This window comes from Sphingomonas sp. Leaf62, from assembly GCF_001421915.1.
GTDB lineage: Bacteria > Pseudomonadota > Alphaproteobacteria > Sphingomonadales > Sphingomonadaceae > Sphingomonas.
Genome location: NZ_LMLN01000030.1, coordinates 278,681 through 335,532, shown reverse-complemented (window position 1 = coordinate 335,532; position 56,852 = coordinate 278,681). Strand labels below are relative to the sequence as shown.

Sequence of the window (56,852 nt, the reverse complement as noted above, 5' to 3'; positions counted from 1 at the left end):
CCGCGACCGCCACATCCTGCGTCACCAGCACCTGCTCGACGTTCAGCGTGATGCCGATCTTGGCCGCGTCGGTCGAGGAGGTTGCACGAATGTTCGATGCCAGCTCGCCGATCACCGACTTCAGTTCCAGCCCGCGGTTTTCCTCCATCTCGGCATAATGATGCCGGTGGACGACAGCGAGCGCATCGACCCGTCGCTGAATGGTGGCATAGGCATCGGATGCCGCCGCGCCGTGCGCGCTGCGGGCATGAAAGTTGATCAGGCTGGCGATGACTTGCAGGTTGTTCTTGACGCGGTGATGCACCTCGCGGGTCAATTTGGTCTGGCGTACCAGGCCGTCGGCCATCGATTGCTCATGGCGCTCGACGGTGTGGGTGAGTTCCTGAAACGTCTCGCCAAGCTCCGCGATCTCCTGCGCCGGAATCGCGCCCAGGTTGACGTCGGCCATCGGATGGCCCGGACGATACCGTTCGATATCGTCGCGCAGCTGCCGTAGCGGCCGGATCAGCAGCCGATCGACCACGAACCAGCCAATGCCGGTCGCCGCGAACCACATCACCAACGGCAGTAGCATCGCGACAATGATGGACGATGTAATCGGTGCGCGACGCACGGCCATCGTGAAGGCAAGGTCGTCGATGCTGAGCGGAATACGGACCTGCTCCAGCCGGTCTATCCCCGTCTCGGGCGGCAGTGCCGACAGACTGAGTTCGGCTTCGCTGCCGTGCGCGACGCCGCTTTCGAACGGCAAGGCGAAGCCGCTCGGCTGTGATTTGTCGCGCAGGAGTGCAACCGGGAAGAACGCGACGGCGCGCGACTCATTGGTGCCACGGATGTCTAGGACGACCCCCGTGTCGGGCACGACCTGGGCGCGCACACCACCGGCGTCTGGCGCACCGACCATCCGGATCGGAATAGCGATCCCGCAAACCAGCCGACCGTCTCTGGAATAGATGCCGAAGCGCGCACCAGCGGAAGCCTGTTCTGCGAACACCCCCTCGACCCGGGCGCAACTGGGCGAATTGGCGGGATCGGATGACAGTGCCGTCATTGCAACGCGCAATGCGGTCATGTCACCGCCAAGTTCGATGGCTATGCCACGCGACGCCTCGGTCGCCGCTACCCGAAGCCTTGCGCGCAAGTCTACATCTGCGATCCGCGACGTCTGCAAGGTAGCGAAAAGCGCTATCAGCGCGAGCGGGAGCAGCGCTGCGCTGAGGACAAGCATCAGCTTCGCTCCCGTCGGAACTCGACGAAGCGCGGCCGCCGCTCTGGGCGACTTCCGCTTGACTGGTACGGGGGTGTTCACACTGCGGAGGCTATTTTAGCTTGTTCAGCAGATCGAGCATCTCGTCGGGAACCGATTCACCGGCCGCATCCTGGTATACGGCACGCAACGCGTTCCCCAGGCTGGACGTGTCCTTCTTGTCCGGTTGCGTCGTCACCGCGGATTTTGCGGTCGACCGCTGAACCGACTTTTCGCCATCCTTCACGAACCTGTGCCTTCCCCCGACGCCCGGACACACGCCGGCACGAATATCTGATCGCCGACCGGCATCAAGACTGGCTTGATTCAACATGTCGGGCGGACAGGAAACAAAAGACGTGCTCGTTGGTTCCATGCCACGACGCGAACTCGGGGGAGCCGTCTTTCCCGCGCCGTATCGTTCTAGAACGCAGTGCGCGAACCGGCTTTCCTGCCGGATCGTGACGAAGGAGACCTATCTGACCATGTCGCTCGGACAGCAGCTTGCGCCGCATCTTCCTTTCCTCCGGCGCTATGGCCGAGCACTCACGGGTAGCCAGAGCGAGGGCGATCAATATGTTCGCGCCACGCTGGAAGCGATCGTAGCGGCACCGGAAGAATTTCCGCGGGACGTCGATCCTCGTCTCGGCCTCTATCGCACTTTCCAAGCGATCTGGGCGTCGTCGCAGCCCGAAGCATTCGGTGCCGCCAGCGCATCGGGTACCGAGATAGAGGCGATTGCGCAGGCGCGGCTTTCCCGTATCGCCCCGCTGTCGCGGCAGGCGTTGTTGTTGACGGCGATGGAAGGCTTTACGACGGAAGATGCCGCCTATCTGATCGAAGCGACGCCGGACGAAGTCGAGGAACTGGTCGCCGAGGCATTGCGCGAGATCGAGCAACAGACCCGGTCGCGCGTGATGATCATCGAGGATGAGCCGTTGATCGCCATGGACCTCGAACAGATCGTTCGCGATCTGGGGCATGAAGTCACCGGCGTCGCGGTTACACGTGACGAAGCGGTTGCGCTCGCGATGCAGGACCGGCCGGGCCTCGTCCTTGCCGACATTCAGCTGGCCGACGACAGCTCGGGCATCGATGCGGTCAAGGATATCCTGTCCGAATTCAACGTGCCCGTGATCTTCATCACTGCATTCCCCGAGCGTCTGCTGACCGGCGAACGCCCCGAGCCAACCTTCCTGATCACAAAGCCGTTCCAGCGGTCGACGGTGAAGGCGGCGATCAGCCAAGCGCTGTTCTTCGATGAAGCGACCGTGCCGGAAGCAGCGGAATAACGGTACGGACCCNCCGACGCGCGAGCCGGTTCGACGCCCGGTGTCACCCGCTACGTTTTGGGCGTATCGCTGGTCGCCGTGATTGCGGTCATGGCGTATATTCTGCTGGCCTGACGCCGCTCGCGCGGTTCGGGGCGAAACGGTTCGTCCCGGTTCCGCTGGCAATAGTCTCACGCGCTTCCTATGTTCGGCTTCGCCCGACGTCGGGCCGACTGCGTATCGAACGGATAAGAATGACTGAATCCGACATGACCGAGGACGCGGCAGGCGAGGTGCAGGAGCACGTCGCCCTTTCCGATCCCGAGTTCAAGAAGCAACTGGCACAGGTAATTCCGCATCTGCGGGCGTTCGGCCGTTCGCTATCGGGCAGCCGCGATCTGGCCGATGATCTGGTGCAGGAAACGCTGTTGAAAGCGTGGGCGGCACGGCAGCGGTTCCAGGCTGGCACCAACATGCGCGCCTGGACCTTCATCATCCTGCGCAACCTGTATTTGTCGCAAATGCGTCGCGCACGCTTCAAGGGCGAGTGGGACGATCTGGTTGCCGACCGCATTCTTGCCGCGCCGGCTAGTCAGGATCGCCATGTCGAGCTGGCGGATATGCAGCGGGCGTTGCTCCATCTGCCGCAGCCGCAGCGGGAGGCGTTGATCCTCGTTGGCGCAGGTGGGTTCGCCTATGAAGAGGCAGCCGAAATCTGCAATGTCGCTGTCGGCACGATCAAGAGCCGGGTGGCGCGTGGTCGCGTTGCGCTTGAAGCCCTGATGACCGAGGGCAAGCTGCCGTCACGCGCTGAACAGCCGGACAATGGTGGGCAGACGGTGCTGGATACGATCATGGGTGAGGTCGACGATTTGAGTCGCGATCGCTGAAGATGCTTGCCTACGCTTGCATTTGATTGCAGCAGCCTGCGTCGCTTTATTAAAGGGACGCCCGCTAATTCCTGCATCGCCTTGCTCAAATATCGATCGGTGTGGACACCACCTGTACAATCTAGTCAATGTTTCGACGGTGATCACGAGATCATCGATATGTTCGAATGCAAGGCGACTCGTTATGGCATCCGAATACCAAATCGCCTAGCAATCGGAATGCATTCAACTTCGTGATGCCGGTCAGTCCGGTTTATTTAACGGTCTGCCTCGTCCAGACGCCGGAGACACTGGGTCCACGGGGCAGGCAGTTGGCTATCGCGGTCGAACACCTGCCGCAAGGCGCGTCCGATGCCATCTGTCGGAAACGGACCGCGCACAACCTGCCCCACATCGGATGCTGGAGCGCTAGGGGTCGGTCGTGTTGCCATAATGTTTCCAACGTGCGCATACGTGTTTCGTTTCAAAGCGTGCGGCGATAGCTTGGGTTTAGTTTTCCCGTCCGTGGAGCACGATCCAGCGATGCACTTGCCATCCGACCTGACCGATCGCATCCGTTACGGTTCGCCGTTTCTGTCGGTTCTGCTCGATCGCGAAGCGTCGTTTCTCGATCGGTTGCCAGGGTTCGAGGTCGATGCGCTGACGGTGGTCACCGCCGATCACAATCTCCCGCTGGCGCAACGCTTGCGGATCGAACGGCGGCGGATCGCGCTGCTGGTGGCGCTGGGCGACCTGTCCGGTGCCTATGATCTGCGGCGCGTAACGCGGACGCTGAGTAACTTTGCCGACAGCGCGTTGCACCGGGCGATCGTGGCGGCGATCGAGGAGCGAACCCCGGGGGCCGAGCCGGTCGGGTTCGCCGCGATCGGGCTGGGCAAACAGGGCAGCCATGAACTGAACTATTCGTCCGATATCGATCCGATCCTGCTTTACGACCCGGCGATCTTGCCGCGGCGCGAGCGCGACGATCCGGTCGAAGCGGCGGTGCGGATCGGCAAGCGTGTCGTCGAACTGCTGCAGGCGCGCGACGGCGACGGATATGTCCTGCGCGTCGATCTGCGGTTGCGGCCCTCGCCCGAAGCGACGCCGATCGCACTGCCGATCGATGCGGCGGTCTCCTATTACGAATCGTCGGCACTGCCATGGGAACGCGCAGCGTTCATCCGTGCACGGGCGGTGGCGGGCGATATCGTTCTCGGCAATCGCTTTCTCGACGCGATCCGGCCGTTCGTCTGGCGGCGTGCGCTCGACTACGGCGCGATCGGGGAGATTCGCGACATCACGCGACGTATCCGCGATCATTATGCGCAGGGTCAGGCGTTCGGACCCGGCTATGACCTGAAGCGCGGGCGCGGCGGCATTCGGGAGGCGGAATTTTTCGCGCAGGTCCATCAGCTCGTGCATGGCGGGCGCGATCCGGCGCTGCGGGCGCCGGCGACGCTCGACGCCTTGTCCGCGCTGGTGGTCGGAGGGCGGATTTCAGGGGATGAGGCGCAGGTAATGGCCGGTGGCTACACGCTGTTCCGCACGATCGAGCACCGATTGCAGATGGTCGACGATCGACAGACCCACAGCCTGCCCGACCAGATCGACGCACTCGACCGGGTCGCGCGGCTGCATGGGGTGGACGACGGGCAGGTATTGCTGGACCTGATGGCGCCGCACGTCACCGCGGTAGGGGCTGTCTACGATCGGCTGGATGGCGCATCGACACCTGGCTTGCCTGTCGATCCACACACGCTTGCGGACCGGCTCGAAACGCTTGGCTTCGCATCGGGCGAGCAGGTGGCGCGGCGGATCGCCGACTGGCGCAGCGGGGCCTATCCGGCGCTGCGCAGCCCGGCGGCGCGCGCGGCGCTGGAAGACAGCCTGCCCGGCCTGATTGCCGGGCTGGCGACCGCATCGGATTCGCATGCGGCGTTGCTACGGCTCGACGCGATGCTGGCGCGGCTGCCGAGTGCGATCAATCTGTTCCGCCTTTTGGAGGCGCAGCCCGCCCTTGCGCGGTTGTTCAGTACGATCCTGTGCCATGCGCCGACCCTGGCGGAGGCACTGGCGCGCCGGGCGACGCTGCTCGACGGGCTGATCGACGCTCGCGCACTCGAGCCGGTCGGATCGGTCGCCGAACTGGTCGCCGAGATGTCGGCCCGGCAGGAAGGCTATGAACGGCTGCTCGACCACGTTCGTGACGTCGTCAATGAAAAGCGGTTCATGCTGGGGGTGCAGGTGGTGGCCGGGACCGGCGATCCGCTGGCGGTGGCCGATGGCTATGCGCGGGTGGCGGAGGCGGCGGTACAGGTGCTGGCGGCGGCGACGGTCGACGAATTCGCGCAACGGCATGGCCGGGTGCCTGGCAGCGAATTGATCGTGCTGGCACTGGGACGGCTGGGCGGCGGGGCGCTGACCCACGCCTCCGACCTCGATCTGGTCTATTGCTTCACCGGCGATTTCTCGGCCGAATCGGATGGCACGAAGCCATTGGGGGCGGTGCTCTACTACAACCGGCTGGCGCAGCGTCTGACCGCAGCCCTGTCGGTACAGACCGCGTCGGGACCACTGTACGAAGTCGATACGCGGTTGCGGCCATCGGGGGCACAGGGGCCGCTGGTCGTCTCGCTCGCCGGCTTCGAACGCTATCAGCGTGAGGATGCGTGGACATGGGAGCATATGGCGCTCGCCCGCGCGCGACCGATCATGGGATCACCCGATGGACGCGCGGCGGCGGCGGCGATCATCGCCCGCGTGCTCGCGGGCGACCGGCCCGATCGCGACATCGTGGCGGAAGCGGTCGCGATGCGTGCCGACATGGCCCGACATAAGCCGCCGGCGGGGCCGCTCGATGCCAAGCTGTCGCCCGGCGGTCTGGTCGATCTCGAATTTGCGGTGCATGTCACCCAGTTGCTGAGCGGGCAGGGGCTGTCGCCGCGTCTCGGCGAGGCGATCGATGCACTGGTCGCGATCGGGCGGTTGCCCGCCGGGCTGCACGACGCCCATGATTTTCTCACCCGCCTGATCGTCACGATGCGGCTGGTCGCGCCCGACGCGCAGGTCCCGCCCGAAACGACGCAGCCTATTCTGGCAGCAGCACTGGGCTGCAGCGACTGGCCCGCGCTGCTTGTCAGACTCGATGCCGCACGGCAGGTGGTTCATGAAACTTGGCAGGAGATTGTGAATGGCACTGGCGATCGGTGAAACGCTGCCCGACGGAAAGCTGACGCTGGCGGATGGCACGTCGCTGTCGTTGCGGGAACGGCTCGGACGTCCCTTAATCGTGTACTTCTACCCGAAAGCGGACACGACCGGCTGTACGCGCGAAGCACAGGATTTCACGGCACTTGCCGACGAATTCGAACAAGCCGGAGCGGGTGTCGTGGCCATCTCCCGAGATACGCCCGCCAAGCTGACACGTTTTGCCGAGAAGCATGGTCTGGCGTTGACCCTTGCCAGCGACGAGGACGGCAGCGTTTGCGAAGCGTTCGGGGTATGGGGCGAAAAGCAGATGTACGGCCGAACCTATATGGGCATCGAGCGGGCGACATTCCTGTTCGACGCGGAGGGCCGGCTAATCCGCGAATGGCGCAAGGTCAAGGTCGCCGGCCACGCCGCGGACGTTCTTTCCGCCGTTCGATCGTAATCCCGGCGAATCGATTGCATGGGTACCAAACGCACCGTCCACCCTGAACGCGGCTGGTCCGATCAGATGGTTAAACGGCTGACCGCGCCAGTACGACGCTTTACCGCGTGCTCGGGGCCGGACGCTTGCACAACGGTACTGCTATCCGGCACTTCCTCATTCCGTCGACGCGCGGTGGGGCAAAACCGTCGGGACATGGGAGTTCACCGTTCGTGTCGGCGCTTCCGGCATGCGCATATTGCTCGGGTAGCGGGACATAATGTCGATTACTTCGGTATTCAAAAATAACGACGCTCCGTTCGCAGGGTTCCGTTCCATTTTCCGCACGCGGCAATTTCTGGTCCATGACGGTGGCCAGCTTCGTCGCCACACCATCACCGGCCGTAACCAGGTTGCGGCCGCTGGCCTTGCCGCCGTCACGATCGCCTTCTCGGCATTCGGCATGAGCCAGGCGGCGACCGGCGCGGTGGCGACGTCGGACGAAAAGGTTATGGCGATGCAGCAGCAGGTTGACGCGATGCGCGCCGACGTTGCCCGCCTTCACGCCGATGCCCGTGCTCACGCCGCGCGGCTCGACAAGCGGCAGGCGGCATTGGCCGCGGTGCTGACCGGTGACGAGGATGCCGACGAGCTGGCGTTGGCCGCGCTCGATCAGGAACCCGCCACCGGTGCGAACTTCGTCACCCGCCCGTTCGAACGCGTCGCCCGTCAGCAGGCAACGATGGCGTCGCAGGCCAAGGCGATCGCTGACGCACGCTATACCGATGCCACCCGGACCATCCGCAAGCTGGGTCTGAACCCGCGCCGCGTACTGCCGGCGATGGGTGGGCCCTATGAGCCGGTTGATGCCGCGACCGCCGCCGCGGCGACTGCCGCTTCCGCCACCGCTGATGCACAGGCCGACGCCCAGTTCCGCGCCTTGTTCCTCAGCTGGAAGAAGCTGGATACGCTGGAGCAGGCGGCGATCTCGATCCCGTCCTATCAGCCGGTCGAGCGGCTGTCCTTCACCAGCAATTTCGGCGTCCGTTCCGACCCGTTCCGTGGCACCGCCGCGATGCATGCCGGGGTCGATATCCCCGGCCCGATCGGGACCCCGGTCTATGCCACCGCCGACGGCATCATCGCCCGCGCCGAACGCGCCGGCGGCTATGGCAATCTGATTGAAGTGAACCATGGCAAGGGCATCGCGACCCGCTATGGCCATTTGTCGAAGATCATCGTCCATGACAGCCAGCGCGTACGGCGCGGCCAGTTGATCGGACTAATGGGGTCGACCGGCCGCTCGACCGGCAGCCACCTGCACTACGAAGTCCGTATCGACGGTTCCGCGGTTAATCCGGCCCCCTATCTGCAGGCGGGCGAACTGGCGATGGCGGCGGACCGTGCGCAGCGTCAGCGGGTGGCGATGGGTGGCCCGGTCGCCGACTGACCCGTTGCCGATCGATCGCGCCGGGCTTATCTCAACGCGATGACGATCAGCACCGATATTTCCCTGTCCGCCTCCGCCGCCCACCGCGTCGCGGCGATCGCAGCCAAGCAGGCCAAGCCCGCCATCCTCCGCCTCTCGGTCGAAGGGGGCGGCTGTTCGGGCTTCCAGTATCGCTTCGGACTGGCCGATACGGTGGAAGCCGATGACAGCGTCGCCGAAACCGATGGCGTGACGCTCGTGGTCGACTCGGTCAGCCTCGATCTGGTGCGCGGCAGCGAGGTCGATTTCGTCGAATCGCTGGGTGGCGCGGCGTTCCGGGTGACCAATCCGCAGGCAGCGTCGGGCTGCGGTTGCGGCACCAGCTTTGCGGTCTGACGTGCGGATCGTCAGCTACAACGTCAACGGTATCAAGGCGCGTCTGCCCCGGTTGCTCGAATATCTGGACGAGGAACAGCCGGACATCGTCTGTCTTCAGGAACTGAAGTCGAGCGACGAGACCTTTCCCGAAGCCGATATTCGCGCCGCTGGCTATGGCGCGCTGTGGCACGGGCAGAAGGGGTTCAACGGCGTCGCCGTTCTGGCGCGCGGTGCCGATCCCGTCGAGCGGCAGCGCGGCCTGTCCGGCGAGCCGGAGGACGACCATAGCCGGTATCTCGAAGCCGAAGTCGACGGCCTGATCGTCGCCTCGATCTATCTGCCCAACGGCAATCCGCAACCGGGTCCGAAGTTCGACTATAAGCTGCGCTGGATCGATCGCCTGCGCGATCGGGCGGCGGCATTGCTGGCCGAGGAGCGCGCCGTGGTGCTGGCAGGTGACTACAACGTCATTCCTAATGACGACGATACCTTCTCGGTCCGTGCGATGCAGAGCGACGCGCTGATGCAGCCGGAGTCACGGGCCGGTTACCGGGCGTTGCTGGCACAGGGATGGACCGACTCGCTGCGCACGCGGTTTCCCAAGGGTGGGGTCTGGACCTTCTGGGACTATCAGGCCGGATCATGGCAACGCGACGCGGGGTTCCGCATCGATCATCTGTTGCTCAGCCCCATCGTCGCCGACCGCATGGTCGATGCCGGCGTCGACAAGGCGTATCGTGGCCGCGAAAAGGCCAGCGACCATGCGCCGACCTGGGTGCGGCTGCGTTGATGATCCGTACGGGCGCGCTGGTCGCGGCGGCGTATCTTGCGATCGGCAGTGCTTCGGCCCGTGATTATTGCTCGACACGCCCCAGCCTTGGCCAGTCGGCTTGCGTGCTTGATCCCGGCCGGGTCGCGGTCGAAGCCGCGCTGGCGGATTGGGAGCGTGGTAACGACACCGACACCGTGCTGTTCGGCGATACCCTGTTCCGGCTCGGGCTGACCGACCGGATCGAGGCGCAACTGAACTGGACGCCGCTCGGCATCGAGCGCGATCGAACCAGCGGCGGGCGAACGACACGGAGCGGCGACGTGGAAATCGGTGCGCGGATCGCGTTGCGCAATCCGGATGGCAAGGGCCTGTCCTACGGGTTGCAACCCTCGATCACCGTGCCTGTCGGCCGCGCGCCGATCGGGCAGGATGGCTGGGGCGCGGCCATGGTGGCCCCGATCTCCTATGACCTCAGCAAGACGCTCAACCTGCAATTCTCACCCGAACTGGCGTGGACGCCGCGGGAGGAGGCACCGGGCCATAGGATCGCAGCGACAGCGACGATCGGTCTCGGCATCACGCTGTCCGATCGCTGCCAGCTCACCGCCGAAGGTCAATTGTCGCACGATGACGAAACGACGGAGCACCGCCTTGCGCTATCGATTGCGTGGCAGGTGTCGCCCGACTTCGCTATCGATGCGGGCGGGGTCGCCGGACTGGACGCCGATACGCCCGGACTGCGCCTCTACAGCGGGATATCGCGCCGGTTTTGAAGCGCGCCGATCGATCCGGAGGATACGACCCCAACCGATGGTAAAAATTCCTGCCTTTTGGTGGCAAATACCACATCTACAACTGTAGTCATTTGCTAAATATCTGAAAAACAGTGATTATTAAAACTGGCACGGTCGCTGCAGAGTAACTGGCATGTCCGGCAACGCGCCGGAACGCACAGGGAGACAGCATCATGACCGCCATTCGCTTCGCCACTTCGATCATTCTCGGCTTGGTTGCCAGCGCCTCGGCCTTTGCCGCCGAGCCGGAAGCTGCGCCCGCCGCCGTGCCGAGCCCCGTCGTCAGCAGCGCCGCCATGTCGGCCCTGCCGCTAACCGTCACGCTGGCCGCCGGTCCCGCTGCGGTCGGGTACAAGGCCGCCCCGAACGCCCGCTATTGCTTCCGGACCGAACGCACCGGTTCGCGCATCACGCCGCGTGTCTGCAAGACCCGCAAGGACTGGACGGCGATGGGTGTCGATCTCGACGCCGCGCTGGCTGGCCGCTGATCGTACCGAACGGGAGGGACGAGCATGATGATCGCAACACTGATCGCGGCGCTGTTCACCGCAACTGCACCGCTCGCCGAACCGGCAACGCAGGCGACGACCCCGGTCGTCACCACGCCACGCGTCAAGCGCTACTGCATTGTCGACCGTCGGGAGGGATCGCGGCAACGGGGCAAGATTTGCCGGACGCGCGACGAATGGCGCGCCCGCGGCTTCGATCCGGTACTGGTACTGGCACGCGGATGATCGATGACGATCGCCGCCGGGGCGGGGTGCCCGGCGGCTGTCATCATCAAAGGGTACGTTCGTACATCTGGTAGACGCGGTTGATCTTGCTATCGATGGTCGTGGCAATCGCGTTCATGCCCTGATTGTCGTCGAGCACCCAACCGATCTCACCGCGAGTCGCGCCGAACTTGGCCACTGCATCGCGGCGGATATATTCGATCATCATGAAGGCCAGCTGGCTCGCCATGCGCGATGCCTGCAACCGCTTGACCACCCCCATCAACGGCACGCGCATCGTCCGTGCCTTTGGCGCGCGCAGCCATAGCAGCAGTTTCAGCCAGTTGAACGGCAACAGCGATCCGCCCATGGGTTTGAGCGGCTCGTTCATGTCGGGCAGGGTGATCATGAACGCGACCGGTTCACCATCCAGTTCGGCGATCCGGATCAGGTCCTCGAACACCAGCGGCTTCAGCTTCTTGCCGACATCGTCGACCTCCGGCTGGGTCAGCGGGACGAAGCCCCAATTGTCCGACCACGCATCGTTCAGGATCCGCAGAATGATCGCTGCCTCGTCGGCGAACTTCGCCTTGTTGACGCGCCGGATGCGGATACGGTCGTTCTTTTCCCCGGCCGCGACGATGCGCTGGACGATCGGCGGAAAATCCCCGGTGATGTCCAGCTCATACGTCACCAGCTGCTTCACCGGCGCATAGCCGGCATTCTCGATCCAGCCCCGATATTGCGGCAGGTGATGGCCCATCAACACAGTGGGGCTGTGGTCGTGCCCCTTGATCAGCAAGCCCGGCTCTTCCCAGATCGACAGCGCGCACGGACCGACCGCCCGGGTCATTCCCTTGTCCCGCAGCCACTGCTCGGCCTGCGCGATCAGCACCTTGGCCGTCGCCTCGTCCTCGGCCTCGAACATTCCCCAAAAGCCGACACCGGGGCCAAATCCCTTGTCCGCCGGCATGGTCAGCGCCAACGTGTCGATATGTGCCGACACGCGCCCGACGACCCTGGCGTCGCGTTCGGCAACGAACAACTGTCCCTCGGCATGGCTGAACCAGCCGTTCTTCTTGGGATCGATCGTCGCCGCGACCTCACTCTTCAGCGGCGCCACCCAATGCGGGTCGTTGGCATAGAGCCGATAGGGCAGCGCGATGAACGCCTTGCGATCGGCAGCGGTAACGACCGGACGGATGGTGATCGACATGGTTTCCCCCAAAACGCAGCGGGGCGGCAATGCGCCGCCCCGTGTCAAACTTCAAATGACAAATCGGTCATCCGCGATAGCGAGGATGCCCCTTGGCGACACCACCCGATAATTCGGCGACCTTGGGATATTTCTTCGCGACATCCTCGGTATAGCCGAGGTTGAAGACCGTCGCGCTCTTTTCCGGGCGCTCCGACCGTTCGTAATGCGTCCCGAAAACCTTGTCCCAAAAGAAGTTCGTGATGCCGAAATTGCCATGCTCGTCATGAAAGTGGTGCGCCATGTGCTTACGCTTCCACGCGATCAGCAGCTTGTTCTTCGGCTTGTAGGCCAGATGCTGGATGCAATGGCAGAATTCGTAGAAGCAGGTCGTCAACAGACCGGTTGCCAGTGCTGCCATCGAGCCGCCGAACCCGCCGATCAGATAGCCGATCGGCGCGGTCGCAACGGCGATCGCAGGCAAGGTCGTGTGCAGCGCACCGAACAGCACCTCGAGGTGATTGGGATCCTGATGGTGATCGTAATGAATCCGCTTCCACGTCGCGGCCAGCGGTGAAATCTTGAACATCCAGTTGGAATGCAGCACCCACCGGTGCAACACGTACCAGACGAGCGGATAGGCAACGATCGCGACGCCGACCGACACCAGCGTCGGCACCAGCGGCGCAGGCGACCAGGCGAACAGGCCGATCGCGACGAACGAAAGCGCGATATACGCGATGATCGCCGGATACTGAAAATACGCGCCGACAAGTTCCCTGAAGGTCATCTTGTCGAGATGGTGCGACTTCTTCCAGAAGCCCTGCTTCTCGGTGATCGCGTTCATCGGGCCAACTTCCTCAACTCATTCACCTATCGTGCGCAACCGCGCATCGTCCGCATCTGGGGATGATTTGCGGCCAAAGTACGACGATCCTGCGTCATTCCTCGGTTCGTATCAGCACCGCCTCACCGATCAGGAAGAACAGCAGAAACGGTGCCCATGCGGCAAGGAACGGCGGATAGGCGCCAAGGTTGCCCATCGCCAACGCAAAATTGTCGGCCACGAAATAGGTAAAGCCGAGCGCCATGCCAATGACTGCGCGCACGAACAATTTTCCCGAACGCGCGACGCCGAACGCGGCAACCGCGGCCAGCAACGGCATCAGCACCGCCGATAACGGCCCGGACAGCTTGTGCCACAGCGCGCCTTCGAGCGCCTTGGTCGGGCGGCCGGCCTCGACCAGATCGTCGATCGCGCGCGATAACTGGGTGAAGGACAAGCCGTCGGGGTCGACATTCTGGAGCGTGAACTGGTCCGGGCGCACGCCACCGGCGATGCGCAACGTGCCCAGCCGTTCGCGTATTCCGGTCACGACCGTGAAGCGTTCCGCATTCTCGATCCGCCACGCGCCGTTTTCGCGCCAGCCGCTGCTGGCGGTGACCAGTTCGCGCAGCGACGAGCCTTCGCGGTTATAGACGGTGATCCCGCGCAGGCGGGTCTGTTCGCCGCGCCCGGTCACGCGCGCCACCTGGATCAAATTATTGCCGTCCCGAACCCAGACGTTGGTGCGGTCGCCGCGATCGACCGGCATCGGTCCGTAATCGACATCGTCCCACACGGTCAGCGTTGCCGTCGCCCGGGCCACCACCCGTTCGTTGAACACGAACGACAGCGCGGCGACGCCGAAGCTGGCGACGATCAGCGGGGCAAGGACCTGATGGGCCGACAGGCCCGCCGCTTTCAGGCTGATGATCTCGCTATTCTGGTTTAGCTGGGTCAGCGTGAGGATCGTACCGAGCAGGACCGAAAAGGGCAGGAACCGCGCAACGATCTGCGGTGCGCGTAGCGAAACGTAGCGAAGGATCTCGGCCTGTCCGTTACCCGGCTGGGCAAGGATCTTGCCACTCTCCGAAAGCAGGTCGAGCGCCTGCAGCACCAGCACCAGCGCAAACAGGATCGCAAAGGTGCGGATCAGGAACAGCCGCGCCATATAGATCGCGACGGTGGTCGAGGGAAAGATGGCGCGCATCAGGCGGCGGCCTTGCGCCGGCCGGGCAGGTAGCGGCCGATGAACTTGCCGATCTTGGCGGCACCCCGTTCCAGACCGCCGATCGGTTCACCGCCCGGTACGCGCGCGATCACCCAGTACAGGCGGAACACCAGTGCCGCGAACAGCAGGAACGGCACCCACAGCGCGATGATCGGATCGATTCTGCCGAGCCCGCCGACCGCTTCGCCATATTCGTTGACCTTGTGATAGGTCACGATCATCACGATCGACAGGAAAACGCCAAGCGCCGACGACGACCTTTTGGGCGGGACGCCCAGCGCCAGCGCCAGCATCGGCAGCAGGAACATCGTCGCGACCTCCGCCAACCGGAAGTGGAAGTTGGCGCGCGCGGCGTCGCGATCCTCCTCGCTGACCTTCGGATCATGGCCGGTGATGGCAAGCTGCGGCAGCGTCTGTTCGAGGTCGCGACCGCCACGTGGACGGAAGTTACCGAACTTGGGCAAATCGATCGGCAGGTCGTGCGCGGTGAAGGTCAGCGTGCGGGGGACGCGGAAATCCGGGGCGTTGTGGATCAGCGTGCCGTTGGTCAGGCGAAAGATGATCGTGTTGGGATCGTCGGTGCGCAGGAACTGGCCCCGTTCGGCGGTCACGCCAAGCCATTGGCCGTCGGGGCGGCTGGCCTGCACGAAGATGCCGCGCAGATCGGCACCGGAGTCGCGGCTTTCCTCGATACGCAGTGTCATCCGCTCGCCAAGTTTGGTGAATTCGCCGACCTTGATCGACGCACCGAGCGCGCCCGTGCGCAGTTCGAAGCGCAGCGCTTCGTAATTATAGCGCGCCAGCGGCTGGACATAGCCGACAATGGCGAGGTTCGCCGCCGCCAATATCGTGGCGTAGATAAAGGGGACGCGGAGCAGCCGCCAATAGCTCATGCCCACGCCGAGCATCACATCCAGTTCGGACGACGTGGCCAGTTTGCGAAAGGCGAGCAGGATGCCCAGCATCAACCCGATCGGGATGCCGAGCCCCAGATATTCGGGCAGCAGGTTCGCCAGCATCCGCCACACGACGCTGACCGGGCCGCCCTCCGCCGCAACGAAATCGAACAGCCGCAACATCCGGTCGAGGACGAGCAGCATCGCCGAAATCAGCAGCGTGGAGAATAGCGGCACCGCGATCAGCCGGGCCATATAGCGATCGATCGATGGCATGGGGTCAGGCTATAGCGAAGGTGCGGAGGGAAGCTAGCCCCCACAAATCCTCCCCGTACCTTGGAGGATTTAGAGCGCCCCGACCGCCTTACCGGCTGCCTCGAACATCCCCAGAATCGTCTCGACCTGCTCGGCGCTATGTTCGGCACACAGCGAGCAACGTAGCAGGAACGTACCCGCCGGCGTCGCGGGCGGGCGGGCCATGTTGACGTACAGCCCGCCGTCGAGCAGCGCCTGCCACATCGCCACCGCTTGGCGTTGATCCTCAAGGATCACCGCGATGATCGCCGATTGCGGCGTATCGGTGCCGAGCTTGAAGCCGAGATCCTTGAGCCCACCATGCAGCCGCTTCGAATTGCGCCACAGATGCGCGCGCTTGTCGCCGGCATGCATCAGCTTGCGGATCGACGTGGCGGCGGTCGCGACGACCGAGGGCGGCAGCGACGCGGTGAACACATAGGGGCGGCACACCAGCCGCATCACGTCGAACTTGGGATGGTTCGACACGCAGAAACCGCCGACCGTACCGACCGATTTCGAAAAAGTGCCGACGACGAAATCAACATCCTTCTCTACGCCCTGTTCCTCGTACACGCCGCGCCCGTTGGGACCAAAAAAGCCCATGCCATGCGCTTCGTCGACCAGCACCATGCATCCGTGCTTCTTCGCGACCGCAACCATTTCGGGCAGCGGCGCGATATCGCCGAGCATGGAATACACCCCTTCCAGCACGACCAGCTTGCCCGGTTCCTTGGGCAGTCGACCCAGCCGCCGGTCGAGATCCTCGACCGAATTGTGGCGGAACCGCACGATCTCCGCATTGCCGAGCGAGCAGCCGTCATAGATCGACGCATGGCTGTCGGCGTCGAGGATGATATATTCGCCCTTGCCGGCCAGCGTCGAGATGATGCCGAGATTGGCCTGATAGCCGGTCGAAAAGACCATGGCGTGGTCGGTGCCATAGAATTCGCGCAGCGCCGCTTCGCAATCCTTGTGCGGGTCGTAGGTGCCGTTCAGCACCCGGCTGCCGGTCGTGCCCGATCCGAAATCGTCGAACGCCTTCTTGCCCGCCGCGATCACATCGGGGTCGAAGGTCATGCCCATGTAATTATAGGTGCCGAGCAGGATCGTGTCCTTGCCGCGGATCACCGCCTGGGTCGGCGACGTCACCTTGTCCATCACGATCGCGAACGGATCGCGCACCCCGGTGGCAAGCAGCGCCTCGCGTTCGGCGATCAGCGGATCGAACTTGCTCATCAGGTCGCGTTCGGGTGCCACCGTTTCGGGCGACTCGGACGGGGCGTGGGCGGTGGCGGCGGCTTCGGTCATCGGTTCGGTCTTTCGGGGCCGGGCGGGGCGATCAGGCGGTCTTGAGCTTTTCGACGGCATCGGCCAGCTGGCCGACGGTTTCGATATCGGCCTGCATGTTCATCGTGATGACGATGTCGAATTCGTCCTCCACCGCCGCAACGAAGTCCATCACGGTCAGGCTGTCCCATTCGAGATCGCCGGCAAAGGTCGTCGCCTCGGTCAGCGCGACGCCCTTCTTGTTGAACGGGTCGATCAGGCCGGTGATGGCGGCAAGGGTGGCAGCACGGTCGCTCATGCGGGTCTTTCCAAAATACGGGTCTGGCCGGGGCTATAGCAGACCGTGCGCGCGATACCATGCCGCGGTGTCGGCAAGCCCGCGAGCCGTCGCGATGCGCGGTTCCCACAGGGAGGCGGGGGGACGCCGTGCGGGGTCGGCGGTCCAGTCGGGATGCACCAGATAGCGCGCCCGATCCTCGGTCAGCTTGGCTGCCGATCCGCGCAAGGTCTGGTCGAGCTTGGCGCCCAGTCGCAACAGCCCGGCCGGCAGATGCATCGGCAGCACCCGTTGACCGACGGCGTCGCCGATCATCCGGGCAAGCTTGGCATGGCTCATCGGATTGCCGTCATCGACCTCCAGAATCGCACGCGGACCATCGGTGTCGGCCAGCGCCAGCAGCAACCGAGCGAGGTCGTCGACCGCGACCAGCGCGACTCGACCCGGCGGCGGCAGCAGCGCCAGCCCCTTCTGCGCCATGCGGAACATGTCCCGCATCTCCATATCGCCCGGCCCGTACACCCCGGTCGGCCGCACGATCGTCCAGTCCCGATCGCTGGCCGCGATCAGGTCCTCGCCAGCCCGTTTCGATGCGCCATAGGTCGAAAGCTGTGGCTCGCGTGCCGACAGCGAGGAGACGTGGACGAACCGCCGGACATCGCCCGCCTGTGCGGCATCGAGCATCGCCCGCGTGCCCGCGACATTGCCGGCGGTGAAGCCGGCCACATCGGGCGCGCTCACCACGCCGGCGACATGGACGACGACATCGGCCTGCGCGACCAGTTCGGTCAGGCTGGCGGGCTTGTCGAGCGCGCCGCGTACCCAGCTGACGTTCGGCTCGGCCGGCTGGGCCCGGCGGGTCAGCGCGCGGACGTGCCAGCCCTGACCGATGGCCTGCGCGATCACGCGACGCCCGACGAAACCGGTCCCGCCGGTCAGCGCCATCGTCTTCACAGCAGTGCCATATGGTTGCGATGGACCAGCGCCGATCGCGGGGCATAGCCGAGCAGATCGGTCAGTTCGTCGCTGCGTCGGCCGACGATGCGGACGACTTCGCCCGCATCATATTCGACCAGCCCGCGCGCGATCGTGCGGTCGTCAGCGTCGACGATACGGATCAGGTCGCCTCGGACGAAATCACCCTCGACACCGACCGCGCCGGCCGCCAGCAGGCTGCGCCCGGTCGCGAGCGCTCTGGCCGCGCCGGCATCGATGCGAATTGCCCCGCGATCGGTCAGCCCACCCGACAACCACGCCTTGCGCGCCGGCGCGTTGCCGGCAGTGGCGAAGACCGTACCGTGGCCCGTCTCTCCGAACGTCGCCAGTGGATGGTCGATCCGGCCGCTGGCGATGGCGAGGTTCGCCCCGGCGGCGGTCGCGATGCGCGCCGCCTCCACCTTCGACACCATCCCGCCCGATCCCATGCCCGATGACGATTTGCCGTCGGCCATGCCCATGATCGCCGCATCGATCTGCGCGACGTGCGGGACCAACCTGGCGTCCGGGTTGCTGTGCGGGTTCGAATCATACAGGCCGTCGATGTCGGACAGCAGCACGACGCCGTTCGCGCGCGCCGCCGCGCCGACCCGGGCAGCCAGCCGGTCATTGTCGCCGAACCGGATTTCCTCTGTCGCGACGCTGTCATTTTCATTGACGACCGGCACCACGCCCAGCGTCAGCAACCGCCCGAGCGTCGCCGAGACGTTCAGATAGCGGCGGCGATCCTCCAGATCGTCGAGCGTCACCAGCAATTGCGCCGCCGTCAGCCCATGGCTGGCGAGCAGCTCGGCCCAGATGCTCGACAGTGCGATCTGCCCGGTCGCGGCGGCCGCCTGCGCGTCCTCCAGACTGGCGCGACCGCCCTTGGGCAGCCCCAGCCGCCGCGCGCCAAGGGCGATCGCGCCCGACGACACGATCACGACCTGCTGTCCGGCCGCGACCCGCGCGGCGATATCCGCCACCAACGATGCCAGCCAGTCCCGCCGCGGCTGTCCGTCCGACGCAACCAGCAACGCCGACCCGACCTTCACGATCAGGCGGGGGCAATTCTGCGGAGAGAATACATCCTCCCCGGCACGCCGACGGGGACCAGCCGCAGGCTGGTGGAGGGGAATGTCCTGTTCCGCACCGGCTGCGGTACGCGGCACCCCCGCCGCCCCATCGACCGGGGAGGGACCTAGATCGGCGACCATTCGGCCGGTTCCTCATCGTCGCCCGTATCCTGCGCGTGCATCTCGCTCGGCCCGATCGCCTCGATCAGCCGGTCGAGCACGGCCTCCAGCCCCTGTCCGGTCGCGCCCGACAGCGGTAGCACCTTGGCACCGCTTTCGGCTTCCAGTTCGGCGATCAGCGCCGCCGTCAGTTCCTCGTCGAGCAGATCGGCCTTGTTCAGCGCGATCACCTCGGGCTTGTCGGCAAGGTCCGCGCCGTAATTTTCCAGTTCGCCGCGCACGATCCGGTACGCCGCGACCGGATCGTCGACATGGCTGTCGATCAGGTGCAGCAGCACCCGGCACCGCTCGATATGCCCCAGGAACCGGTCGCCGATCCCGGCACCTTCCGCAGCCCCTTCGATCAGGCCGGGGATGTCGGCGATCACGAACTCGCGCTGCTTGTGGCTGACCACGCCCAGCTGCGGCCGGGTGGTGGTGAACGCATAGTCGCCGACCTTCGCGTTCGCGTTGGTCACCGCGTTGATGAAGGTCGATTTGCCGGCATTGGGCAGCCCGACCAGCCCGGCATCGGCGAGCAGCTTCAGCCGCAGCCAGACCCACGCCTCGTCGCCCGGCCAGCCGGTGCCGTGCTGGCGCGGCGCGCGGTTGGTCGACGTCTTGTAGCTGGCATTGCCGCGCCCGCCGTCACCGCCGCGCAGGAACACCTCGCGCTGGCCGGCGCGGGTGAAGTCGGCGAGGACGGTTTCCTTGTCCTCTGCCAGCACCTGCGTACCGATGGGAACCCGGATGACCAGATCGCGCCCGCCTGGACCGGTCCGGTTCGAACCCGATCCGCCCGATCCGCGCGGTGCGCGGAAATGCTGGGTATAGCGGAAGTCGATCAACGTGTTCAGCCCTGGAACCGCTTCGAAGATGATGTCGCCGCCCTTGCCGCCATTGCCGCCGTCGGGGCCGCCATATTCCATGAATTTTTCACGGCGAAAACTGACGGCGCCGGGGCCGCCCCCGCCCGACCGGACGAAGATCTTGGCTTGATCGAGAAAATGCATGGCGTCCGCTTAGTCGGACTCGCTGCAAGGGGGAAGGGGCTATGGTCGAAGTCGCCGGTACAGCACCAGCGCATCGACCTCGCCCAGGGTCGGATGCTCGAACGCGCCGGGCAGGCACCCGACCTGTTCGAAGCCCAGCGACAACCACAGTCGAACCGCGCGGACGTTGCTCGCGACCACGAAGTTGAACTGCATCGCCCGAAACCCGGCCACCCGCGCATATTCCAACGAATGGACGGCCATCGCGCGCGCAATCCCGCGCCCGGTCGCCGCTGCATGGGTCGCATAGCCGCAATTGGCGACATGCCGCCCGCCGCCGGTCTGGTTCGCCCGACAGAAATAGCTGCCAAGCACCTCGCCATCGACCTCGGCGACGAACACGCTGTTGCCCGGCGCGTGCCAGTAGGCAAGGATCTGTTCCGGCGTCCTGTCGCGGTCGAGCGCATAGGTCTCCCCGGCTCGCACGATCGGCACGAGGATGTCCGCGATCGCCGCCGCGTCGCTCGCCGTTGCCGGGCGGACCGGTATCAACTGCCCGCCCGCACCGCCATCAGGCTGCGCACCGCCAGGTCGCGGGCCTTGTCGCGCGGCAACCGCAGCGCCTTGGCCATCGCCCCGCCGAGCAAGGCGTCGCCCAGCGCCATCAGCACCAGCTGCAGCGTCTCCTCGGCCAGCGGCATGCCGCTCAGCGCCTGCTCGCTGCCCAGCCGGTCGACCAGCGCGTGGATCGCATCGAGGATCGGGTCGAGCGCATCGTCATTGCCCGACAGGATCATCCAGCTCGCCAGCGCGCCGGCACCCTCCCGATCGAATGCGTCGAAGGTCAGGTCGACCACCTCGCGCGGATCATGATCGCTATCCTGTGAGCGCAGCACCGCCGCGCCGATCGTAGCGGTGATCGTCGTCGCCATCCGCTCCGCCAGCGCCTTTTGCAGCCCCGATGCCGAACCGAAATGGTGAAGCAGGTTCGCGTGCGTCCGTCCGATCCGCGTTGCGACCGCCTTCAGCGTCACCGCCAGCGGCCCGGCCTCGATCAACAGGTCGCGGGCGGCATCGAGCGCCGCGTCGCGCGACGCTTCGGGCGACAGGCGACGACGCGCTATTGACATATCTGTAAGTAGTCAGCATCTGGCATGGCATCAGTTGGAGCAGAACCGTGGCGAAAGCAAAGACTCCCGATGATCTAACCATCACTCCGCGCGACCTGCGCTTCCGGCGCGAGGCCGGGTATCGCCGGTGGTGGCTGAACGACGATCCGATCGCCACCGCCTTCTACAATGCGCTGTCGGTGACCTTTCCGAAGGGGGCGGGGTTCTTCATCGACAGTGTCCGCCACTATCGCGACGATGTGCCGCCGCGCCTCGCCGCCGAGATCCGCGCCTTCGTGAAGCAGGAGGCGATCCATACCCGCGAGCATCTCGCGTTCAACCGCCACGTCGCCGACCAAGGGTATGACGCGTCGCGGCTGGAGGCACGAGTCGACCATGAACTGGCAATCACCCGCGGCAGGCCGCCGATCGCCAATCTGGCGGCGACGATGTGCCTCGAGCACTTCACCGCGATCCTCGCCCACGAACTGGTCGCCAACCCCGCGCATCTCGCCGGCGGCGATCAGGCTGCCGCCGATCTGTGGCGCTGGCATGCGATTGAGGAGATCGAGCACAAGGGCGTCGCCTATGACACGTGGCTCCACGCCACGCGGCACTGGACCCGGTTCAAGCGCTGGCGGGTCAAGGCGCTGGTGATGCTGATCGTGACCGTTAAATTCTTTCGCGGACGCTCGGCGGGAATGCTCGATCTGCTGGCGCAGGACGGGTTCCGGGGCGCGGGCTTGAAATGGCGGTTGTTCGCCTATGCCTTTGGTCGACCCGGCATGGCGCGCAAGGTCCTCGGCATGTACCTCGCCTTCTTCCTGCCAGGCTTCCATCCGTGGAACCACGACGACCGCGAACTGATCGGATTGGTCGACAGCGAATTCGAAGCGGCCCGGCTGGCACGCGCCTGACTGCTTGCCCCGACGACACCGCCGGGGCAGGACAGGCCGATGCGAACGGTATCGGAAGAAGCGGCGGTCCGCCTCTATCACCTCGACGATGAAGGCGGCGTGGCGACGACCATCCTGTACGGCACGCTCGCCGAAGCGATGGCCGCAGCCGCCCGCGAGCCGGAGGAAATACAGGCCGGTCTGTACCTGCAGACCAGCAATGACGTCGTCGGTTATCTCGACCTGCTCGACGGATGATCGAGGCGGGCAGGATGCCGCGCCCCGACCGACCAATCACTGATAGCCGCCCTCTTCCTCACGTTCCTCGGCGGCTTCTTCCTGTACTTCTTCCATTTCTTCCTGTTCGGGCGTGTCGGGATCGATCATCGCGGGCGTCCTCTCCTGCGGCAACAGCGCCGTCCGCCCTCAACCAGCCGGACGGTGCGAGCGTTCCGTCGCTTCAGGCTGCCAGCCGTCGATCCTGTCGCCGCTCGGCCAGATCGATCGCATAGTCGATCGTCTCGACATCGACGCCGCGTGCGCGCGCATGGATCGAACTGCGCGTGCCCGTCGCGACGAAGCCGAGCCGCCGCAGCACCGCGCCCGACGCCGGATTGTCGACATAATGCCCGGCAACGACCCGCCCGATGCCCAGCGTCGCCGCGACGTCGAGCGCGGCACGTCCCGCCTCGACCGCATAGCCGCGTCCCCATGCCGACGGCGTCAGCCAATATCCCATCATGTACGGAACATCGCCGAGCGGACCGATCCCGACCCCGCCGATCAGGTCGCAGCAGCCACCATCATGAGCGAAGATCAGGAAGTTCGGACCGGGATCGCCCTGCCATCCGGCCACGAACGCCTCGGCATCGGCCAGCGTGTACGGCCAAGGCGCACGCGACAGATTGCGCACGACCGCGTCGTGGCCGATCGCGGCGGCAAGCGCGGGGGCGTCCTCGATCCAGCCGGGGCGCAGGGTCAGGCGTTCGGTACGGGCGAACATCGGCGTCTCTCCAATGCGCCGCGCCTCCGCAAGAGGCGGGCAGGGGGCGGAGAGAGCAATAAAAAAGGGAGCCGGGGTGACCCGCCTCCCTCTTGTTGGCTGGTTCCGTTGCCGGAACCCGGGTCACCCTGGTGGGCGACCCGGTTGGTAGCCCGTTATTCTGCGGCCAGCGCCGGCATCTCGACATACGCAAACTTGCGGCCGAGCTTGCCTTCCTTGAACGCCACGCGGCCATCGACCAGTGCGAACAGGGTATGGTCCTTGCCCATGCCGACGTTCACGCCCGGATAGAACTTCGTGCCGCGCTGACGCACGATGATGTTGCCCGCGACCACTTCTTGGCCACCGAACTTCTTCACGCCAAGGCGACGGCCGGCCGAATCACGACCGTTACGCGACGAACCGCCTGCTTTTTTATGTGCCATGGTTCAAACTCCTCGTATGCGCTCAGGCGGCGGCGGTTTCGTCGGCGCGCTGGTCGCCGATCGCGGTGATCTTCAGGATGGTGTGCTGCTGGCGATGACCGTTCTTGCGACGGTAGTTGTGCCGGCGGCGCTTCTTGAAGACGATGACCTTCTCGCCCTTCGCCTGCGCGATGATTTCTGCCGAAACCGTCAGCCCTTCGACCGACTTCAGTTCCGAACCTTCGCCGGCAAGGAGCACGTCGCCGAGCGTCACGTTGCTGCCAGCTTCGCCATCGAGCTTCTCGACGACGATCTTGTCTCCTGCGGCAACGCGATACTGCTTGCCGCCCGTGCGCACGATTGCGAACATGGCCCTTGCTTCTTTCCCAAATACAATATGTCCGCGTGGAGATACCCCACACGGCAAGTGGATCGTGACTAGGCAAGCGAGCCGCCCCTGTCAATGCCGAACCGACGATTCGCCTGCGAAACCGATGTTGCGGCGCGGCAACAGGGGCGTGACAATCGTGTTACGCCATATGGCGTAGGCTTGCGCCAGAAAATGTCCCGGTGGAACTAGGCCGCGCAACGACTGGCCGTAAACGCCAGTCCCGGGGAGATTTTCATGCGTAAACCGGTTTTCACCGCCTTGTTTCTGTCGACGGCACTGACCGCCATGCCGGCCTTTGCGCAGGTCGCCGATGCGCCGCCGCCCGCCGCCGATGTACCGGCTGGCGAGGAGATCGTCGTCGTCGGCACCCGCGCACAGGGCCGCACCGTCGCGGAAAGCCCGGTGCCGGTCGACGTCATTACCGGCGACGCGCTGGTCAATGCGGGCTATACCGAAACCAACAAGCTGCTGAACCAGCTGGTCCCGTCGTTCAACTTCCCACAACCATCGATCACCGACGGCACCGACGTGGTCCGTCCGGCGACGCTGCGCGGCCTGTCGCCCGATCAGACACTGGTGCTGGTCAACGGCAAGCGTCGTCACACCACCTCGCTGCTCAACGCCAACGGGTCGGTCGGGCGCGGATCGTCGGCGGTCGATCTGAACACCATCCCCAGCCTCGCGATCGAACGGATCGACGTGCTGCGCGACGGGGCGTCGTCGCAATATGGTTCGGACGCGATCGCCGGCGTCATCAACGTCCAGCTCAAGCGCCGCGAAGGCGGTCGCGCGACGATGACCTATGGCAAGTATATCTCGCAGATGGAGGGCGTCGCCGAGGTATCGGGGATCGCGCGGCAATCGAACGGCCAGCCGCAGGTCCGCGCCGACGGCACCTATGTGCTCGAAGAGACCGGCCGTGACCGCGAAGTGCGCGACGGGCGCACCGTGACTTTCGCCGCGAACATGGGATTGCCGATGGGCGAGACCGCCTATCTGAACCTGACCGGCGAATATCGCGACCGTGAACCCACCGACCGCGCCGGTTACGACCCGCGTCGCAACTATCCGCTGCTGTCAACCGGCGGCGTCGATCCGCGCGAATTCAGCTACGACCGCGTCAACCACCGCTATGGCGATGCGAAGACCACCGATTTCAACTTCTTCCTGAACGGCGGCGTCGATCTCGGTGCGACGTCGGAACTCTATATCTTCGGCAGCTACGGCGTTCGCGACGGCGAAAGCGCCGCCTTCTACCGCCGCGCCTCGGGCCGCGATGCCAACGGCAATATCCAGGATCTGCGCAACTGCACCTTCACCGGCACGGTCTGCACGCCGTTCTATGCCGACGGTTTCCTGCCGCTGATCACCAGCCAGATGGAGGATTTCTCCGGCGCGCTGGGCGTGAAGGGTGATGTGGCCGGGTTCAACTATGACCTGTCCTATGTCTATGGCACGAACAGCTTCGATTTCCGTATCGAGAACAGCTATAACGCGTCGTTCGGGCCGCAATCGCAACGGGCGTTCAATGCCGGCGGGACCCGGTTCGGGCAGCAGACCGTAAACCTCGACCTGCAGCGTGACATCGCCGTCGGCTTCCTGTCGCAACTCTCGCTGGCGCTGGGCGGCGAATATCGCAACGAGAACTACAAGATCGTCGCCGGTGAACTCCAAAGTTACGCCGCCGGGCCGTTCGCGTTCAGCAATGGTGCCGCTGCTGGGTCGCAGGGGTTCCCCGGCTTCTCGCCGACTACTGCGGTCGACGCGTCGCGCGACAGCTTTGCCGGCTATGTCGAACTCGACGGCAAGGTCAGCGATGCGTTCAATGTCGTCGCCGCAGGCCGGTACGAACATTTCAGCGATTTCGGCGATACGGTGAACGGCAAGCTCGCCGCGCGCTTCGCACCCGTCGAATGGGCGGCCCTGCGCGGGTCGATCTCGACCGGCTTCCGCGCGCCGAGCCTTGCGCAGCAGTTCTTCTCGTCGTTCGCCACGCAGAATATCGGCGGGACGCTGGTGGAGATCGGGACGTTCCGCGTCGGCGACCCGGTCGCCCGCGCGCTCGGTTCGCGCCAGTTGAAGGCCGAAAAGTCGCTCAATATCGGCGGCGGCCTGACCCTGTCGCCGATCCGCGGGCTGACGCTGACCGCCGACTATTACAACATCAAGATCGACGACCGGGTCATCCTGTCCGAAAATCTTCAGGGGGCGGCGGTCGTCGCGGTGCTGCGGGGTGCCGGGATTCAGGACATCACCTCGGCGCGGTTCTTCATCAACGGCATCGACACCCGGACGCAGGGCGTCGAAGTCGTCGGCACCTACCGTGTGCCCGACCTCGGCATCGGCAGCGTCACGCTGACCGCCGGCTACAACTATAACCAGACCGACATCACCGATCGTTCGACGCTGTCGGCGATCCCCGGTGTCACCCTGTTCGGACGGCAGGAATCGCTGCGCCTGACCGACGGACAGCCGCGGTCGAAGGTCAATGCCGGTCTCGACTGGTCGCAGGGCATCTTCGGCGTGACCGCGCGGACCAACCGCTTCGGCAACACCCTGTCGCCGGGCGGAGCGGCCGCGACCGACGTCGAACTGGCCCCCAAGTGGCTGACCGACCTGGAAATCCGCGCGACGCCGGGTCAGTTCGAACTGGCGATCGGCGCGAACAACCTGTTCGACGTCTATCCGACGCGCAACCCGATCCTCGGCGCGACGGCGATCAACAACTACTTCATTCCTTATTCCAGCTTCTCGCCGTTCGGGTTCAACGGGCGGTATCTCTATGCCCGCGCCGGTGTGAAGTTCTGATTGGGTCGGGCGGGCAGGGGCACCGCGCCTGCCCGCTCACTTCGTCGGCAACTTGGTCCCCAACAGGACCAGTCGGTCGCCGGTGATCCCGAACCAGTGGGGCACGCCCGCCGGGATCAGCATCACGTCACCGGGCTTGAGTTGGCGCTCGGTAGCGCCGACGATGTGGTCGCCCTCGATCAGGCCCGTCTGGGTCTGTCGACCGCCGACCATCGTGCCACCCGATCGCAGCGTACCCGCACCGGCGATCACGATCGCATATTCGGCCTGATCGGGATGGACTGCCGGGCGTCCCGGCGCCTTCCAATATTCCAGTGCCGCGACCCGATCGCCATCTCGGACCAGCGGTTTCCAGGCAAAGCCCTGATCGGGCTTCATCGCCTTGCCCATTGCTTCGACCTCGGCGGCGATGATCGCATCGCTCGCGAAACTGGTCGGGTCCGTCGCCTGTGCAGCGAGCAACAGCGCGAACGCGGCAAGCATCATGTCCTTGGTTCCAGCCGGATCGTTCGCCCTTCGCGCGCGGATCGATAGATCGCCTCGATGATCCGCATATCGCGCAACCCTTCCTCCCCCGACACGATCGGTTCGCGGCCGCCGATCGCACATTGCGACAGGTGATCGAGCTGCGCGGCGAACTGGTTCTTGCCAGGCCCCGGCGGCGGGGTCACCTGCCGCTCGCGATCGCCGCCCACCCAGAGCCGCTGCCCGCTATAGCCCGTCGCCGGCTCCATCTCGATCCGGCCCTTCTCGCCCATCAGCAGGATCTGGTTGCGGTTGGCGCTGTACATCGACTGGCAACTGCCGATCGCCCCGGAAGGGAAGTCGAGCGTAAAATCGATCATGTCCTCGACCTCCCGGAAGCGCGGGTCGCGGCGGTCGGTCGATTCGCGTGCGGTCACGGCGACCGGTTCCTCACCGGTCATGTAGCGTACCGCTTGCAACGCGTAGATGCCGATATCCATCAGCGACCCGCCGCCGGACAACGCACGCTTCAGCCGCCACGCATTGGGGTCACCGAAATTGAAGCCATGTTCGGACCGGACATAGCGCGTCCTGCCGACCGCGCCGCTGCGGGCCAGCCGCATCGCTTCGCGATTATGCGGTTCGAAATGGCTGCGATAGCCGATCATCAGCTTGCGGTTCGCCTTGCGCGCGGCGGCGATCATCGCTTCGCATTCGGCGACCGATACCGCCATCGGCTTTTCGCACAGGACATGCTTGCCCGCCTGCGACGCGCGGATCGAGTATTCGGCGTGCATCGCATTGGGCAGGCAGACATAGACGATATCGATATCCGGGTTGTCGCGGATGCGGTCGTAATTCTGGTAGGAATAGATGGCGCTGGCGGGAAGTCCGTATTCGGTCGCCACCCGTTCGGCCTTCGCCCGGTCGCCGCTGACCACGGCGACAAGGCGGCTATGCTCGCAATTCTTGAATTCGGGGATGATCCGCCCCAGCCCATATCCTCCCAGACCGACGATGGCATAGCCGAGCTTGCGGCCGGGCTGACCGAACGACGCGCAACCGGGCGCGATCGACAGGGCGGCGGCGGAAAGGATCAGTTCGCGACGGCCGATTTCCATGACTTTTCTCTCCGGCAACGATCGCCGCAGGATGACCGGACCCGACCGCCGTTACAAGCTATGCCGTTGATTTCTCTTCTTCGGCGTCGGCCTGCGCCGCACGTTGCTCGGTCAGGATGCCCCAAGCGGTGATGAACAGCGCGCCTGCCAGCGGACCGACGACGATCCCGCTCAACCCCAGCAGATCGATACCGCCCAGCGTCGTCACCAGCACCAGCCAGTCGGGAATGCCGGTATCGCGCCCGACCAGCAGCGGCCGCAGGATATTGTCGGCAAGGCCGATCACCAGCACACCCGATGCGATCACGACCACCCCCTGCCAGATGGCACCGGTCGCCAGCAGATAGATTGCGACCGGGGTCCAGATGATCGCCGGTCCAACCGCCGGCAGCAGCGCGGCGATCGCCATCACGAGGCCCCATAGCAAGGCAGCAGGCAAGCCGACGATCCAGAAGGTGATCGCCCCCAGCGCGCCCTGCACCAGAGCGACGACGCCAGACCCCTTGACCGTCGCGCGGACGACGGCGTTGAACTTGTCGGCCAGCCGCCACGCGACGTCGCGCTCCAGCGGCAGCGACCGAACCACCGCCGGTCCGATCCGGTCCCCGTCGCGCAACAGGAAGAAGGTCACGTACAGTCCGACGCCGAATGCCAGCAGGAACGCAGCGGCATTCGCGCCGATCGACAAGGCGCTGCGGGCAAGCACGCTGGCGCTCGCGCCGATCGCCTGCGAAATGCGGGACTGTGCCCGTTCCAAACTGCCGAAGCCGGCATTGTCGATCGCATGCTGGACCCGCAGCGGCAGGGCGCTGTGCACCTGCTCGAAATACGTCGCGAAATTGATCTGGCCGCTGCGCAACTGGGTATAGACGCCCGCCGCTTGATCCATGACCATGCCGGCGATGATGACCGCCGGAATCACGACGGCGACGGTGATGATCAGCAGCGTCAGCGCCGCAACCAGATTGCGCTGCCCCGGCCGCCACAACAACAGGCGCTGGAACAGCGGCTGGAACAGAAGCGCCGCCAGTGCGGCCCACAGCAGCGCGCTGGCAAAACTCGATACGACCATCGTCAATCCGATGGTCACCAGCGCAAGGAACATGACGAACCCACCGGATTCCACGCGCTGTCGAACAATTGCCATGCTGTACTGCCTTACTGATTACGGCCGGCGATTGTGCCGGAATTGGTCGTTGCGCAAGCGGAACGCCGGGGCGCGGGCTAGGCTCCATCGATCGATCGACGATAGTCGGAATTGGCCGTGGCGGCGGGGCCGCGTCGCTCCGTCCACCGCCGCACGCCCGCCGAACCGTTCGGCGGATCGCGATGGTCCCGCCAAAGCAGCATGGTACGCGATCTCAGCGCGTTCGGGCGCTCATTTGCCGCTGCGACTGCGATCGCGAATGGCGCGGAACTCGTCGCCGGCTACCCAATTGGGCCATGCGGTCGTGTTCGCTAACTCGCGCCCGATCGTATAGAACAGGTTCAGATCCTGCGCGACACCCGCCCAGTTCCAGTTCGGATCATATTCGTCCTTCGGTCCGTGATAGCGCTTGTCGGTATAGTCCCTGGCCGCAGCCTCTCCCGCCGCCTTGCCACCGGTCACCAGATCGTCGCCCGAATCGAGATAGAGCATCGGCACGCCATGCTTAGCGAGACTGAAATGGTCGGAGCGATAGTAATAGCCGTTCTGCGGCATCGGATCGGCCTCCGCCACCCGGCCCTGCGCGGTCAGCGTGCGGTCCAGATAGGTGTCGAGTTCCGACTTGCCCTTGCCGACGACCACGATGTTGCGTGCCAGCCCAGCCACCGACAATGCGTCCATGTTGATCCCGCCGACCGTCATCGCGAGCGGATAGATCGGATGGTCGCCATAATAGGCCGATCCGAGCAGGCCCGATTCCTCGCCGGTCACCGCCAGATATACTTGGCTGCGTTCGGTCGCCCCCGCCTTCGCATTGGCCTCGGCCAGCCCGATCAGCGCCGCGGTGCCGGTCGCATTGTCGATCGCGCCGTTGCAGATATCGTCGCCATCGGGTGCTGCCTCACACCGGCCGAGATGGTCCCAATGGCCGGTGAACAGCACGATTTCGTCGGGACGCTTGGTGCCCGGCAGGATGCCGACCACGTTTTTGGATGCGTGACGCCGGACCTGATTGTCGAACGACACGCTCGCCTTCACGCCCGTCAGCGGCACGGCGCGAAAGCCCTTGGTCTGCGCGGCAGCGACGAGTTGATCGTAATTCCTGCCCGCCGCACCGATCAGTTGCTTGGCGGCAGCCAACTGTATCCACCCGATCGCCTCGCTCTGGTCCATATGGTTGTTCGCGGCGTCGGCCACCTGTTGCGGGCCGGTCCAGCTCGACTGGACGACGTTCCAGCCATAGGCGGCGGGGACGGTGTCGTGAATGATGATCGCCGCAGCCGCACCCTGCCGCGCCGCCTCCTCGAACTTGTAGGTCCAGCGTCCGTAATAGGTCATCGCTTTGCCGCCGAATGGGCCGTTCAGCGTCTGGCTGGCATAATCGGGATCGTTGATGAGGATCAGTACCGTCTTGCCGCGCACATCGGTGCCGGCATAGTCGTTCCACCCCTTTTCAGGGGCGTTGATGCCATAGCCGACGAACACGACGTCGCTGTTCGCGACCGTCGATTTCGGCGTCACGCGATAGGTGCCGACGACCATGTCGGGGCCATAGTTGAGCGCAATCGGGCTGCCGGCACCGGTGAAGGTTAGCGGTGCGACGTTGCGGCTGGTAATCTCGACCAGCGGCACGTCCTGGAACCAGCTGCCTTTGTTTCCCGGTTTCAGCCCCGCCTTGGCGAATTGCTGCGCCAGATAGGCGAGCGTCTTTTCCTCGCCCGGCGTGCCCGGCGCGCGGCCTTCGAAGGCGTCCGACGACAGGACGCGTGTCGCTTCCTTGACCGTCTCGATCGAGATGGGGGCGGGGGCGGTCTGGGCCAGTGCCGATGCGGCGAAGGTCAGGCAGGGGGCAAGCAAGAACGAACGCATCGAACCTCCGGGACAACGGGATGGCGCGGTTGTGACATGGCGCAGATGGCGACGCAACGCGCCGGACCGGCACGATCGGACCGCCTCCTTGTTCCTGACGAGGCAAAGCCGTCGCATCAGGCTTTCCTCGGCGGCCATTGCAGGGCAACGGTCCCGTGATGCTGATGAAAGGACCGTGATGCCGACCGACCGACGTAATCTGATGGTGCGGGGTGCGCTGCTGGGTGCCGGCCTCGCAAGCGCCGGGATCGCGCCGGTCGCGGCGGGGCAGGGAACGGGCGCTCGCTTCCCGAGCAAGCGTCCCGCGCCCGCCGACCGTCGCTTCGTCAGCAGCGCGGTCGAACAGGAAATTGCGCGGGTCAGCCGGATGATCGCCGATCCGGAAGTCGCGTGGCTGTTCGCCAATTGCTATCCGAACACGCTCGACACCACGGTGCGGATGGCGACGGTCGACGGCAAACCCGACAGCTTCGTCATTACCGGTGACATTCCGAGCCTGTGGCTGCGCGATTCCGCTGCGCAGGTGAAATCCTATCTGCATCTCGCCCGGCAGGATGCGAAGCTGCGCGAACTGTTCTGCGGACTGATCGCCCGCCATGCGCGCAGTGTTCTGATCGATCCCTATGCCAACGCCTTCATGGAAGACCCGAGCGCGCCGACCGCGCTATCCTGGGCCAAGGCGGACGATACCGAGATGCGACCCGGCGTCGCCGAGCGGAAATGGGAGATCGATTCGCTCTGCTATTCGATGCGGCTGTCGCACGGCTATTGGCGTGCGACTCGCGATGCCGCGCCGTTCGACGCGCAATGGGCCGACGCGATGCGCGCGATCGTGCGTACCTTCCGCGAACAGCAGCGCAAGGACGGCCTGGGTCCGTATAAATTTCAGCGCGCCAGCCGCCAGCCGACCGAGACGTTGCTCGCCGGCTATGGCGCGCCGACGCGCAAGAACGGCATGATCCATTCGGGTTTCCGCCCGTCGGACGATGCCTGCCAATATTCGCTGTTCGTGCCAGCCAACCTGTTTGCGGTGACGACGCTGCGCGAAATGGCGCAGGTCGCCAACGAAGCCCGTCGCGACACTGCGCTGGCGGACGACGCCGTTCGACTGGCCGACGAAGTAGCCACCGCGACCGCGCAGCATGGTATCATGCGGCTGGCCGATGGAAGTGACGTCTGGGCCTATGAGGTTGACGGCTATGGCAACGCGATCTTCATGGACGACGCCAACGTGCCGTCGCTGTCGAGCCTTGCGTGGCTCGGTTGCGTTTCCGCCGACGACGCGCGGTGGCAGCGTACCGCGAAGGCCGCGTGGAGCGAGGCGAACCCATGGTTCTTCAAGGGCACGGCGGGCGAGGGGATCGGTGGACCGCATCAGGGGGTGAACTATATCTGGCCGATGTCGCTGATCGTGCGTGCGCTCAGCACGACCGACGACGCGACCATCCTGCAATGCCTCGCCACGCTCAAGCGGACCCACGCCGGCACCGGCTTCATGCACGAGGCGTTTGAAAAGGACGATGCCGCCAAGTTCAGCCGCGACTGGTTCGCATGGGCCAATGGTCTGTTCGGCGAACTGATTCTGCACATCGCCGCAACGCGACCACGCCTGCTCAAGATGCCGCTCGACGGGATCAAGGTCTAGGTGGACCTGCCCCGCTTGCGTTGTGAAGTATTTGCTCCGTTCGGTACGGTTGGTTTGCATTGCGCCAGGCTGATGTAGTCGAGCGCGGGATGACGCTGCACCGGGTTGTAAAACCGTGATCGGCTCCGCCCGCCCGCGTTCAGGTGCAGGAGAGGCCCACGCTTCATTTCCGGTCGGGTGCTGTCGTGGTGAAGCCCTGGCCGATGGTGTTCGATGCGACCGGCCATGCGTGCTCGCCGTCGGTGGTTCGCTTGAACCCCCCCCCGCTTCTGCCAGCGGCGCAAGCCGTTTTCGCGCGTCATCTGCGGGCTGCCGCAGCGACCTGGGTAGCGTAGCCAGGTGACGAGTGTGGTCGTTCGGTCTCGTTGGCGCTGACCATCATGTTCGGCTTGCCACGCTCGGGGATCAGATCGGTCAACTCGTGATACCGCATGCTCGTGCGGTCCGCCTCGACGACCATGCCCGCCCGCCGCTCGCTCATCGCGACATCGAACCGCATGTGGCTAGGCGCGCGCCATCCATCACCGCAGGAGCGGATGTAGATCGAGCGGCAGCAACGACGCCTTGTCTGCCCGATATTCGAAGAACGGCTGCTCCCGCGCCGAACTCGAGGCGGCACGTTCGGGCAGTGATCGATCAGAGCCGCCAAGCCGGGAGAACGCCGGCAGGTCATGCACGCTGGAGGGGGACGTTGACGATTTCGGTCTGGAACGGGCCGGTGCGATAGCCTTTGGCCTTGAGGGCCATGCCTCGCGCAACGGCCAGCGACATGGTCATGCGGTGTTGATGATGGTGATCGGGTGCTACCATCAATCTTGATGGCTGCAGCAGCCCGTTACGTCTTGGCCCGCAAGGTGAAGCGGGTCATCTCCGATGGCACGCCGAGGCGGAGCGCGAACCCCGGCCACAGCCCGGTGCCATTGCTGACGTACAGGGTCATGTCACCAACCTGATAGCGGCCAGCGACGAAACCACCGTTTGCGCGGGCGACGAGCCGATCCAGACCCACGATCATGCCGCCATGCGTGTGGCCGGACAGTTGGAGCGACACACCCTTTGCGGCGGCGTCCGGGGCTTGCCGCGGTTGATGATCGAGAAGGACGATCGGCGCATCGGTCGGTGCGCCGCGCAGCGCCAGACCGAGGTCCGGGCCTGCCTCACCCACGCTTGGGGCGGACAGATCGGTTACGCCGGCGACGACCAGTTCCGCGCCGCCGCGCCGGATGACCATATGGGCATTGGGCAGCATCCGGAAGCCGAGCGTGGTCAGGTGCCGCATCCATGCGTCATAGTCGAAGAAATATTCGTGATTGCCCGGGATCGCCCAGACGCCATCAGGAGCCCGAAGCGCGCGAAGCGGCTCGACATCCTTGCGTCGCATATCGACCGAGCTATCGATGAAATCGCCGGTGACGACGATCACGTCGCTGCCGGCCGCGTTGGCGCGCGTCACGACGGCGCTTGCCCAGGCGCCGGGGAACAGCTTGCTGATGTGAAGATCGGTCAATTGAAGGATGCGATATCCTTCGAATTGCGGCGGCAGACCCGCGACCTGCACGTCGACGTCCCGGATCGGGGGGACCCGCACCGCATTGGCGACGGCGATCGCGCTGGCCACCACCGCCAGACCGGCCGCGCCATATCGCGCCGCATCCGGTAGCCCGACGCTTTGCCACCGGACGACTGCCGTTGCCAGCAGCCCGAGATCGAGCAAGATCTGAACCAGCCACAGCAGCACCAGCGCCCCGAACGCCCAGTTGAAGAGGATGACGACCGGGCGGGGGAACTCGGGTGCGAAGACCGAACCCGAGGACAGCCTGCTCCAGAGGTGATATTGCGATATGACGAGCAGGAGCAGCGCCACGACGATCTTGCTCCAGAGCGGCAACGCCAGCGGCCAGAGGGTGCGAGACGCGACGTAGATCGCGGGTATCAGGAAGACGAGGAAGATGATCGGCATCCTTCGAGGCGCGTCGGCAGGCAAGCTGCCCGGGATCGTTCCGCTTTAGCGCCGCTCGGTGCCCGATGCGACCGGCGATCACGAACGTCCGATCGGCCACAATCAGCCGCCCGCCGGACGCAGCGCATCAATGTTCGGTAAGCTCGGCGATCTCGAAATCGAAGCCCCTCCAGCCGTGCCGCCGCGCGGCCTGTTCGGTCAGCGCCTTCTTGCTCGCCGCTTCCCGGACGGAGGTGGCGTGTCCCCAGAAGACCTCGGTCTTTCCGTCGCGCAGGTGCGCGACGATACGCCAGTAATGCGTGAACGGCGCGGCGGTGGGGCCGATCGTCTTCACATAGCCGTCGGCCATCGTCGCGGTCAGGTAGCGCTTCTTCTTCGCCATGTCCGCAGGGTAGCGCACTGCCGACCGGTGTGGGAGGGGGAGTTGACCTCAATCGTCGCCGAAACGGCCGATCCGGTACGGTCCCGACCGTGTCGCCAATGGCTTCCCCTTCCAGCTCAGCCGCACCGATCCGTCTTGAACGAGCCTGTCGACCGCCGCATGGACCGACGGCATCATACTGCGCCAGTCCTCCGGCGACAGCGCACGTGCCACCTCGCTCGGGCAGATCGTCGCGCCTGCCGCGCGACGCGCGAGAAGGTCCAGTATCGCGGCGCGTGGATCGATCATCCGGGCCACGTCGGTCGCGCACGCCTCCCGGTCAAGCTGCGCGAATGCAGCGGCATCGTCTTTGTCACGCGTCCCCGCCGCCCGACTTTGCTCCGTCCGACCTTACCACCCCGTTGCGCAGGATGGCGGACGGTGAGGGGAGCGCATCATCGATCGCTAAAGACCGGTAGGAGCAATATCGCGCCGCACCGTCGTACGGGGCGGGACCAGATGCCATGCCCACCATAGCAGCGCCCCGCTCGCCACCATCGCGGCGACTGCCAGCAGCCCCGGCGGCATGTCGGTCAGCAGCATCACGCAACGATGCCACGCGGCGGTATCGCCGATCGTCTCGAACGCGATCATCTGCGCGGCGGTTGCGATCGCGGCAAAGGCGAAGCCGACACCGCGCGCCTCCCTGCGCATCGCAAGGATGATCGCGATCAGCAGCGTAAGGAGGTTGGCAAGTTCGAACGACAGGAGAAATCCGTCGAACCCCGCCACGCCGCCGCTCGGATAGCCGGGGACCGCCGGCAGCAACCGCCCGAGGATCGGCGGCAGCACCAGCAGCGCCGTTGCAAGCATCGCCGACGCATGCACCGCCACCCGACGCCGCTGCCAGAGCGCATAGGCGACCATCGCGATCACGGCCGCTCCGGCGATCAGGTCGGCGATCGCCAACCGTGCGCCATAGGCGGCGTGGAATGGATCGGCATCGGTCCGCCACGACGATGCCATGCTGTGCAGCGCGAGCGGACCTGCCGCAGCGAACAGCGGCAGGACGACGAACGTGGCGAGGCCGCTTGCCCGGTGCCACGCGATGCGGCCGGTGGCGATCGACCAGCTTTGTACGGTCAGCAGCGCCAGCCATGCGGTCGCGGTGATACCGTGCGCATGCAGCGCGAACGGTGCGGTCCCCAATCGCCCGAAATAGCCGGGCCAGAAGGCGAGGGCGATCATCGGAAACAACAGGATCAGCCATCGGTGCGCGTGGCGATAGGGCATGAGACCTCCCGAAGTGGCGACGCCGAGCCGGTACCGGCTTACTGCACTGCGGCGATCGTCGCCTGCCGGGCGATGAGCTGCCATCCGCCGCTGCGCCTGGCCCAGACATCGGTGAAGGGGCGCATCACCTGCTTGCCGGCACCCGGTCCTTTGATCGGGACCATGGTATCATAGCCCATCACCACGGTGACCTCGGGCTTGCGGTCGATCAGCGTGATATGTTTGCGAAAATCGCGATAGTCGATCAGGTCCTGTGCCATCGCCGCGATCACTTCCTCGCGGTGCAGGACGGCGTTGTTCGGCGCGTTGACCACGAAATCCTCGGCCCAGACGGTCCTGACCCCGGCGGCGTCATGCGCCATCATCGCCTTGCCCAGCTGGCCATAGGCCGCACCGATTTCAGGCGGCATGGCGATCCCCGGTGCCGGTTGCGCGAGGGCGGGGAATGCCGACAGCAAGATCGCCGCCACCGGCAGGATCCATTTCCCGAAATTGCCCGGATGTCCGGTCATCGATCGCCTCCCGCCTACGGCCGAAACCATAGCGCGATCCACTGCCGCCGCCTGTCATCTATTTGGAGTAGATCGCAACACGTTGGTCGGTGCCGCACTATCCACGACGGATCGAGCCTTCCAGAATCCGGCGACCGGCAAGCCGCAATGATGCCTCAATCGCGCCATCGTGGGATCGGCGGCGTAACGATTCCACGCACACGAAAAAGGGCGCCGCCGTTGCCGGGGCGCCCTTTCCGAAATCCGGTTTCCCGTGCCCCGAAGGGCGCGGGAACATGGATTACATGCCGTTCAGCTCGGCCGAATTCTCGATCGCGTCCGACGCGTCTTCGGCGTTTTCCGAAGCGTTCATCAGGTCGGCGGCAACGGCTTCGTTCGACGTGTTCTCAGCCTGTGCTTCGAGGTTGTCGGCCAGCATTTCCAGGTTGTCCGACGCTGCGTCCGCGGCGTTGTCGGTCGGGGTGTTCTTGCAAGCGGCGACCGAGAGGAGGCCGGCTGCGGCGGCGACGAGCATGATCTTCTTCATAAGGGTAACTCCCAGAGAAATCCATTTCGCGAAAGGCCGGCGTCACCGCCGTCGCGAAGTTGCCGCAATAGCGCCTTCCACGCCGCCGTCAATCGCCAATTGTGGCAAGAATGGGGCTTTGCGACCAATGGCGAACCGGTGGTCACTTGCGACGAAACGGTCCGATCGGCTCCGGCGCATTCGTAACGACTGCCAGCATCGCCGTCCATGCCGCTACGTTTTGACGCAGTTGTTCGGGGTCTACCTTGTCCAGCGTGTCGTCCGGCGTGTGGTGCAGGTCGAAATAGCGCAGCCCCGATTGGGCCAGATCGACGGCGGCAACATTTTGCGCCAGCGTCGGACCGATATCGGTGCCGTCGCCCGCGACAGCGGTGCCGCGGGTTATTCCCAACGGGGCCAGCGCGGTCGCAAGACGGTCTCCGATCGCGGCCGATTCGGGGGGCAGGGCGACGTCGAACTTCCAGATCCGGTCGGCCCCGAAATCGCTTTCCGCGGCCACGACATGGCGGTCACCGGCATGCGCTTTGGCATAAGCCGCACCGCCGACGCCGCCCACTTCCTCCGCGCCGAACCACACGACCCGGATCGTGCGGAGCGGGCGGCCGGCGTCCATGATCCGCTTGGCGGCGGCGGTGGTGATGCCCAGACCTGCGGCATCGTCGATCGCGCCGGTGCCGAGATCCCAGCTGTCGAGGTGCCCGCCGATCAGGACGATCCCGGCGGCCGGATCGCTGCCCGGAACCTCTGCGATGACATTGCCCGATTCGCGCATGCCGATCTGGCGCGGGGTCAGCGTCAGGCGCAACCGGACCGGCTGTCCGCGCTTGAGCACGCGTTCGAGCTGTTCGGCGTCGGGCACCGACAGCGCACCCGCCGGGATGGGCGTCGTACCGGCGGGAAAGCTGGTGCCGCCGGCATGCGGATTGCGATGATGATCGGTGCCGACCGAGCGGATGACGATCGCCGCCGCCCCCTTCTGCGCGGCGATCGCCGGTCCGGCGCGGCGGACCGCGCCGAATGCGCCATAGCTCGACCCGTCCTGCGTCGCGGCCATGGCGTGGCTGACGAACGCGATCTTGCCCTTCAGGCTACCGTCCGGCGCCGCCTTCAGATCGTCGAGCGTCGGGAAATAGACGATCTCCGCTTCCAGTCCCCCGGCCGGCGTCGCTCCCGAATTGCCGAGCGCGGTGATGGCCAGCGGCTGGGGGAAGGGGCTGACGATCGCGGCGCGCTCCTCGCCCCGGACCCAGACCGGCATCTGATAGGGTTCGATGCGAACATTGCTGAACCCCAATGCCTTCAGCCGCGCCACCGCCCAGTCGCGGGCGCGTGCCTCGTCGGGGGTGCCGGCAAGGCGCGGACCGATCTCGGTGGTGAGGCCTTCGGTAATGTCCCATGCGACGATGTCGTTCAGCGCGGCATCGCGCAGCGCCGCGACGTCCACCGGCTGCGCGAACGCGGGCAGGGGCAGGACAAGGGCGGCTAGGAGCAGCAGGCGGCGCATGGAGTTCCCCTTTTTGGTTCTGTGCCGTTCCATACGGTCAGCCTGGAAGAACGCAAATCCTTGCGGGCGTGGGGAAAGGGCGTTCGGTCCGTCTCGCCCGAATGCCCCCGCGTTGCCAAGTCACCGGCCCGTCGCTACATCGCGGCAGACGCTTATACCCCATCCCGACATTCGAAACGGAGCCTTCGGCAATGGCCGTACAGTACAGCTATGTGATGAAGGGTCTGACCAAGACCTTCCCCGGCGCGAACAAGCCGGTGCTGAACAACATCCATCTGCAATTCCTGCCCGACGCGAAGATCGCGATCATCGGTCCCAACGGCGCGGGCAAGTCCACGCTGATGAAGGTCATGGCGGGGATGGACACCGAGTTCACCGGGGAGGCGTGGGCCGCCGACGGGATCAAGGTCGGCTATCTGGCGCAGGAGCCCAAGCTCGACAACACCAAGACGGTGATGGAGAACGTCAAGGACGGCGTGCGCCCGGTCGCCGATCTGGTCGATCGCTTCAACGCCATCTCGGCCGAGATGGGCGATCCGCAGGACGATACCGATTTCGACAAGCTGCTGGAGGAAATGGGCGAGCTTCAGGCGAAGATCGATGCCGTCGACGGCTGGAGCCTCGACAACCAGCTCGAAATCGCGATGGAGGCGTTGCGCTGCCCGCCGGGCGACGCGTCGGTCGAAAACCTGTCGGGTGGTGAAAAGCGCCGCGTCGCGCTGTGCAAGCTGCTGCTCGAAAAGCCGCAGATCCTGCTGCTCGACGAACCGACCAACCATCTCGACGCCGAAAGCGTCGGCTGGCTCGAAAATTACCTCAAGGAATATACCGGCAACGTCATCCTCGTGACGCACGACCGCTACTTCCTCGACAATGTCGTCAACTGGGTGCTCGAACTCGATCGCGGGCGCTATTACACCTATGAGTCCAACTATTCGGGCTATCTGGAAAAGAAGGCCAAGCGCCTCGAACAGGAAGAGCGCGACGAAGCCGGCAAGGCCAAGGCGATCCAGGACGAGCTGGCATGGATGCGGCAGACGCCCAAGGCGCGCCAGACCAAGTCCAAGGCCCGCATCCGCGCCTTCGACGAACTGGTCAAGAACCAGGAGAATCGCGCGGTCGGCAAGGCGCAGATCCTGATCCAGATCCCCGAACGCCTCGGTGGCAAGGTGATCGAGGCCGAAGGGCTGACCAAGGCCTATGGCGACAAGCTGCTGTTCGAGAATCTCGACTTCAACCTGCCGCCGGGCGGCATCGTCGGCGTGATCGGCCCGAACGGCGCCGGCAAATCGACGCTGTTCAAGCTAATCACCGGCCAGGAACAGCCCGATGGCGGTACGATCGAAGTCGGGCAGACGGTGAAGCTCGGCTATGTCGACCAGTCGCGCGATGATCTCGACCCCAACAAGAATGTGTGGGAGGAAGTGTCGGACGGCCTCGACATCTTCCGCTTCGGCAAGCAGGAACTGGGCACGCGCGCCTATGTCGGTGCCTTCAACTTCAAGGGGCAGGACCAGCAGAAGAAGGTCGGCCAGCTGTCGGGCGGTGAGCGCAACCGCGTCCATATCGCCAAGATGTTGAAGGAGGGTGGCAACGTCCTGTTGCTCGACGAACCGACCAACGACCTCGACGTCGAGACGCTGCGCGCGCTCGAAGAGGCGCTGGAGTCGTTCGCGGGCTGCGCCGTGGTCATCAGCCACGATCGCTTCTTCCTCGATCGCCTGTGCACCCACATCCTGGCGTTCGAAGGCGACAGCCATGTCGAATGGTTCGAGGGCAATTTCGAAGCGTACGAAGCCGACAAGCGTCGCCGCATGGGCGATGCGGCCGATCGTCCGACCCGTCTCGCCTACAAGAAACTGACGCGCTGAGCGCATGCCGGTGGTCGAGGAAAACGGGGCGGGGTCGGACGATCCCGCCGATGCGATCCGGTATCGCCTCGACCAGCAGCGCATTCTCGCCCGGTTCGGGGGGGTCGCGCTGCGCAGCCGCGATATCGACGAGATCGTCCGTGCTGCGGTCGAACTGGCCGCCAACGGAATGCGGACGCGGCTCGCGAAGTTCCTGCATCACGACACGGCGCGCGGCGGGCTGATCGTCCGTGCCGGGGTGGGCTGGAACGAGGGCGTCGTCGGCGGGGCGGAGATAGGTGACGATCTCGGGTCGCCGGCCGGTTTTGCGTTCCAGACCGGCGAACCGGTGATTTCCAATCATCTGCGCGACGAGAAGCGGTTCCGCACCCCTGACTTCATGGCGGACCACGGCGTGAAGCGCGCGATCAACGTGCTGGTGGAGGCGAATGGCAAGCGCTTCGGCGTGCTGGAGGTCGATAGCCGGCAGGACGGGCGGTTCGAGGAAGACGACCTTGCCTTCATGCAGGGCTTCGCGAACCTGATCGGTGTCGCGATCGAACGGCTGGAGGCGGAGAATAATCTGCGCGCCGCGATCGAGCATCAGGAATTGCTGACGCGCGAGGCGTCGCACCGGGTCAAGAACAGCCTCGCCATGGTGTCGGCGATGCTGAACCTGCAAATGCGTGAGGACGACGATCCGCGCGTGCAGCGGATGCTGGGCGACGCGCAGGCCCGTATCGTCGCGATCGGACAGGCGCACGATCAGTTGTGGCAGGGCGAGCGCGTCGGCGTCGTCGCGCTCGAACGACTGTTGTGCGGCATCGTCGACCAGTTGCGCGAACAGGCCCCTGACCATGCGATCGAGTGCGACATCGCGCCGTTGGTGGTGAGCGGCGACACCGCCATTCCGCTGGGATTGCTGCTGACCGAACTGGTCACCAACGCGGTCAAATATGCCTATGGCGAGGGTGGCGGTCCGGTGCGGATCGAAACGCGGTGCGCCGATGGCGCGCTGACGATGACGGTCGCGGATCAGGGTATCGGGCTACCCGAAGGACTGGACCCGACCGCATCGCGGCCGACCAGCCTCGGCATGCGGATGGTGACCAGCCTGACGAGGCAGCTGGGCGGGACGCTGGCGTTCGAGAAGGCTGGGCCGGGGACGCGGGCAGTGTTTTCGATGCCGTTGCCGGAGAAGGTTTAGGGGCTTCCCTGCCTGCCGCCGTTTGCTTCGAGCAGGTTCGAGCGAAGTCGAGAATTATCCGTCGAGAAGTCCTCTCAACGCTTTTCACCGTTCGTCCTGAGTAGCCATTGAGCTTGTCGAAATGGCGTATCGAAGGACTGTGCGCGGCAGGTACTTCGATACGGGCCTTCGACTTCGCTCAGTCCCTACTCAGCACAAACAGAAGGGTAAGTACGAACCCCTTCTCGACGGACGGTTCTCGACAGGCTCGAACCTGCTCGAAGCAAGCGGAGGGATCAGGGAAGCAAACGGAGAGACCGAGGCAAGCCCCCTCAAACCAGCTTCACGAACACCCCGGTATCGCGCCGCTCGACCTCGAACGCCTTCACCTTCTCGATCAGGTCGGACAAGCGTTTGAACCCGTAATTGCGCGTGTCGAAGCTCGACCGGTTGGCGGCGCGCTGCCCGACTTCCGACAGGCTGGCAAAGCCGCGCTTGTCGACCTTCGACGCGTCATAGGCGTCCGACAACAGCTTCACGAGCGCGGCGTCGATCTTCTGCTGCTTGCGCGCCGGGGCGGGGGTCGGCTTCGCTGCCGGCGTTGCCGCCGCGGCCGGCACACCGCCGATGGCCGGCGGCAGCGGCATGTTCGCGACATCCTCGACATCCAGCGACCCGACATCGATGAACCGGGTGCAGCTTTCGCGGAAGCCCTCGGGCGTGCGGTCGGTGCCGAAGCCATAGACCGGTACCCCTTCCTGCCGGATGCGCTGCGCCAGCGGCATGAAGTCGCTGTCCGACGACATGATCCCGAAACCGGTGATACGGCCGCGCAACAGCAGGTCCATCGCGTCGATGGTCATGCGCATGTCGGTCGCGTTCTTGCCCTTGGTGATGTCGAACTGCTGGAACGGCTCGATTCCGTGGCGCATCAACAGCGCCTTCCAGCTCTTCAACCCCGGTTTTTCCCAATTGCCATAGGCGCGGCGTACATTGACCGTGCCGAACTCGGCCAGCACCGTCAGCACCGAATCGAGATAGGCGGCACCGGCATTGTCGGCATCGATCAGCAACGCGACGTTGCCGGTGGGGTGGGGGAGGTAGATCATGCCCGACGGTCTAGCCCAGGTATCCGCCCGCCGCCATGCCTGCCGAACGCTCGCCCGTCACTCCGGACTTGATCCGGGGTGACGAAGGGGCGGGAGCCCATCCTCAGGGATAGACGATCGCCATCACCTCATATTCCTTGGCGCCCGCCGGCAGCACCACCGTCCGAACGTCGCCGACCGCGCTGCCGCGCAGGGCGCGCGCCATCGGGGAATTCCAGCCGATCCGCCCACGGCCGGCATCGGCCTCGTCGTCGCCGACCAGTTCCAGCGTGCGGTGGTTGTCGTCCTCGTCGCCGATGACCACTGTCGCCCCGAACCAGGCCCGCCCGCGTTCGGTCTGGGCGGCGGGGTCGACGACCCGTGCCGCCTTCATCCGCTTGGCGAGGAACCCCAGCCGCCGGTCGATCTCGCGCAGCCGTTTGCGGCCATAGATATAGTCGCCATTTTCCGACCGGTCGCCATTGCCCGCGGCCCATGCGATGACATCGACCAGCTTCGGTCGCTCGCTGCCCAGCAACTGGTCGTATTCGGCCTTCAACACGGCATAGCCCGCCGCGGTGATGTAGTTCGGACGCGGTTCGTTCATCCCGGTCGGTTCTTCCCCAGATACCAGCTAAGATTGTTCGGCCCGCGCGACCGCGCCTTGTCGGTATGGATCAGGTCATAGACGACGGCGTTTTCGAGCACCCGCTGCACATAGCCGCGCGTTTCGGACAGCGGAATCTTCTCGATCCATTCGACCATGTCGACGCCCGGCGTGCGCGGGTCGCCATTGGCGCGCAGGAACTTGTTCACATTGCCCGGCCCGGCATTGTACGCCGCGATCGCCAGCGGATAGCTGCCGCCGTAATAATCGAGCATCCGCTGAATATAGCTCGACCCCAGCGCCATGTTGAACGCCGGGTCGTTGAGCGCGGTCGGGCTATAGGTCAGGCCCAGCTTGGTCGCGGTCTCGCGCGCGGTGCCGGGCATCAACTGCATCAACCCGCGCGCACCGGCGCGGCTGACGGCGGTGCGGTCGAACTGGCTTTCCTGTCGGGCGATGGCGTGAATCAGCGTGAACTGATCCTGCTGCGGCCCGCCCACCGGCACCGACGGATAGCCCGCCAGCGTATAGTCGCTATGCCCGTTCAGCAGCGCGCTGCGCCCGACCATCACCGCCAGATCGGGCCGGTCGATCGTCTTGGCCAGTTCGACCGCCAGTGCATGGTCGGTGTCGCTGCGCGCATCCTCGGCAATCTTGCGGATGAACAGGCTCTGGTCGGCATATTGGCCCGTGCGGCCCAGATAGCGGACGGCCCGCGCGATCTCGCCGTTCATATAGGCGGTGCGAAGATCGGCCGGCACCGCCGTGGCGACGGCGGTCGCGGGCGGGGCGCGGAGCGGACGGCCGATCCGTTCGCTCGCCAACTGGCCATAGAACAGGTCGCCCAGATCGGCGGCCTGCGCATACCAGCGATCGGCGGTCGGCCGGTCGCCCGCCGCCTCCGCGGCGCGGCCCGCCCAGTAATAGCCCTTGGTCCGCACGGTCGGCGTGCGCGATCCGCTGGCATAGCGCGCGAACATGCCGGTCGCATCGCTCGGACGGTTCAGCTGCTGGAGCGCGACCGTGCCGGCCAGCCACGCCAGGCTGGTATAGTCGTCGCGCTCGCCATATCCGGCATCGGCGACGACCGTGCCCGCCGGAAACGCATCGTCGATCTGCGACGCGATGCGATAGGCAAGATCATATTGGCCGTCCGCCTGCGCCGCGCGCGCATTGGTCAGCAGGACTTCGAGCCATTCCTCAACATCGCCCGGGCTTCGCGACAACCGGCGCGGCTGTGCCAGATAGGCGCGCGCCGCCCCCGACTGGCCGGATCCACGCAGCCAGCTGGCGCGATCGGCGATATAGCCCGGATCGGCGCGATCGACGCCCGGCTGCTCGGCGCGGACGCTGGCGTCGGCGGCATTGGTACGGAACGCCATGCGCGCGTCGAACGTCGGCCGCATCGCTGCCGAGACATAGCCGATCTGCCGCAGGCCGGCGGTCGTCGCCCCCTGCCACAACAGCCTGTCCATCCGTGCGTCGTGATCGGCAGGCGCCAGCGCGCCGGCGAACCGGCCCAGCAACTGTGCCTCGTCGACGGGGCGCAACACGCCGCGTCGCCATGCCGCCCGTGCCGCCATCTGTGCTTCGGGCAGGCGACCACTTGCCGCCAACGCCTCGGCATAGCGCAACTCACCGGCGGCGGTGCGCGGCGGGAAGCGGATGAAGAAACGCAACACCGTCGCCGCATCCTGTCCGCCATCGGGCAGCACCGTTTCAGCCGCCGCGCGCCGGCTGGTCTCGCCCGGAAAGCCCGGATGCGCCAGCAGGAACCGGGCATAGTCGGCGAACGGATAATTGTCCGATTGTTGCAGGCGCTTCCATTCGGACAGCACCGGCTGGATCGGATCATAGGGGACCGGTGCGGGTACCGGCTGCACCATCGGCTGCGCGATCGGCATGGCCGGTTGCGCGCGGGGCAGGGGGTTGGCGGGCAGGGGCATCTGCGGAGCGGTCCGGAACAGCCCGGTGGCCATTGCGGCACTCGCGACGCCGGTGAGCAGGAACGCGCTCTTGAACACGGTGGTCAGCATACTGGACATGATATGGAAGCCCGCCCTATCTGTCGCCACCTTTTCGGCTCGAATCCCTGTCCACGGAGCGCAACCACCATGTTTTCCGGCTCGATCCCGGCGCTCGTCACGCCGTTTGCGGACGGCACGTTCGACGAAGCCTCGTTCCGCGCGCTGGTCGACTGGCAGGTAGAAAGCGGGTCTAGCGCGCTGGTCCCGTGCGGCACCACCGGCGAAGCGGCGACGATGACGATCGAGGAGCATGACCATGTCGTGCGCGTCTGCGTCGATCAGGCCGCCGGGCGCGTGCCGGTGATCGCCGGTTGCGGATCGAACGACACCGCGGTCGCGCTGCACCATATCCATGCCGCCAAGGCAGCGGGTGCCGCTGCCGCGCTGCTGGTCCCGCCCTATTACAACCGCCCCAATCAGGAGGGCGTGTTCCGCCATTTCGAGGTGCTGGCGCAGGGGGGCGGGCTGCCGATCGTCCTCTACAACGTCCCCGGTCGCACCATCACCGACATCGCGGTCGAGACGGTCGAGCGCATCGTGAAGGCGTTCCCGGATGTCATCGTCGGCATCAAGGACGCTACCGGACAGATGGCGCGGGTGTCCGAACATCGCGCCCGCTGCGGCAGCGGCTTCGCGCAACTGTCGGGCAATGACGACATGACGCTCGCCTTCATGGCGATGGGCGGGGTTGGAGCGATCTCGGTCACCGCCAATGTCGCGCCGGCGATGTGCGCCGAATTTCAGGACGCGTGTGCGACGGGCGATTATGGCCGGGCGCTGACCATACAGGATCGGCTCTATCCGATCCACGCCGCGCTGTTCAGCGATGCCTCGCCGGGGCCGGTCAAATACGCGCTGGGTCGGGTCCGTCCGGGCTTTCCGACCGACCTGCGCCTGCCGATGACGCCACCGTCGGGGGCGTCGCGGGCGGCGGTCGATGCCGCGCTGGCCCATGCCGGTCTGGTCGGCTGACATGCAGTCCGGGTTCGATACACGGTATTGCGGCGGCGCCACGCCGAGCGTAAAATGTCGGTCATATGCCTAACGGACACCTGTCGCAGCAAACCGTCACCGGTCGCGAGATCGCCGCTTGCGACTGGTCGAGCACACCGCTCGGTCCGGTCGAATCATGGCCGGTGTCGCTCCGCTCGCTGCTGGCGATGATGCTGTCCTGCCCCACGCCGATGTTCCTCGCGTGGGGGCCGGAGCTGCGCTGCTTCTATAACGATGCCTATCGACCGTTGCTCGGCATCCGCATCGCCGGCACGCTGGGCGAGCGGTTCGACATCGTCTGGTCGAACATCTGGGACGAACTGCTGCCGCTGGTCGAGAAGACGATGGCCGGCGGCAATATCACCGCGACCGACATGAAACTCGACCTCGCCCGCACCGGCGAGCCCGAGGACAGCTGGTGGACCTTCACCTATTCGCCCGTCTTCGACGACGACGGCCGGGTCGCGGGTCTGCTCTGCGTCACCGGAGAGACGACTGCGCGCGTCGTGGCCGAGCGCGAGCGCGCCGCCGCCGACGAACGGCTGCAACAGGCATTGTCGGCGGGCCGCAATATCGGCGCATGGGACTGGGACGTGCAGGGCGACATCGTCCGCGCCGATTCCCGCTTCGCCTTGCTCTACGGCGTCGATCCGGCGGAGGCGGAGGCGGGGGCGCCGATCGGCACCTTTTTCGCCGCCATCCATCCCGACGACCTGCCGCACGCGCAACGGCAGATCGCGGCGGCGATGGACCCGGCGGGCGACGGCACCTTCATCTCCGAATATCGCGTGCTGCGCCCCGACGGGACCAGCCGCTGGGTCTCGGCGCAGGGCCGGTGCAGCTTCGACGACGAAGGCCGCCCCGCCCATTTCCCCGGCGTCAGCTACGATATCGACGACCGCAAACAGGCCGAACTGGCGGCGCTGGCGGCCAGGGTCGAGCGCGAGTTCGTCCTGTCGCTCAGCGCCCGCCAGCGCGCGGCGACCGATCCCGATACGATCATGCGTTTCACCGCCCGCGCGCTCGGCGAACGGCTCGACGTCCACCGCGTCTGCTTTGCGCGGGTCGGCGAAAATCAGGTCCGCTATATCGCCGGATGGAGCGACGGCGCGCTGCCGCAGCTGCGGGGCGATCATTCGATCGACCGGATGGGACGCAGCAACACGACGCTGCTGCGCGCCGGCCGGACGGTGGTGTCCGACGCGTTTGCACAGGATAACCGGTTCGAACCCGATACCGTCGCCAGCTACAGCGCGAGGTCGGGCCTTGCCGTACCGCTGCGTCGCGACGGGCGGCTCGAAGGGCTGCTCATCATCGGTCATGCCGAACCCCGTCACTGGCTGCCCGGCGAAATCGCGCTGGTGCAGGAGGTGGCGGAAATCAGCTGGGTCACGATCCAGCGCGCCGATGCGCTGCTGCGGCTGGAGGCGAAGGTCGGGCGGCAGGGCGCGCAGCTCGAACGCGTCGCGACCGAACTCCACGACGCCGCCTCCGCCCGCGCCGCCGCCGAAACGCAGGTCCGCCAGTTGCAGAAGATGGAGGCCGTCGGCCAGCTGACCGGCGGCATCGCGCATGATTTCAACAACATGCTGGCGGTGGTCATCGGCGGCCTCGACATGATCGACCGGCGGCTGGCCAGCGGCCGCAATGATGTCGGCCGCTATGTCGAAGCGGCGAAGGAAGGCGCCACCCGCGCCGCCGCGCTGACCCAGCGCCTGCTCGCCTTTTCGCGTCAGTCGCCGCTGTCGCCCGAACCGGTCGAGGGCAACCGCCTGATCGCCGACCTGACCGACCTGCTCGCACGGACGCTGGGCGAACGCATCGTGGTGGAAACGGTGCTCGGTGCCGGCCTGTGGCGGGCGGAGGCCGATCGCGGGCAGCTCGAAAATGCGATCGTCAATCTTGCCGTCAACGCCCGCGACGCGATGCCCGACGGCGGACGGCTGACGATCGAGACCGCCAACGCCCATGTCGGCGACGATTATGCGCGCGAGGCGGACATGGCGGCGGGCCAATATGTGCTGATCGCGGTCAGCGATACCGGCACCGGCATGCCGCCCGAGGTGCTGGCCAAGGCATTCGACCCGTTCTTCACCACCAAACCGGTCGGGCGCGGCACCGGGCTGGGGCTCAGCCAGGTGTTCGGTTTCGTCCGTCAGTCGCACGGGCATGTCCGCATCTATAGCGAGCCCGATGTCGGCACGACCGTTCGCCTTTATCTGCCGCGCTTCTATGGCGAGGCACCTACTCCGACCGCGCGCACCGCGCTGGCCCCGGTGCGGGGCGGCGCGGCGCATGAATCGATCCTCGTGGTGGAGGACGAATCGCGCGTCCGCAGCTTCTCGGTCGAGGTGCTGCGCGATCTGGGCTACACCGTCCATCACGCCTCGCACGGACCGGAGGCGATCGCATTGCTCGAAACCGGCATTCGCGTGACGTTGCTGTTCACCGACGTGGTCATGCCCGGCATGAACGGCCGCGAACTGGCCGACCGGGCGCTGGCGATGCGGCCCGGACTGCGCGTGCTCTACACCACCGGCTATACCCGCAATGCCGTGGTGCATAACGGCGTGCTCGATCCGGGCACGCGGTTGCTGCCCAAGCCGTTCGACGTCGACGAACTGGCAAGGAAGGTGCGGGAAGCGCTGGACGCCTGAATCCACCCCGCACAGCCGGGAGGATCTTTCAGCGTCCGCTTCCCCTGCGCGCCCCGACCTCCTATGTCCCGCGCATGAGCCGTCCGCGTCCCCAGCTGTTCGACAAGAAAAAGACCGTTGCCGAAAACCGCCGTGCGCGGTTCGATTACGAGATCGACACCGTGTACGAGGCCGGCATCGCGCTGACCGGTACCGAGGTGAAGGCGCTGCGCTTCGGCGAGGGGTCGATTGCCGAAAGCTATGCCGATGTCCGCGACGGGCAGGTGTGGCTCATCAATTCGAACGTCCCCGAATTCAGCCACGGCAACCGCTTCAATCACGAACCGCGTCGCCCGCGTAAACTGCTGCTTCACGAACGTGAGATAAACAAGATGCACGGCGCGGTGGCGCGCGACGGCATGACGCTGATCGCGCTATCGGTGTATTTCAACGGCAAGGGGCGGGCGAAGGTCGAACTGGCACTGGCCAAGGGGCGCAAGACCCACGACAAGCGCGAGCACATCAAGGAGCGGGACTGGAAGCGTGAACAGGGAAGGTTGCTCCGCGACCGTGGCTGATCCCGCTGGTGACGACCGGGGGCTGGGCAGCCGTGCGTTGCGCTGGGTCCGCGCGAACCTGCCGACGCGCGAATCGATGGAGGCCAACCGCTTCCTGCGGCCGGTCGCACACCGTGTCCTCGCACCTGAATTGTGGCGCTTCACCCGCCGCTCGGTCCCGAGGGGCGTTGCGCTCGGCATGTTCACCGGCATCCTGATCCCGCTGGGTCAGATTCCTGCCTCGGCGGTCCTGGCGCTGCCGCTGCGCGCCAACGTGCCGGCGGCGGCGCTGACCACCTTCTTCACCAATCCGATCACCACGCCGCTGCTATTCATCCTCTATTACAAGGTCGGGGCATGGCTGCTCCACCTCGACCGCGTCGTGCCGGGCCGGCCGATCGGCGACGCCGTCGCCACGCCGCCGGGCTGGCTCGAATGGCTGGTGGCGGAGGTCGGCCCGGCGACCGCGCTCGGCATGGTCGTCTGTTCGGTCATCGGCGCGGTGCTCGGCTATGCGATCGCGGCGCTCGGCTGGCGATGGTGGATCGCCGCCAAGTGGAAGCGGCGGGGGCATGGAGCGCGGGCTTCCCTATAGCATCTCCGTTCGGTTCGAGCAGCTTCGAGCTTGTCGAGAAGCGTCCGTCGAGAACCCTGTGTTTGGGGCAACCCCTTCTCGACTACGGTTCTCGACAAGCTCGAACCTGCGCTCGAAGCAAACTGAGAAGGAAAGGACGCGAGAGGGCCTTTTGGGTCAAACCAGATATTGACGATCGATATGCCGGGGTGCAGCATGACCGTATCACCCGATACGAAGAGGCTTTCCCGATGCGGCGTAGTTTCGTCCTGACCACCTTGCTCGCGGCTTCCGCTTTGTCGGCCTGCGCGACCACGCCGCCCGTCGAGACGGCCACGCCGACCCCCGCGACCGCCATGGCCGAGCCCGCGCCGGCACCTAAGCCCGAGATCGGCGACTTCGGCTTCGACGTCACCGGCATGGACCGCGCGGTAAAGCCGGGCGACAATTTCTACAAATACGCGAATGGCACGTGGGAAAAGATCACGCCGATCCCCGCCGACAAGTCGAGCTACGGCATGTTCACCGCGCTGGACGACCTGTCGAAGACGCGGACCCGCGAGCTGCTCGACGCGGCAAAGGGCGATCCCAACTCCAAGATCGGGGTCGCCTATGCGACCTTCCTCGACAGCGACGCGATCGAGGCGAAGGGGCTGGCCCCGATCCAGCCGTGGCTGACCGAGATCAAGGGCCTGTCGTCCAAGGCCGGCTATGCCGCGCTGGCGGCGAAGGCATCGCAGACCGGCGTCGGTGGGCCGTTCGGTGCCTATGTCGGTCCCGACGACAAGCAGCCTCAGGTCTATGCGCTGCAGACCGCGCAGGGCGGTATCGGCCTGCCCGACCGCGATTATTATCTGTCGACCGACGCGAAGCTGGTCGAAACGCGCAAGGCCTATGAGGCCCATCTCGCCAAGGTGCTGACGCTGGCCGGCGAACCGAATGCCGCCGCCCGTGCGAAGGCGGTCGTCGATTTCGAAACGAAGATCGCCCGCGCGCACTGGACCCGGATCGAAAGCCGCGACGCGAACAAGACCTATAACAAGATGACGGTCGCCGACCTGCAGCGGCGGGCGCCCGGCTTCGACTTCGCGACCTATTTTCGTGATCTCGGCGCGAACACGCCCGATGTGATCGTCGCCCAGCCGACCGCCTTCACCGGCATGGCGAAGGTGATCGGGGCGGCACCGATCGCGGTGCTGAAGGACCAGTTGCTGCTCCGCTCGCTCGACAATTTCTCCAGCGTGCTGCCCAAGGCGTTCGATGCCGAGAATTTTGCCTTCTACGGCACCGTCCTGTCGGGCACGCCGCAGCAGGAGGAACGTTGGAAGCGCGCGGTCGACTTCACGTCAGACGCGGTAGCCGACGATGTCAGCAAAGCCTATGTCGCGAAGTTCTTCCCGCCCGCGACCAAGGCGGCGGCGGACGAACTGGTCCGCAACGTGACCGAGGCGATGGGCCGCCGGATCGACAATCTCGACTGGATGGCGCCCGAGACCAAGGCGAAGGCACGGGCCAAGCTGGCCGCGTTCACGCCGAAGATCGGCTATCCCGACCAGTGGCGCGACATGAGCGACCTGACGATCACGCCGGGCGATGCGTTGGGCAACATGGTCCGCGCGAACCAGTGGCAGCAGCGCTACAACGTCCAGCATCTCGGCAAACCGATCCAGAAATGGGAATGGTTTATGACGCCGATGACCGTCAACGCGTACGCGAACCCGGTCATGAACGAGATCGTGTTCCCCGCCGCGATCCTGCAGCCGCCCTTCTTCGACCCGAACGCCGATCCGGCGGTCAATTACGGCGCAATCGGCGCGGTGATCGGGCACGAGATTAGCCACCATTTCGACGATCAGGGTCGCAAATACGACGTCAACGGCAGCCTGACCGACTGGTGGACCGCCGAGGACGTGAAGCGGTTCGACGAACGCACCGCCGCGCTGGTCAAGCAATACGACGCCTATGAACCGCTGCCCGGTATGCATGTGAAGGGCGAGTTGACGCTGGGCGAGAATATCGCCGATCTGGCCGGGCTGACCGCGGCATGGGATGCCTATACCCATGCCTATCCGGGCGAGCAGAAGGCGATTGACGGCTTCACCCCCGAACAGCGTTTCTATCTCGGCTGGGCGCAGGTGTGGCGGCGCAGCTACCGCGAGGCGAATCTGCGCCAGCGGTTGCTGACCGATCCGCACAGCCCGTCCGAACAGCGCGCATGGGTCGTCCGCAATCTCGACCCGTGGTATTCGGGCTACAAGCCGGCGGCGGGCGAATATCTGTTCCTCCCTCCCGAACAGCGCGTCCGCATCTGGTAAGCCCGCTTCCTCTCCCCGTCAGGGGAGAGGGACGCGCAGACTTGGTCTTTGCGCGAGCAAAGGCCTGGTGAAGCTGGGAGAGGGGATCCGCTCGCCTGAGCGAGCGCGCGAGCCGCAAGGCTCGCCCCGCTTCAACCTGCGCTAGCCAGCCAAGCTGACAAGCTCCGGTATCCCTCTCCCCGATCCAGGGGAGAGGGGCCGAACTGCGACGAACGCGAATTTCCACTAGCAAACATTCCGTTTGCCGCCATCCGGCCGGCGCGCCACACCCTGTCACCCGCACAACGCTTGACGTGCGGGGGCCAACCACCCCAACAGCCTAATCATGCTGCCGAAATTTTCCGCTGGCCCGTCGCCGGTCCTGCCGCTGATCACCGCGCTTGCCGCCGGGGTCGTTGCGGGTGCCATCGTCCTGTGGATGATCGGTAGCGTGGCCGTAGCGGCCGGCTTCGCTGCGGCGGCGGTGGTGCTGGCCGGCGTGGCGCAGGCGGTGCTGCACTGGACCGACACCCGCGAACCCGTCGAGCCGAGCGTCGACTGGTCATTGGTTCAGGCGATCGCCGCCACCTGTCCGCTCGCGCTGGCGGTGACCGACCGCGCCGGGCGGCTGGTCAGCGCCAATGACCGGTTCGCGACGATGTTCGGCGGATATCCGACGCCGCCGGGCGTGCTGGGCGACGGGGTCGATGCCAACACGCTGGCCGGCGCCGCCCGGTCGGCCTGGCGCGATGGCGAGGCGCGGGCCACGGTGCGGCAGGGCGATGCCCCGCTGAACGTGACCATCAGCCGCGCCGGCGACAACATGCTCGTCTGGCAATTCGAAGGCGGGCAGGTCATTGCCGAGGCGATGACGATGCGCACCATGATCGCCGGCACCGCCGGTGACCGGCTGGGCGTCGCCGGGGTGATGCTTGCGTTGCTCAGCCCCGATGGCCGTATCCGCGCCGCCAACCGCGTGTTCCGCGCCCGCGCCGTCGGCAATGAGGAAGCTGCGATCGAGGGCCGCGATTTCGCGCGGTTCCTAGTCACCGACCATCGCGGTCGGGTGCGCTTCGAACGCGAGGGGCTGGGCGGCGATCCGCTGCGCATCGTGCAGGTCCCGATCACCGACGATCCCGCCGGGCCGATGCTGGTGGCGTTGCTCGACGAGGAAGAGGCGCCGGTCGGGCTGATGCCGATCGCCGCGCCGGGATCGGCGGGGCAGGTGCGCGCGCTCGTGTCGCTGCTGCCGGTCGGCATGGCGCTGGTCGATCGCGACGGGCGCTTCCTGCACATGAACGACGCCTTCATCCGCGCGACCGGCGTCAATCCGGTCGCGCCGCCGCTCTATCCGGGCGATCTGGTGGTGCGCGAGGACAAGGCGGCGCTGGCCGATGCCGTCCGCCGGTTCGCCGGTGGTGCGCAGCACAATGCCGACATGGCCGTACGGCTGGCCGATCGTTCCGACGAACCGATCGCGCTGACCATCGCCGGTGCGCGCGGGCTGGGCGAGGCCGCCGTCGTCCTGTCGCTGCGCGATACGGGCGAGGAGGGCAAGCTGAAGCGGCAGGTGGCGCAGGCTACCAAGATGCAGGCGGTCGGTCAGCTCGCCGGCGGCGTCGCGCATGATTTCAACAACATCCTGACCGCGATCATCGGGCATTGCGACCTGATGTTGATGCGCCATTCGCCCGGCGACAGCGATTATGACGATATCCAGCAGATCCGCGCCAATTCGAACCGCGCTGCCAGCCTGACCCGCCAGCTGCTCGCCTTCTCGCGCCAGCAGACGTTGCGCCCGCAGGTATTGCAGCTGCCCGACGTCATTTCCGAAGTTTCGAACCTGCTCAAGCGGCTGTTGGGGGAGACGGTGCAACTGGTCGTCAACCACGGTCGCGGTCTCGGGTCGGTGCGCGCCGATCCGGGGCAGCTCGAACAGGTCGTCGTCAACCTCGCGGTCAATGCCCGCGACGCGATGCTGTCGCAGGGCGGTAACCGCAACGTGCTGACCATCGAAACGCTGGCGACCAGCGCGCAGGAAGTCCGCGCGATGGACGACGACGTCCTGCCGATCGGCGATTATGTGACGATGAAGGTGTCCGACACCGGCACCGGCATTCCGCCCGACATCCTGTCGAAGATCTTCGAGCCCTTCTTCACCACCAAGGAAGTGGGCAAGGGGACCGGCCTCGGCCTGTCGACCGTCTATGGCATCATCAAACAGTCGGGCGGCTATATCTTTGCCGAATCGCGCGGCGGGCGCGGCGCGACCTTCGTCATCCATCTGCCGGTCCATGCCGCCGCCGCCGAACCGCCGCGCCTCGGCACCAATCCGAAGCTCAAGACCGAACCGACCGCGCCGGCATGGGGCTCGGGCACGATCCTGCTGGTCGAGGACGAGGACATGGTCCGCGCCATCGCCGAACGCGCGCTTACCCGACAGGGCTATACCGTGATGACCGCCGAAAATGGCGAGGTGGCACTCGAACTGCTCGCCGACCGGCCGCACATCGATCTGCTCATCTCCGACGTGGTCATGCCGACGATGGACGGCCCGACGATGGTCGGCCACGTACGCAAAGTCTATCCCACCTTGCCGATCCTGTTCATGTCGGGCTACGCCGAAGAGCAATTGCGCCGATCGATTGATCTGGATCAAGTTTCGTTTCTGCCGAAGCCGTTTTCCGTTCAGCAACTTGCCACGGCGGCGCGCGACGCGTTGTCAAATAGCTGACGGGACGTGGAATCATGTTGCGGTGTTCCCGCTTTGACCGCTAAGGACCGCGTCGTATGACTTCGCCCGCGCGTATCCTCGTCGTTGAGGATGAACCCCTGATCGCCATGATGCTCGAGGATTTCCTCGACCTGCTCGGTCGAACCGTCACCGGTACCGCCGACAATGTCGGGTCGGCGCTGGCGGCCGTCGATCGCGGCGGTATCGATGCGGTGATCCTCGACGTGCATTTGCGCGCCGGGGAAAAAAGCTGGCCGGTCGCGGACAGGCTGGCGGCGGCGGGCATCCCGTTCGTGCTGGCGACCGGCGGGTCGGGCGACATGATCGAGCCCGTGCACCGCGATCGTCCGGTCCTCTCCAAACCGTTCACGATGGACGCCGTCGAAAAGGCGCTGAACGACCTCGGCTAGCTGTTCGGAACGCGCAGCCGCGCGTTTTCAAAGGGACTCCACTGGTCGCCCGCAGGGCGATGACAGTGTCGCAATCTGATCGAGAACCGTGCTGACTTCGTATACCGCCGCTTGACAAGCAGCGGGGCCGGAACGAGCCTGCGGTCATGTCCGGATTGGCCCTGCTCCTGCTCGCCCAGATCGCCCAGCCTCCGGCGGCAGCCCCCGACGAGATCGTCGTCGTCGGCCACCGTGCAGAAGACGCGCTGGCTGCCTGCCTCGCGCGCAGCTGCCCGCCCGCCGAGGAAGTGGAGGCATCGCTTCAGGCGTCGGTCGAACAATTTGCCGGCGGCCGCTACGGCGTCGCGCGCAAGACGTTGCAGGCGGCGATCCGGCGCAATCGCGACCATGCCGCGCAGCTGCCCGGTCCGGTTTCCAGCCTGTATGCGACGCTGGCGACCGTCGCCGAGCATGAGGGCGACCGCGAACTATGGACCGCGTCGGCGCGTAACAACCTGCTGATCCTGCGTCGCCATCTCGGTACTGCCAACCTCGCGACCCTGACCGAGCAACTGACGTTCGGCGACAC

54 protein-coding genes and 1 pseudogene are annotated in these 56,852 nt (G+C 65.6%); 24 read left to right on the top strand and 31 right to left on the bottom strand.

Annotated features, from left to right (window positions below; translation table 11 throughout):
* Both ASE91_RS16870 and ASE91_RS19775 read right to left on the bottom strand, forming a co-directional pair.
* Positions 1-1,309, bottom strand: a 1,309-nt coding sequence (locus ASE91_RS16870) for a sensor histidine kinase (protein ID WP_327196800.1), incomplete at its 3' end; no start/stop codon positions are given.
* 10 nt (positions 1,310-1,319) lie between these two features.
* The gene (locus ASE91_RS19775) at positions 1,320-1,493 is read right to left on the bottom strand and encodes a NepR family anti-sigma factor (protein ID WP_156357895.1); all 174 of its coding nucleotides are present in this window, start codon (positions 1,491-1,493) and stop codon (positions 1,320-1,322) included.
* A 238-nt stretch (positions 1,494-1,731) separates the two neighbouring features.
* Between ASE91_RS19775 and ASE91_RS16865 the strand changes: the two genes are divergently transcribed.
* From ASE91_RS16865 to ASE91_RS16820, 10 genes are all read left to right on the top strand, one after another.
* Positions 1,732-2,538 (top strand): response regulator, encoded by an 807-nt coding sequence (locus ASE91_RS16865; protein ID WP_056000230.1) that lies wholly within the window; start codon positions 1,732-1,734, stop codon positions 2,536-2,538.
* A 233-nt stretch (positions 2,539-2,771) separates the two neighbouring features.
* Positions 2,772-3,407 (top strand): sigma-70 family RNA polymerase sigma factor, encoded by a 636-nt coding sequence (locus ASE91_RS16860; protein ID WP_055999985.1) that lies wholly within the window; start codon positions 2,772-2,774, stop codon positions 3,405-3,407.
* 522 nt (positions 3,408-3,929) lie between these two features.
* Positions 3,930-6,599, top strand: coding sequence for a bifunctional [glutamine synthetase] adenylyltransferase/[glutamine synthetase]-adenylyl-L-tyrosine phosphorylase (locus ASE91_RS16855; protein ID WP_056628272.1), 2,670 nt, complete (start codon positions 3,930-3,932; stop codon positions 6,597-6,599).
* Entirely contained in the window at positions 6,580-7,041 is a 462-nt protein-coding gene (locus ASE91_RS16850) for a peroxiredoxin (protein WP_056628270.1), read from the top strand. Before ASE91_RS16855 ends, ASE91_RS16850 begins: the two co-directional genes overlap by 20 nt.
* Before the next feature lie 259 nt (positions 7,042-7,300).
* Positions 7,301-8,470: a M23 family metallopeptidase gene (locus ASE91_RS16845; RefSeq protein ID WP_056628267.1), complete on the top strand. Its 1,170-nt coding sequence runs from the start codon at positions 7,301-7,303 to the stop codon at positions 8,468-8,470.
* 39 nt (positions 8,471-8,509) lie between these two features.
* Positions 8,510-8,845: a HesB/IscA family protein gene (locus ASE91_RS16840; protein WP_056628265.1), complete on the top strand. Its 336-nt coding sequence runs from the start codon at positions 8,510-8,512 to the stop codon at positions 8,843-8,845.
* 1 nt (position 8,846) lies between these two features.
* Positions 8,847-9,617, top strand: coding sequence for an exodeoxyribonuclease III (gene xth / locus ASE91_RS16835; protein WP_056628262.1), 771 nt, complete (start codon positions 8,847-8,849; stop codon positions 9,615-9,617).
* Complete coding sequence (locus ASE91_RS16830) at positions 9,617-10,372, top strand: transporter (protein WP_055999963.1); 756 nt, start codon at positions 9,617-9,619, stop codon at positions 10,370-10,372. The genes xth and ASE91_RS16830 overlap by 1 nt, the downstream gene beginning before the upstream one ends.
* A gap of 194 nt (positions 10,373-10,566) precedes the next feature.
* A complete protein-coding gene (locus tag ASE91_RS16825) occupies positions 10,567-10,881 on the top strand; it encodes a hypothetical protein (RefSeq protein WP_056628260.1) in 315 nt (104 codons plus the stop codon).
* Between the two features lie 24 nt (positions 10,882-10,905).
* Positions 10,906-11,127, top strand: a complete 222-nt coding sequence (locus ASE91_RS16820) for a hypothetical protein (RefSeq protein WP_056628257.1) — start codon at positions 10,906-10,908, stop codon at positions 11,125-11,127.
* Between the two features lie 46 nt (positions 11,128-11,173).
* Here ASE91_RS16820 and ASE91_RS16815 read toward each other — a convergent pair whose 3' ends face one another.
* The 11 genes from ASE91_RS16815 to ASE91_RS16765 all read right to left on the bottom strand — a co-directional run bounded on the left by ASE91_RS16815 (position 11,174) and on the right by ASE91_RS16765 (position 21,444).
* Positions 11,174-12,322, bottom strand: a complete 1,149-nt coding sequence (locus ASE91_RS16815) for a hypothetical protein (RefSeq protein ID WP_056628253.1) — start codon at positions 12,320-12,322, stop codon at positions 11,174-11,176.
* A 67-nt stretch (positions 12,323-12,389) separates the two neighbouring features.
* Positions 12,390-13,148: a sterol desaturase family protein gene (locus ASE91_RS16810; RefSeq protein ID WP_055999951.1), complete on the bottom strand. Its 759-nt coding sequence runs from the start codon at positions 13,146-13,148 to the stop codon at positions 12,390-12,392.
* Between the two features lie 94 nt (positions 13,149-13,242).
* Positions 13,243-14,334 carry an LPS export ABC transporter permease LptG gene (gene lptG / locus ASE91_RS16805; protein WP_055999945.1) on the bottom strand — a complete coding sequence of 364 codons (1,092 nt, stop codon included), beginning with the start codon at positions 14,332-14,334 and terminating at the stop codon, positions 13,243-13,245.
* Positions 14,334-15,527, bottom strand: a complete 1,194-nt coding sequence (gene lptF, locus ASE91_RS16800) for an LPS export ABC transporter permease LptF (RefSeq protein WP_200911275.1) — start codon at positions 15,525-15,527, stop codon at positions 14,334-14,336. The genes lptG and lptF overlap by 1 nt, the downstream gene beginning before the upstream one ends.
* Before the next feature lie 69 nt (positions 15,528-15,596).
* A complete protein-coding gene (gene spt, locus ASE91_RS16795) occupies positions 15,597-16,856 on the bottom strand; it encodes a serine palmitoyltransferase (RefSeq protein ID WP_082454090.1) in 1,260 nt (419 codons plus the stop codon).
* 31 nt (positions 16,857-16,887) lie between these two features.
* Positions 16,888-17,133 carry an acyl carrier protein gene (locus ASE91_RS16790; RefSeq protein WP_055999942.1) on the bottom strand — a complete coding sequence of 82 codons (246 nt, stop codon included), beginning with the start codon at positions 17,131-17,133 and terminating at the stop codon, positions 16,888-16,890.
* Positions 17,134-17,166: 33 nt separating this feature from the next.
* On the bottom strand, positions 17,167-18,057 hold the full coding sequence (locus ASE91_RS16785; protein ID WP_056628843.1) for an SDR family oxidoreductase: 891 nt from the start codon (positions 18,055-18,057) through the stop codon (positions 17,167-17,169).
* A 5-nt stretch (positions 18,058-18,062) separates the two neighbouring features.
* Positions 18,063-19,304 (bottom strand): glutamate 5-kinase, encoded by a 1,242-nt coding sequence (proB, locus tag ASE91_RS16780; RefSeq protein WP_082454089.1) that lies wholly within the window; start codon positions 19,302-19,304, stop codon positions 18,063-18,065.
* Positions 19,289-20,335 (bottom strand): GTPase ObgE, encoded by a 1,047-nt coding sequence (gene obgE, locus ASE91_RS16775; protein WP_055999940.1) that lies wholly within the window; start codon positions 20,333-20,335, stop codon positions 19,289-19,291. Before obgE ends, proB begins: the two co-directional genes overlap by 16 nt.
* Before the next feature lie 39 nt (positions 20,336-20,374).
* Positions 20,375-20,863 (bottom strand): GNAT family N-acetyltransferase, encoded by a 489-nt coding sequence (locus ASE91_RS16770; RefSeq protein ID WP_056628834.1) that lies wholly within the window; start codon positions 20,861-20,863, stop codon positions 20,375-20,377.
* Positions 20,863-21,444: a TetR/AcrR family transcriptional regulator gene (locus tag ASE91_RS16765; RefSeq protein ID WP_056628250.1), complete on the bottom strand. Its 582-nt coding sequence runs from the start codon at positions 21,442-21,444 to the stop codon at positions 20,863-20,865. The genes ASE91_RS16770 and ASE91_RS16765 overlap by 1 nt, the downstream gene beginning before the upstream one ends.
* A gap of 47 nt (positions 21,445-21,491) precedes the next feature.
* Between ASE91_RS16765 and ASE91_RS16760 the strand changes: the two genes are divergently transcribed.
* Together ASE91_RS16760 and ASE91_RS16755 are read left to right on the top strand one after the other, a co-directional pair.
* Positions 21,492-22,340 carry a metal-dependent hydrolase gene (locus ASE91_RS16760; RefSeq protein ID WP_056628246.1) on the top strand — a complete coding sequence of 283 codons (849 nt, stop codon included), beginning with the start codon at positions 21,492-21,494 and terminating at the stop codon, positions 22,338-22,340.
* Positions 22,341-22,379: 39 nt separating this feature from the next.
* Positions 22,380-22,577: a hypothetical protein gene (locus ASE91_RS16755; protein WP_056628242.1), complete on the top strand. Its 198-nt coding sequence runs from the start codon at positions 22,380-22,382 to the stop codon at positions 22,575-22,577.
* A gap of 202 nt (positions 22,578-22,779) precedes the next feature.
* Here the strand turns inward: ASE91_RS16755 and ASE91_RS16750 are convergent, their stop codons facing one another.
* The 3 genes from ASE91_RS16750 to rplU form a co-directional block, all read right to left on the bottom strand.
* Positions 22,780-23,322 (bottom strand): GNAT family N-acetyltransferase, encoded by a 543-nt coding sequence (locus tag ASE91_RS16750; protein ID WP_200910862.1) that lies wholly within the window; start codon positions 23,320-23,322, stop codon positions 22,780-22,782.
* A gap of 155 nt (positions 23,323-23,477) precedes the next feature.
* Entirely contained in the window at positions 23,478-23,747 is a 270-nt protein-coding gene (gene rpmA / locus ASE91_RS16745; protein ID WP_055999929.1) for a 50S ribosomal protein L27, read from the bottom strand.
* A 22-nt stretch (positions 23,748-23,769) separates the two neighbouring features.
* The gene (gene rplU / locus ASE91_RS16740; protein WP_055999926.1) at positions 23,770-24,096 is read right to left on the bottom strand and encodes a 50S ribosomal protein L21; all 327 of its coding nucleotides are present in this window, start codon (positions 24,094-24,096) and stop codon (positions 23,770-23,772) included.
* A gap of 255 nt (positions 24,097-24,351) precedes the next feature.
* Here rplU and ASE91_RS16735 point away from each other — a divergent pair, with 255 nt between their 5' ends.
* Positions 24,352-26,925 (top strand): TonB-dependent receptor plug domain-containing protein, encoded by a 2,574-nt coding sequence (locus tag ASE91_RS16735; protein ID WP_056628240.1) that lies wholly within the window; start codon positions 24,352-24,354, stop codon positions 26,923-26,925.
* Between the two features lie 36 nt (positions 26,926-26,961).
* On the opposite strand, the gene ASE91_RS16730 is transcribed toward ASE91_RS16735, so the two are convergent.
* From ASE91_RS16730 to ASE91_RS16715, 4 genes are all read right to left on the bottom strand, one after another.
* Positions 26,962-27,411, bottom strand: coding sequence for a cupin domain-containing protein (locus tag ASE91_RS16730; RefSeq protein ID WP_082449721.1), 450 nt, complete (start codon positions 27,409-27,411; stop codon positions 26,962-26,964).
* On the bottom strand, positions 27,408-28,511 hold the full coding sequence (locus ASE91_RS16725; protein WP_056628234.1) for a Gfo/Idh/MocA family protein: 1,104 nt from the start codon (positions 28,509-28,511) through the stop codon (positions 27,408-27,410). The genes ASE91_RS16730 and ASE91_RS16725 overlap by 4 nt, the downstream gene beginning before the upstream one ends.
* Before the next feature lie 58 nt (positions 28,512-28,569).
* Complete coding sequence (locus ASE91_RS16720) at positions 28,570-29,658, bottom strand: AI-2E family transporter (RefSeq protein WP_056628231.1); 1,089 nt, start codon at positions 29,656-29,658, stop codon at positions 28,570-28,572.
* 231 nt (positions 29,659-29,889) lie between these two features.
* On the bottom strand, positions 29,890-31,527 hold the full coding sequence (locus ASE91_RS16715; RefSeq protein ID WP_056628228.1) for a M28 family peptidase: 1,638 nt from the start codon (positions 31,525-31,527) through the stop codon (positions 29,890-29,892).
* Between the two features lie 178 nt (positions 31,528-31,705).
* Between ASE91_RS16715 and ASE91_RS16710 the strand changes: the two genes are divergently transcribed.
* Positions 31,706-33,172, top strand: a complete 1,467-nt coding sequence (locus ASE91_RS16710) for a glycoside hydrolase family 125 protein (protein WP_156357894.1) — start codon at positions 31,706-31,708, stop codon at positions 33,170-33,172.
* Between the two features lie 298 nt (positions 33,173-33,470).
* Here the strand turns inward: ASE91_RS16710 and ASE91_RS16705 are convergent, their stop codons facing one another.
* The 8 genes from ASE91_RS16705 to ASE91_RS16670 all read right to left on the bottom strand — a co-directional run bounded on the left by ASE91_RS16705 (position 33,471) and on the right by ASE91_RS16670 (position 39,328).
* Positions 33,471-33,671 carry a hypothetical protein gene (locus ASE91_RS16705; RefSeq protein ID WP_056628225.1) on the bottom strand — a complete coding sequence of 67 codons (201 nt, stop codon included), beginning with the start codon at positions 33,669-33,671 and terminating at the stop codon, positions 33,471-33,473.
* 336 nt (positions 33,672-34,007) lie between these two features.
* Complete coding sequence (locus ASE91_RS16700) at positions 34,008-35,132, bottom strand: metallophosphoesterase (RefSeq protein WP_056628222.1); 1,125 nt, start codon at positions 35,130-35,132, stop codon at positions 34,008-34,010.
* Between the two features lie 127 nt (positions 35,133-35,259).
* Positions 35,260-35,514, bottom strand: coding sequence for a hypothetical protein (locus ASE91_RS16695; RefSeq protein ID WP_056000205.1), 255 nt, complete (start codon positions 35,512-35,514; stop codon positions 35,260-35,262).
* A gap of 48 nt (positions 35,515-35,562) precedes the next feature.
* On the bottom strand, positions 35,563-35,802 hold the full coding sequence (locus ASE91_RS16690; RefSeq protein ID WP_056628828.1) for a DUF3253 domain-containing protein: 240 nt from the start codon (positions 35,800-35,802) through the stop codon (positions 35,563-35,565).
* A gap of 156 nt (positions 35,803-35,958) precedes the next feature.
* Positions 35,959-36,786, bottom strand: a complete 828-nt coding sequence (locus tag ASE91_RS16685; protein ID WP_056628219.1) for a hypothetical protein — start codon at positions 36,784-36,786, stop codon at positions 35,959-35,961.
* A gap of 38 nt (positions 36,787-36,824) precedes the next feature.
* The gene (locus ASE91_RS16680) at positions 36,825-37,298 is read right to left on the bottom strand and encodes a nuclear transport factor 2 family protein (protein WP_056628214.1); all 474 of its coding nucleotides are present in this window, start codon (positions 37,296-37,298) and stop codon (positions 36,825-36,827) included.
* Between the two features lie 280 nt (positions 37,299-37,578).
* Positions 37,579-37,824, bottom strand: a complete 246-nt coding sequence (locus ASE91_RS16675) for a hypothetical protein (RefSeq protein ID WP_055999903.1) — start codon at positions 37,822-37,824, stop codon at positions 37,579-37,581.
* 142 nt (positions 37,825-37,966) lie between these two features.
* Positions 37,967-39,328: a M28 family peptidase gene (locus ASE91_RS16670; RefSeq protein ID WP_056628211.1), complete on the bottom strand. Its 1,362-nt coding sequence runs from the start codon at positions 39,326-39,328 to the stop codon at positions 37,967-37,969.
* 191 nt (positions 39,329-39,519) lie between these two features.
* On the opposite strand from ASE91_RS16670, the gene ettA reads away from it, so the two are divergent.
* Complete coding sequence (gene ettA / locus ASE91_RS16665) at positions 39,520-41,199, top strand: energy-dependent translational throttle protein EttA (RefSeq protein ID WP_056628208.1); 1,680 nt, start codon at positions 39,520-39,522, stop codon at positions 41,197-41,199.
* Positions 41,200-41,209: 10 nt separating this feature from the next.
* On the top strand, positions 41,210-42,385 hold the full coding sequence (locus ASE91_RS16660; RefSeq protein WP_235530541.1) for a sensor histidine kinase: 1,176 nt from the start codon (positions 41,210-41,212) through the stop codon (positions 42,383-42,385).
* A 311-nt stretch (positions 42,386-42,696) separates the two neighbouring features.
* On the opposite strand, the gene ASE91_RS16655 is transcribed toward ASE91_RS16660, so the two are convergent.
* From ASE91_RS16655 to ASE91_RS16645, 3 genes are all read right to left on the bottom strand, one after another.
* Positions 42,697-43,473 carry an NYN domain-containing protein gene (locus ASE91_RS16655; protein ID WP_055999885.1) on the bottom strand — a complete coding sequence of 259 codons (777 nt, stop codon included), beginning with the start codon at positions 43,471-43,473 and terminating at the stop codon, positions 42,697-42,699.
* A 103-nt stretch (positions 43,474-43,576) separates the two neighbouring features.
* Entirely contained in the window at positions 43,577-44,059 is a 483-nt protein-coding gene (gene greB, locus ASE91_RS16650; protein WP_056628203.1) for a transcription elongation factor GreB, read from the bottom strand.
* The gene (locus ASE91_RS16645; RefSeq protein ID WP_056628200.1) at positions 44,056-46,095 is read right to left on the bottom strand and encodes a lytic transglycosylase domain-containing protein; all 2,040 of its coding nucleotides are present in this window, start codon (positions 46,093-46,095) and stop codon (positions 44,056-44,058) included. Before ASE91_RS16645 ends, greB begins: the two co-directional genes overlap by 4 nt.
* 78 nt (positions 46,096-46,173) lie before the next feature.
* Between ASE91_RS16645 and dapA the strand changes: the two genes are divergently transcribed.
* The 8 genes and pseudogenes from dapA to ASE91_RS20020 form a co-directional block, all read left to right on the top strand.
* Positions 46,174-47,058 (top strand): 4-hydroxy-tetrahydrodipicolinate synthase, encoded by an 885-nt coding sequence (gene dapA / locus ASE91_RS16640; protein ID WP_056628197.1) that lies wholly within the window; start codon positions 46,174-46,176, stop codon positions 47,056-47,058.
* Positions 47,059-47,123: 65 nt separating this feature from the next.
* Positions 47,124-49,736 carry an ATP-binding protein gene (locus tag ASE91_RS16635; RefSeq protein WP_056628193.1) on the top strand — a complete coding sequence of 871 codons (2,613 nt, stop codon included), beginning with the start codon at positions 47,124-47,126 and terminating at the stop codon, positions 49,734-49,736.
* A 74-nt stretch (positions 49,737-49,810) separates the two neighbouring features.
* A complete protein-coding gene (gene smpB, locus ASE91_RS16630) occupies positions 49,811-50,293 on the top strand; it encodes an SsrA-binding protein SmpB (RefSeq protein ID WP_055759935.1) in 483 nt (160 codons plus the stop codon).
* Positions 50,286-50,867 carry a DUF2062 domain-containing protein gene (locus tag ASE91_RS16625; protein ID WP_443024554.1) on the top strand — a complete coding sequence of 194 codons (582 nt, stop codon included), beginning with the start codon at positions 50,286-50,288 and terminating at the stop codon, positions 50,865-50,867. The genes smpB and ASE91_RS16625 overlap by 8 nt, the downstream gene beginning before the upstream one ends.
* Positions 50,868-51,097: 230 nt before the next feature.
* The gene (locus ASE91_RS16620; RefSeq protein WP_056628190.1) at positions 51,098-53,161 is read left to right on the top strand and encodes a M13 family metallopeptidase; all 2,064 of its coding nucleotides are present in this window, start codon (positions 51,098-51,100) and stop codon (positions 53,159-53,161) included.
* Positions 53,162-53,486: 325 nt separating this feature from the next.
* Positions 53,487-55,874 carry a response regulator gene (locus ASE91_RS16615; protein WP_056628188.1) on the top strand — a complete coding sequence of 796 codons (2,388 nt, stop codon included), beginning with the start codon at positions 53,487-53,489 and terminating at the stop codon, positions 55,872-55,874.
* Between the two features lie 56 nt (positions 55,875-55,930).
* The gene (locus ASE91_RS16610) at positions 55,931-56,284 is read left to right on the top strand and encodes a response regulator (protein ID WP_055999865.1); all 354 of its coding nucleotides are present in this window, start codon (positions 55,931-55,933) and stop codon (positions 56,282-56,284) included.
* A gap of 146 nt (positions 56,285-56,430) precedes the next feature.
* Positions 56,431-56,852, top strand: a pseudogene (locus ASE91_RS20020) (hypothetical protein); the annotation flags it as partial.

Coding starts and splice junctions, on each gene's coding strand:
- ASE91_RS16620 (WP_056628190.1), top strand. CDS start 51,098: ATGCGGCGTAGTTTCGTCCTGACCACCTTGCTCGCGGCTTCCGCTTTG.
- ASE91_RS16820 (WP_056628257.1), top strand. CDS start 10,906: ATGATGATCGCAACACTGATCGCGGCGCTGTTCACCGCAACTGCACCG.
- smpB (WP_055759935.1), top strand. CDS start 49,811: ATGAGCCGTCCGCGTCCCCAGCTGTTCGACAAGAAAAAGACCGTTGCC.
- greB (WP_056628203.1), bottom strand. CDS start 44,059: ATGAACGAACCGCGTCCGAACTACATCACCGCGGCGGGCTATGCCGTG.
- ASE91_RS16655 (WP_055999885.1), bottom strand. CDS start 43,473: ATGATCTACCTCCCCCACCCCACCGGCAACGTCGCGTTGCTGATCGAT.
- ASE91_RS16685 (WP_056628219.1), bottom strand. CDS start 36,786: ATGCCCTATCGCCACGCGCACCGATGGCTGATCCTGTTGTTTCCGATG.
- ASE91_RS16615 (WP_056628188.1), top strand. CDS start 53,487: ATGCTGCCGAAATTTTCCGCTGGCCCGTCGCCGGTCCTGCCGCTGATC.
- proB (WP_082454089.1), bottom strand. CDS start 19,304: ATGGTCGCCGATCTAGGTCCCTCCCCGGTCGATGGGGCGGCGGGGGTG.
- ASE91_RS16695 (WP_056000205.1), bottom strand. CDS start 35,514: ATGGCGAAGAAGAAGCGCTACCTGACCGCGACGATGGCCGACGGCTAT.
- ASE91_RS16725 (WP_056628234.1), bottom strand. CDS start 28,511: ATGGAAATCGGCCGTCGCGAACTGATCCTTTCCGCCGCCGCCCTGTCG.
- spt (WP_082454090.1), bottom strand. CDS start 16,856: ATGACCGAAGCCGCCGCCACCGCCCACGCCCCGTCCGAGTCGCCCGAA.
- ASE91_RS16810 (WP_055999951.1), bottom strand. CDS start 13,148: ATGAACGCGATCACCGAGAAGCAGGGCTTCTGGAAGAAGTCGCACCAT.
- ASE91_RS16830 (WP_055999963.1), top strand. CDS start 9,617: ATGATCCGTACGGGCGCGCTGGTCGCGGCGGCGTATCTTGCGATCGGC.
- lptG (WP_055999945.1), bottom strand. CDS start 14,334: ATGCGCGCCATCTTTCCCTCGACCACCGTCGCGATCTATATGGCGCGG.
- ettA (WP_056628208.1), top strand. CDS start 39,520: ATGGCCGTACAGTACAGCTATGTGATGAAGGGTCTGACCAAGACCTTC.
- ASE91_RS16700 (WP_056628222.1), bottom strand. CDS start 35,132: ATGCCGATCATCTTCCTCGTCTTCCTGATACCCGCGATCTACGTCGCG.
- ASE91_RS16850 (WP_056628270.1), top strand. CDS start 6,580: ATGGCACTGGCGATCGGTGAAACGCTGCCCGACGGAAAGCTGACGCTG.
- ASE91_RS16845 (WP_056628267.1), top strand. CDS start 7,301: ATGTCGATTACTTCGGTATTCAAAAATAACGACGCTCCGTTCGCAGGG.
- ASE91_RS16645 (WP_056628200.1), bottom strand. CDS start 46,095: ATGCTGACCACCGTGTTCAAGAGCGCGTTCCTGCTCACCGGCGTCGCG.
- ASE91_RS16705 (WP_056628225.1), bottom strand. CDS start 33,671: ATGCGGTTCGATGTCGCGATGAGCGAGCGGCGGGCGGGCATGGTCGTC.
- ASE91_RS16675 (WP_055999903.1), bottom strand. CDS start 37,824: ATGAAGAAGATCATGCTCGTCGCCGCCGCAGCCGGCCTCCTCTCGGTC.
- ASE91_RS16855 (WP_056628272.1), top strand. CDS start 3,930: ATGCACTTGCCATCCGACCTGACCGATCGCATCCGTTACGGTTCGCCG.
- ASE91_RS16765 (WP_056628250.1), bottom strand. CDS start 21,444: ATGTCAATAGCGCGTCGTCGCCTGTCGCCCGAAGCGTCGCGCGACGCG.
- obgE (WP_055999940.1), bottom strand. CDS start 20,335: ATGCATTTTCTCGATCAAGCCAAGATCTTCGTCCGGTCGGGCGGGGGC.
- dapA (WP_056628197.1), top strand. CDS start 46,174: ATGTTTTCCGGCTCGATCCCGGCGCTCGTCACGCCGTTTGCGGACGGC.
- rpmA (WP_055999929.1), bottom strand. CDS start 23,747: ATGGCACATAAAAAAGCAGGCGGTTCGTCGCGTAACGGTCGTGATTCG.
- ASE91_RS16735 (WP_056628240.1), top strand. CDS start 24,352: ATGCGTAAACCGGTTTTCACCGCCTTGTTTCTGTCGACGGCACTGACC.
- ASE91_RS16825 (WP_056628260.1), top strand. CDS start 10,567: ATGACCGCCATTCGCTTCGCCACTTCGATCATTCTCGGCTTGGTTGCC.
- ASE91_RS16785 (WP_056628843.1), bottom strand. CDS start 18,057: ATGGCGCTGACCGGCGGGACCGGTTTCGTCGGGCGTCGCGTGATCGCG.
- ASE91_RS16750 (WP_200910862.1), bottom strand. CDS start 23,322: ATGTTCGCCCGTACCGAACGCCTGACCCTGCGCCCCGGCTGGATCGAG.
- ASE91_RS16635 (WP_056628193.1), top strand. CDS start 47,124: ATGCCTAACGGACACCTGTCGCAGCAAACCGTCACCGGTCGCGAGATC.
- ASE91_RS16815 (WP_056628253.1), bottom strand. CDS start 12,322: ATGTCGATCACCATCCGTCCGGTCGTTACCGCTGCCGATCGCAAGGCG.
- ASE91_RS16690 (WP_056628828.1), bottom strand. CDS start 35,802: ATGATCGATCCACGCGCCGCGATACTGGACCTTCTCGCGCGTCGCGCG.
- ASE91_RS16710 (WP_156357894.1), top strand. CDS start 31,706: ATGCCGACCGACCGACGTAATCTGATGGTGCGGGGTGCGCTGCTGGGT.
- ASE91_RS16790 (WP_055999942.1), bottom strand. CDS start 17,133: ATGAGCGACCGTGCTGCCACCCTTGCCGCCATCACCGGCCTGATCGAC.
- ASE91_RS16720 (WP_056628231.1), bottom strand. CDS start 29,658: ATGGCAATTGTTCGACAGCGCGTGGAATCCGGTGGGTTCGTCATGTTC.
- ASE91_RS16730 (WP_082449721.1), bottom strand. CDS start 27,411: ATGATGCTTGCCGCGTTCGCGCTGTTGCTCGCTGCACAGGCGACGGAC.
- ASE91_RS16840 (WP_056628265.1), top strand. CDS start 8,510: ATGACGATCAGCACCGATATTTCCCTGTCCGCCTCCGCCGCCCACCGC.
- ASE91_RS16755 (WP_056628242.1), top strand. CDS start 22,380: ATGCGAACGGTATCGGAAGAAGCGGCGGTCCGCCTCTATCACCTCGAC.
- ASE91_RS16860 (WP_055999985.1), top strand. CDS start 2,772: ATGACTGAATCCGACATGACCGAGGACGCGGCAGGCGAGGTGCAGGAG.
- ASE91_RS16680 (WP_056628214.1), bottom strand. CDS start 37,298: ATGACCGGACATCCGGGCAATTTCGGGAAATGGATCCTGCCGGTGGCG.
- ASE91_RS16670 (WP_056628211.1), bottom strand. CDS start 39,328: ATGCGCCGCCTGCTGCTCCTAGCCGCCCTTGTCCTGCCCCTGCCCGCG.
- rplU (WP_055999926.1), bottom strand. CDS start 24,096: ATGTTCGCAATCGTGCGCACGGGCGGCAAGCAGTATCGCGTTGCCGCA.
- ASE91_RS16610 (WP_055999865.1), top strand. CDS start 55,931: ATGACTTCGCCCGCGCGTATCCTCGTCGTTGAGGATGAACCCCTGATC.
- lptF (WP_200911275.1), bottom strand. CDS start 15,527: ATGCCATCGATCGATCGCTATATGGCCCGGCTGATCGCGGTGCCGCTA.
- ASE91_RS16715 (WP_056628228.1), bottom strand. CDS start 31,527: ATGCGTTCGTTCTTGCTTGCCCCCTGCCTGACCTTCGCCGCATCGGCA.
- ASE91_RS16865 (WP_056000230.1), top strand. CDS start 1,732: ATGTCGCTCGGACAGCAGCTTGCGCCGCATCTTCCTTTCCTCCGGCGC.